Raw genomic sequence first — 57,671 nt, forward strand, 5'->3', positions numbered from 1 at the left:
ATCAGCTTGAACCCGGTGGCCGATGCCTTTGTCTCGTCCGCGAACCCCGACAACAACTATGGCGGGGCAGGCGCGCTGGAAGTCTCAGCCGCCGGACTCCCGAAGGGTCAGTTCGAGTCTCTTTTGCAGTTCGACTTATCAAGCGCCAAGAACAGCTTTGACTCGACCTTCGGAGCGGGACATTGGTCCGTTCAGTCCGTGTCGTTGCAACTGACTGCCGCATCGCCGAACAGCTCCCTATTCAATACGTTGGCGGCAGGTCAATTCGCCGTGAGTTGGATGCAGAACGACTCCTGGATGGAAGGAACGGGAACTCCCGCGGCGCCAGGCTCGACAGGAATCACCTTCAATTCACTCCCGTCGTTTCTTTCCGCGAGCGATCAGTCTTTAGGGACATTCATCTTCAGCGGCTCGACATCCGCGACCGCGAGCTATTCGCTGACATTGGCATCAGGATTGTCTGGGGACGTAGTTACTGGTGGCCTTACCAGCCTACTTCTCGAAGCGACTGATACGACGATGTCCGGTCTCTTCAACTCCCGATCATTTACTACGGTCGCAAGTCGCCCGCTCTTGACGATTAACGCGGTTGCCGTTCCAGAACCCGCTTCGTGGATTCTCGCCGCCCTGGGCGTCGGAGGCATGATAGTTTTGGGCCATCGCTTGGCCCGAAGTTCGACATTTGACCGACTAAATGGGGAAGTGAAATGTTCAGTCTAGCACTGCAACCTCTTCATGGGCTTGGAGCGGCGCGCAGGATTCGGCCGCTGGTGCGTCACAGCGATCGCCTTACAAGCGGAGAGTTGGCGACGCTGCTGCTGGCCGGCGCGTTTGCGACTGTTGCCGTCGCGGCCTTTTCGCCGGCATGGCGAATTCCGGGCCATGCGATTCTCAGGGCCACGTTGCCGATGGTGTGCGGGATGGCGTTAGTGCCGAGACGATTTGGCGGAAGCGTCATGACCGTCGGCGCGGGTGCCGCAGCATTGGCCCTTTCCGCGATAGGTTTTGGGAATTGGCAGCCCGCGGCGGTGGTATCGCTCCTCGCACTTGGTCCGGCAATCGATATTGCGATGACCGGACGGGCAACAACTGGCTGGCGGCTCTATCTGCGGTTCGCTTTGGCGGGAATTTTGGCCAATTCCCTCTCCTTCGGCGTGCGATTCGCAACATTCGCGTTTCAGCATGGCGATGGCCGCCCGCGCACGTTGACGCAATTTAGCGTGGGCGTGTTTCTCTCGTTTGCTGCCTGCGGGGCCCTTGCCGGTTTGCTGAGTGCCGTGTTTTGCTTTCGTTCTTCCGCCAACGCGAAGTAACCTGCGTTGAGAACGTCACATGATCTTCGTCGGTATTGACGATACGGATACGCTCGACGACCCGGGCACGAACCAGCTCGCCCGACATCTGGTACGCGAATTCGCGGACACGGCCCGCGGACGGCTCATAACGCGCCATCAGCTCCTTGAGGATCCTCGGGTTCCTTGCACTCGAAAAAATGGATGTGCCGCGATCGAATTCGAGTCATGCGAGCCCGGAATGCTGCCAGAGCTGGCCGCGAAGATTCGTCGCCTGATGCTTGCCTGGTGTCCTTCCGGCAGCGACCCCGGGCTGTGCGTTGCGCTATCTCCGATCCCGTACGCGATCACGGAGTTTGGCCGCGAGTGTCAGCGGAGACTTGTCAGTCAGCAAGAGGCCAGGGAGTTGGCGGCGACCAACGGAATCCTGCTCGAGGGGCTCGGAGGGACGCAGGACGGCGTCATTGGCGCGCTCGCCGCAGTCGGACTGATGAGCGCTCGAAATGACGGCCGAGTGATCTTTCTTGGATCGGCGGCCGTCGATCATTTCGAAGTCAGCGGGATTCACGATGTAGACGAACTCCTCGGTTTCGGAGTCGAGGAAGTACGATGCCGAGCCGATCAGGAGCTTGTCACGACGGGTTCTGTCGACGTCGGCAAGCGGCTTCGCCCCAACTATCGAAACGGCAAGGTCGTCTTGTACGTTTCGCGTCTCGATCGAGAGCCAGTCGATTGGCTGGCCGAACGAATTGTCTAACGAACTCAGTCACGATGCGAACCACGGCATGTTTCTCGATACACACGTTCCGATCCTAGCGAACCGCAGTACCCGCCGCTGGGCCTTTACTTTGGTCGAATTGCTCGTCGTCGTCGCCATCATCGGAGCGTTGGTCGCGATTCTCCTTCCCGCGGTTCAGGCCGCGCGAGAATCGAGCCGGCGACTACACTGCCAAAACAATCTGCGGCAGCTCGCGATTGCGACCTTGAACTTTGAGTCCGGCAAGCGAAAATTCCCGCCGGGCGTGAATCAGGAGTTTTTCACCGTTGCACCGGTCTACCGCGGATCCTCTTTGTTTGTGCACATTCTTCCTCAATTGGAGGAAACGAATGTGCAGCGAGCATGGGACTTCAGCGATCCGATGACCAATACGGTCGGCGGTCCTTCGGCAAGAACCGCGACGGTGCTCCCGATGCTGCTTTGCCCGTCGGACCTCATTGACCAGAACCCCGTCCAACAAAACGGCTTGTTCTACGGACTGACGAGTTACGGCGGAAACGGCGGCAGCCAGTCCTATTTTCCGTCATCGGCGAGCGCTGACGGCATATTCCATACAGCGGGTGCGGCGTCGGAACCAAATCCAAATCAACGAGCCGTGCGGCTGTCGGAAATCACCGACGGCACGAGCAAAACGCTGCTGCTCGGCGAACGGCGCCACGACGACCCAAACTTTGAATCGTTCGCCGCCCAGGGATGGGCGGACTCGTTAACAACCTGGGGCTGGTGGGGACCTTCGGGCGGCCGCAAGGCGATCGGCCATGTGACCATGAGCGCCTATAGCCCGATCAATTATCAGCTCCCGTTTAATACTGCGTCCGCCGCGAATGTGTCGCCGCCGGCCGACAGTGGCACCGCGTTTCAGCATTATGTCGACCTGCGGCTCTGTGCATGGGGAAGCAAGCACGCCGACGGAGCCAACTTCGCGATGGCAGACGGTGCCGTCCGATTCATGAGCACTGACACTTCCATGCAGGTCCTGAAAAACCTGGCGACTCGCGCCGGCGGCGAAACGGTTCAGACGCCGTAGAATTCGGTTTTCGCACCAAGTCTGGCTTCTCTTATCGAGCCGAACGCGGCTCTCACTTCGCTTGCTTTAGCCATTCGAGCATGACCCAGCCAACCTTGGCCAGGGCGAGCGGCGAGCAGTGCAGTGGCGTATCTTGCTCCGTCCGCCAGTACGGGTAGTCGAAGTCGATGACGGCGCAAGTCGGAATCTTGGCGATTTCGTTCAAATTCAAGTGATCGTCGGAGACGGAGTCCTTGCGAGTCGCGATGAACTCGCGCACGCCCGTCTTATAAGCAACTCGCCAAATGTCCTCGACGAGCGGTCTGGTATTGCGATAACTCATGCTGTTGAATTCTTCGTAAACCTGCAGATCCTCGTTGCCGATCATGTCGAGCAGCAAACCCCAGCGGTATTTGAAGGGCGCGGCGGCGCCAGCGTAGGTGCGGGCGAAGTACTCGGCGCCAAGAAAATGGGGGTCTCCTTCCTTCTTCCGCGTTCCCTCTTTGAAAACGAACTGCGATCCGTCGAAGAGCGCGAAATCGATGCCGTATTTGCTTTCCAGCCTCGGCATCCATTTGCCCAGCTCCATCAACAGGGCGACACCGCTCGCCCCGTCGTTCGCGCCGAGCAGTGTACCACCGGGGTTGCGCCCGTCGCGATCGGGATATGGCCGCGTGTCATAATGAGTGCATAGGAGAATTCGCTCGGTCCGATCGGGATGCCACTGGACGATTAAATTGGCCATCGGCACGGGGTTGCCGTCCAACGGATTGGACGCCTGGAATTGCTGGATGCTCACTTGGCCGCCGAGTTTCTGGAAATGGTCCGCGATCTGCTTCTGCTGAACGACCATGCCGCGGGAGCCGCTGGGCCGCGGGCCAATCGCGCAAATCTGCTTGAGGTATTCGTAGGCTTGCCGTCCATCGAAAGGGATGTCTTCCAAACGAAACGCGGAGACTCGCTGCTGGGGCGCTGCGGCAGAGACCTGAGCGCGATCGAGTTCCAAGAAAGCGGCCATTAGCAGGCCGGCAGTCACGATGGCGGCACGCAAAACGGTCGGGCGGTGTGATTCTGACATTCTCAGCCTCCTCAAAACGAGATTACTTGCAACGATTCTCAGTCGTGACCGGGTGACGGTGTCTGTGCGCGAATCGGTTCGCGATCGCCCGGTTGAGCGTTTCCAGACGGGGGTGCCGTTTTGTCCGCGTAATGCAATACGGGCGAGCCGAGAGCGCGATACAGGGAGAACTGTGCCGCGTCGTAATCGATCAGCGTGCGGAGGTATTCCCGCCGCGCTTGCGCTAGGGCCTGCACCGATTGCAGGGCTTCGATCGGCAGTCCTTTGGCCGCTTGGATCCGCTCGAGATTGCGGCGGTGCGAATCGATGGCCGATTGGATCCCTCGCCGGGCCGTTTCGATTTCCGTGCGCCGCGATTGGATTTGCGCATACGATTCGACGACTTCGCGGGCGATCTGGTCGGCGACGTCGAATTGCCTGATCTGCGCTTGCTGCATCTGAGAGCGGACTTCGTGTTGCGCTGCCCGGTCCCCGAAACCGAAGTTTCGCAGTTCCCAATAGGCGATCGCGTCGAGGTCGAACCGATCCTGCAAATTGGCAAACGAGTCACCCTGCCCGGCTGACAGGTCCCCTTCGCTGATGCCGAGAATCACATTGGGAAGCAACGGCGCAACTTCCTCGCGCCGCAATCGCGCGGCCGCTTCACCCACCAACATCCTGTTCTCGGCCAACTCGGGCCGTTGCGAGAGCCCTTCGGCGATGAGCTGCCTGAGCGGCATGCCGACGGGCGCCATTTCGATCGGCACGATGGTCGGCTCCAACGGGTTCAAGGGGGTCGCCGGATCGAGACGGAGCAACTGGACAAGTCGAGCGGATGCTGACTGCACTCCTTCGGCAGCTCGCTCGACGTCGTTGAGTCGCACCGTCAGCTCCGTTTGCATTCGATCGGCGTCGGCTTGCAAACCTTCGCCCGCCTTGGCGTAGTTGCCGGTCAGATCTGCGAGTTGCCGCGTCAGATCGCGGCTTTCGCCAGCGATAGTTGCCTCTTGATTGGCCCGCAACAGATCGAGATAGGCCAGCGCGACGCGCAGGAGCGTGTCATTTTGCACTGCCGCCGCCGCCTGTTGCCGGCAGCCAATAAGCTGCTGCGCGGCCAAGGGCTGGAAGATCGCATCGGCCAGCGAGAAGTTCGCGTAGATGCCCGGCACCGTCGGCGAGCCGTTGCCGTATCCGGTCGCGCCGGCGCCGAAATAGACTGCCCCACGGTTAGTATTGATCTGGCCGCCGGCGACATTTTGAATGGCGCCTTCGTGATTATTGAAACCGACGCCGGCGCGGATCGAAGGAAGCCAAAGCACGTCGGCGCGATCGGCTCGCGCCAGCGCCTGCCGAATTTGCTCGCGGGCATAGGCGACCTGCAGATTCCCGGCATCGGCCAGCCGCAGCGCGGTCGCGAGATCGATCGGGTAGGCATCTGCATGGACGGCGGCGGGTTTCTTCGCGGACGGCGCGGGAGCGGGGACCTCCTCGGAACCGCTTGCCAGCTTGATAGCTGGAGGACCGAACGGCATGCTGGCAACGATTGGCTGAACGCCACCAACAGCGACCGAACGCGGACCCGGATCGGCAATTGGCCGGAAGGAAACGGTGGGCGCCGGGGTTAGGTTCGGCGTTGACGGAGTAGATCGATCCGACGCACAACCTAGGATCGCCGAAAGGATTAGCGCCGCGGTCGATCGTTCAATCAGCGAACTCAAACGCAACGGCATATCGCGCTTCCCTGCGGCGGAGCATCGAGGCACGGAACCGATTCATCCTATGGTCCCAACTCGGTTTATCGAATCCCGCGACGCGATAAGTTCAAGAAATGCGAGTCGCGCTTCGAAGGCTTGTGAAACCATAGAGAATAGGTGCCAGCGAGGCCTTAAGCGATCGGCGAATGATGCGCTGTTGAGATAAGCAAGAGCCATTTCTTGCACGAGCGGAGCGGTGGATCATTTCTACGGCGCCGCCGTGCGACTGATTTGTTCGGCGGCGACAGGCTCCGCCGCTTGTCCGGGGCGAAAGTTGGCGGCATCCTTCGCGATAACCTGATCGGTCGCTTTCAAGCCGGAGATGATCTGAACGTCGCCGCCGCTGCGGATGCCCGCTTCAACAGGCTTGCGTTCGATCTTGCCGTCCGTCACGGCCGCGCAAAAGGACTGTCCGGCTTCGGCAAAGACTGCGGCCGCGGGGACCGAAAGAACGTCGGGGCGCACGGCGGTCAGATCGACGTAGATATATTGCCCCGGCCGCCAGATTTGCTCGTCATTCTTCAGATCCATTTCGACGCGCAAGTTCCGGGTGGCGTCCAGAGCGACAGACGTTCGCTTGACCTTTTCCTTAACGACTTTGTTTGCCATCGCGGGTACGCGGATTTCAGCATTGTCATCGACCGACACGAACGGCGCATCGGTCTCTGGAACATACACAATCACGCGCAACAAGTCGCTGCGGGCCACGGCGAACAACGGTTTGCCGCCGCTGGCTTCCGCCGGTTGAACGAAGTATCCAGGATGGACATTGCGGCGCGTGACGACTCCCGCGAATGGAGCACGGATTTCGGTGTATCCGAGGAGCGCTTTGACATGCGCCTGATCGGCCTCGGCCCCGAGAATCTTCGTCCGCGCGCCCGCTTCGTCGGCAATCGCGGCAAGCTCTCTGGCCTCGCTTTCCGCGACGATGGCCTTGGCGGAATCGATGAGCGCCGCAGTTTCCTTGCGGGCTGCGTCTGCCGCTTGCATTTGGTTCTTGATTTCGTCGGCGTATTTGCGAGTCACCGCGCCTTTGTCGGCCAATTCGGCGGTGCGCGCGTAATCCGATTGCCGGGCTTCAAAATCGGAATCGGTCCGTTCGGTCGTCGCCTTGGCCTGGGCCAGCTTCGCCTTAGCGCTGGTCACGGCGGCGTGGGCCACGGCCACCGCCGCCGTAGCTTGATCCGCAGCCGCGCGGGCCTCCTTCACGGCGGCGACCTTCTGCTCATATTCCTTTTGCAGCTCGGGAATTCCGAGCACGGCCAGAACGTCCCCTTGCTTGATCTGGCTGCCAATATCCACGTTGACCTTCTCGACATAGGCCGCCAGCTTGGCATACAGCGGGGCCTCCTCGAATCCCTCGATCTGTCCCGGCTCCTCGACCGTGTACTTCAAAGTCTTTCGCTGCGGCGTGACGACGGCGACGCGGGCCGCGCCGGCCGGCGGCGGAACGGGGGCCGCGGGTGGACCGCAACCAGCGAGGACCGTCGCGAGGCCGTTCAAAGCAATGAACAGGTTTCGTTGCATGATGGCACGTTGCTCCTACTCCGCTGCCGGTTTGTAGTGTTCGCTGTTCGGATCGTCCGGATCCAAGGAAGCCGAGCGCCGCGGACTTCGCGACTGCACGAGGGCAAACACACTCGGCAAAATGAGCAACGTCGCGACGGTTGCCGCCGCGAGGCCGCCAATCACGGCCCGGCCGAGGGGCGCGGTCTGCCCGCCCCCTTCGCCCAGTCCCAACGCCATGGGGATCATTCCGGCGATCATCGCGCAGCTCGTCATCAAGATGGCTCGCAGGCGGCTGGCGGCGCCGTCGGCTGCGGCGTCGGTTGCGGATGCCCCCTCGCGGCGGCGATGCTCGGCGAACGTGACGAGCAAGATGGCGTTGGCCATCGCGACCCCGATCGCCATGATCGCCCCGATAAACGATTGACTGTTGAGCGTCGTGCGGGTGACGAGCAGCATCAGGATCACGCCCGCGATCACGGCCGGCGCCGTCGACACCGCGACGAGCGCTAGCTTGAACGATTGGAAGTTCGCCGAGAGCAACAGGAACACCACGACAACAGCTAAACCCAGGCCGATCGCCAGGCCGGAAAACATATCTTGCATGGGAGGGATTTGGCCGCGGATTTCCACGGTCGATCCTTTGGGCGGCTCGCCGGCCGCCGCGATCGCGTTGCGGACCTGGCGAGAAACGCTTCCCAAGTCGGCTCCGACGATATTCGCCGTAATTCCGACCTGCCGCTTCATATTGTAGCGATCGAACTGCCCCGGCATCGTTCCCGGCTGCACGTCGGCGACGTCGCGGAGCAGTAGTTGCTTGTCCAGCATCGTTTTGATGGGGATTGTCTCCAGGTCTTTCTCCGATTTTGTCACCGCCTGCGGAATTTCCACCTGCACCTGATAACCGATACCCGTCTTGGGATCGGGCCAGTAATTGGGCAAGACAAACCGTGACGACGAGGTGACCGCGACCAGCGAACGGGCAACATCTCCTTCGGTCACGCCGCTCATTCCCGCTTTTTCGCGATCCACGTTGACTTGCACGGTGGGATAGTCGAGCGATTGGGCGAATTGCAGATCGCGCAGGGCCGGAATGCTCTTCAACTGCTCGTAAATCTTTTGCGAAAACTTCCGGCTCTCGGCGAAGTCGGGACCGCTCACGGCGATATCGATCGGCGTGGGCGAGCCAAAGCTCATCACCTCGTTGACGATATCGGCAGGCTCGAAAGAACATCGCAAGTCGGGCATTTTCTTCGCCAACTCGTCGCGCAGCTCCTCTTTCAATCGCTCGATGTCGACGCGGCTGCCCGGCTTCAACGACACCAGTAAAATGGCCTCTTCGGGGCCGCGCGACCATTGATAGACGGCATTGATCGGATAGCTGGACGGAATGGTTCCCACGTAGCCCAGCGTCGTATCGACGTTGCCGGCGCCGACCTTGTCTTTGACGAGTTGGAGCACTTCCAATGTGATCTGTTCGGTCTTCGAAAAATGGGTCCCGTCTTTTGCACGCAGCCGCAAACGGAATTGGCCCGCATCCACGAGCGGAAAGATCTCCGTTCCGAGCCGGCCGCCGACGAGCACGATAATCGCGACGCTGGCCGCCAGATAACCGGCGACCAGCACGACTCGTCGCGGCAAGATGCGATGGCAAAGGCGGCCATACGCTCCGCGCAGACGATCCAACCAAGACGCTCTGGAAAACGCCGGGTCAGAGTGTTTGACGTGCCGCAACAGCCAGATCGAAAGCACCGGCACGAACGTGCTGGAAAGCACATACGAGGCCAACATCGAGAACCCAACCGCCAACGACAGCGGTATGAACAGGGCCCGTGCAGCTCCCTGCATGAAAAACGACGGCAGGAAGACCGCCAGAATACAGAGCATCGCCAAGAATCGTGGGATGGCGGTTTGGGAGTTGCCCAGCCGCACGGCCCGCGCAACGTTGGGCGTATTCTCCAACTGGATGTGGATGTTCTCGATCTCCACCGTCGCCTCGTCGACGAGAATCCCGATCGCCAAGGCCAACCCGCCGAGGGTCATTAAGTTGATTGTCTGCCCCGTGAGCCATAGCGCGACAACCGCGGCCGCTAGCGCCAGCGGGATGTTGAGCACGACGATCAGCGCACTGCGCCAATCGCGCAAGAAAATGAGCACCATCAAACCTGTAAACACCGCCCCCAGCGCTCCTTCGGTGGCCAGGCCCCACATCGATCGCGTGACATACGGCGATTGATCGAACTCGAAGACGACGTGAATATCATCGGGCAAAATGGCCTGCATTTTCGGCAGGGCGGCTTTGACGGCACTTACCACGTTGAGCGTCGAGGCGTCGGCACGTTTGGTGACTAGCATGTAGATCGCCCGCCGGCCGTTGGCCAGCGCGTAGCCGGTGGGGATGTCCATCGAGTCTTCGATCTGGCTGATTTGGCTCAAATAAACGGCCGGATTGACGCCGGTGCGGACCGGGATGTTTCCCAACTCGTCGATCTGGCGGACCATCGAGTTGAGCGGCACAATCGGATACATATCGCCGACGTGCAGATTGCCCGAGGGGCTGATCGTGTTTCCCTGGGATAGTGCGGCGATCACTTCGTCCGGCGTCACACGATACGAGCGGAGCAAGTCGGGCTTGAGGCGCACGACGATCGACCGCGCGCTACCACCGAACGGCGGCGGGGCCGACACACCGGGCAAACTCGCAAAGATCGGCCGGACTCGAAACAACGCCAAATCCTGAATCTCAGCCAGGCCGCGCGTCTCGCTGGAGAGCACGAGGTAGCCGACCGGGACACTTCCCGTGTCGAACCGCATGACGAACGGCGAAACGGTACCCGGCGGCATGAACGCCCGAGCGCGATTGACGTAGTTGATCGTCTCGGCCATGGCCTGGGCCATGTCGGTGCCGGGATGAAAATAGAGCTTCATCAGGGCAGTGCCCTGGATGTTTTTGCTCTCGACGTGATGGATGCCGCCGATGTAGAGAAAGTGATACTCGTAGTAATTGGTGAGCAGGCCCTCCATCTGCGCCGGATCCATGCCGCCGTAAGGCTGGGCCACGTATATTACCGGTAGATTCAGGCTCGGAAAGATGTCGACCGGCATCCGCTCGATAGCGAGCGCGCAGCTAAGAGCAATCGCGATCACGGCCACCATGATCGTGATCGGCCGACGAAGAGCAAAGAGAATCAATCCCATCGCTGAATCCGCACCAATGCTTCGCGCGGGTAAGAGTCGGCGGACAAAACCGCTTGTCTTGTGTTCAAAAAGCCACGGATCCCATCGAATACCCTGGTCGTCCACGATGGAGCTGAATTGGATCGTCTACCATCAACTATACTATCGCGGCTAACATGAACGAATGGTGAAAATTCGCGAGAGCGAAATGCCGGAAGAGCTGGTTTGGGACTCGTTCTTCGACGTGGCGGGCGTTTTGGAGCGTCTGCGATTCGGCCGGCCTGCCGGCCCAGTCGTCGAATTCGGCTGCGGCTACGGCACGTTTACGATCGAGGCGGCCCGCCGCTGCTCGGGCATTCTGAATACGTTCGACATTGAGCCGGAAATGGTCGCGCTAACCGAGCGGAAGGCGGTTGCCGCGGGGCTGGCGAACGTCCGGGCCGAAGTGCGGGATTTCATCGCGGCGGGGACTGGATTGCCTGACGCGACGGCCGACTATTGCATGGTGTTCAATATCCTTCACGCGGAGCGGCCAGTAACTCTTCTCAATGAAGTGCGCCGCGTGCTCGAACCAGGCGGCTTGGTTGGGATTATGCATTGGAACCACGATCCCTCGACGCCGCGCGGCCCGAGCATGGCGATCCGCCCCAAGCCGGAGGATTGCGCCGAGTGGGCGGTCGTAGCCGGGCTTAGGTCGGTATCCGAATTGATCGACCTTCCGCCGTATCATTATGGTTTTGTTTTCGAGCGGGCCGGGTAGTCAAAACTCCGAACGACAGAAGGCCGACTAGCTCCCAATTGATCTGGCGGCCGCGCAGCCAAAGCAGTACGAGTCCGGCCATTTGGCTGTCGATTATGGCAAACGAGAACAGCGGTCAGACGCCGGACAATATGACGACGACGCTCGTCCCGAAACGGCAAGTCCCGACGCTGACGGTCAATACCCGGGCTCACATCGCGGCGCTGGCGCCAGTTGCGGCGCTCTTGTTCCTATCGGGAATGTGTGCGTTGATCTTTCAGGTCTCTTGGTCGCGTGAGTTCCGGCTCGTGTTCGGTGGCTCAACCGCCGCGTCGTCCGCGGTATTGGCAGTGTTCATGGGCGGGCTGGGTATCGGCAACGCGGTGTTGGGACAATGGGCGGATCGGGCGAGAACCCCGCTGGCGTTGTATGCCGTGCTCGAATTGTCGATCGCCCTGGCAGTTGCCGTGGGCCGTCCGCTCATCGATGCGCTACACGGCCTTTATATTTCCTTTGGTGGTCAGCTCGCACTGGGCGCTGCGGTGGCCACGGTCGTGCGGCTGGCGATTTCGGTGCTCGTTCTGGGCATCCCCACGTTTCTGATGGGCGGGACCTTACCAGCAGCGGTCCGAGCCGTGACGCTCGCCGAGGACCAGCAACGCCGCGCCGCAGCACTGCTTTACGGCGTGAACACGCTGGGAGCCGTGGTGGGAGCGTTCGGCAGCACGTTCTTCGCACTGGAGTTCTTCGGCACGCGGAAAACGCTTTGGCGGGCGTGTCTAGTAAACACCTTCACCGCAGTATGCGCCTTCGCACTCTCACGCATCACCTTTCGGCGTGCCAGCGGCGCGCAGCAATCGGACCGTTCTGCCGAACCAGAATCCCGTCGGCTGCTCGGACGGGAGAGTTACAACTCGCTACGGACCAAAAGGATCGACGAGCCCGCCGGAGGTCGCAATGGCTCCCTTCTCGAGCGGCGACATGGTCCAATTCGCAAGGGCCGCCAACATCGGCGCAATGACCAGGCGGCCGGAGGGCAAAACGCGCTCAATGCGGCGCGGGCAAACGAGCACGGCGTGACTGACCAGGCACGTCCGGTGCCGTTCCTGACGCAGATCATCTACGTCGTTGCCGGTATAGTGGGCTTCGCGTTCTTCGTTATGGAACTCGTTTGGTACCGCATGCTTGGCCCGATTCTCGGTGGGACCACCTTCACATTCGGGTTGATCCTCGCCGTGGCATTGATGGGCATCGGGCTGGGCGCGGCGGCCTATGCGATGTTCTGCCGGCGCGCGCCAGTCTCGCTTTACGCTCTCGCCCTGACTTGCGTCTTGGAGGCATGCTGCATCGCGATTCCCTTCGCCTTGGGTGATCGCTTGGCGGTTCTGGCGGCTCATTTCCGTGAGGCCAGCACATCGCATTTCTTGGGCGAAGTGGGGGGCTGGGCCGCGATCACATCGAGTGTTGTCCTGCCGGCAGCATTTGTCAGCGGAGTGCAATTCTCCCTGCTTGTCGGCTTACTGGGTCAAGGCGATAAAGATATCGGAAATCAGATAGGGCTCACGTTTAGTTGGAACACCTTCGGGGCCATTTGCGGGAGCCTCGCTGGCGGGTTCAGCTTGCTGCCTCTGCTTTCCGCGCCGGGCGTTTGGCGCTCGGTCGTGGCCCTTTTGGCAGTGCTCGGCGTTTCCGTCTCCGTCTACGCTTGGCGAATGGCGAGGCGTCGAGTTTGGGCGTTCGCCACCCTGGGAGCCGGGATTGTCGCGGTTGGCATGATCGCTTGTCCTGGCCCGACTGCCGTGTGGCGGCACGGCGCAGTGGGCGCGGGACGCGGCGTTTGGATGAAAACTCTCGCGGACCCTAACTCCTTGCGCGATTGGGAAAACTCGGTCCGACGGTCAGTGCTTTGGGAGGCGGATGGGGTCGAATCGAGCGTCGCCATCGTCGCCTCCGACGCCCTGGCCTTCTACGTCAATGGCATGTGCGATGGCAATGCCATCGCCGACGCGGACACGCAGATCATGTTGGGCCTGATCGGCGCCGCCCTCCATTCTCATCCGCGAACCGCGTTCGTAATCGGCCTGGGAACTGGAGAGACGGCTGGATGGCTCGCGGAAGTTCCTACGATCGAGCGCGTCGATGTCGTCGAGTTGGAGCCATCGGTCCAAGAGATGGCGCGCCGGTGCCGTGCGGTGAATCACGACGTCTTGGCAAACCCCAAGGTGCGAATGATCTTCAACGACGCGCGGGAAGTGTTGCTAACGACCGCCGGGCATTACGACCTGATTGTCTGCGAGCCGTCCAACCCTTACCGCAATGGAATCGCTAATCTGTTCACGCGGGAATTCTATCTTGCAGGCCGCGATCGCCTGAATGAGGGCGGGATGTTCGCCCAGTGGGTCCAGGCCTATGAGATCGACGACCGCACGATGCGCACTATATTTGCCACCTTCAAGTCCGTATTCTCGCACGTCGAACTCTGGCAAACCAAAGGCGGCGATTTGGTTTTGTTGGGGTCCAGCCGACGACCGGATTACTCGGTTTCCGAGCTGCGGAGCAAGGTAGCGACTGAACCCTTCGCGTCCGCTCTGACCTGCGCGTGGCACACGGCCGATGTCGAGGGGCTGTTCTCTCATTATGTCGGCGGCGAGGCGCTGGTCGACCGTTTCATCGGAGCGGACGTTGCGTCGATCAACACCGACGACCACAACGAAATCGAATACGGCTGCGCAAGAAATCTAGGACGCGGCAACTGGGACGCTCCAGGGATCTTGTACCGCAAATCGGTCGAGATTGGCGACCAGCGGCCGCCAGTCCGCGGCGGCGCCGTCGATTGGCAAGCGGTCGCGCTCGGTCGTCAATGGGATGCGGCGGTCCGCGATGGCAAGAAACTCTCCGCAGATGATCTCACCCTGGACGCCGGTGCGTGCGACAAGGTCTTGGAACGGTACGTTGCCAGAGACGTTTGGGGAATGTTGGCCGCATGGGAAGCCGAACCACAATCCACGCCGTGCCTCATCGAATTGGCCGTCGTTGCCCATCTCTATGCCGAATCAGGGAACAGAAAGGCTGAACCGCTGATCGAACGGCTTCGCAGTCAAATGCCTGCCGAAGCGGAATTGCTCGGCGGGATTCTCGCCTGGAGGCAGCAGAAGTTCAGCGAGTCCGGCGAACGGCTGGCGGCGGCCGTCTAGCGGTTGCACGGCGATCCCTGGGTGCTGGAACACATACTCGCGAAGACTTTCGACGCGGCGAGTGGCGTCGCCAAGGTGGATCCGAGACAGGCGCCAAAGTTATTGCAGGCGTTCTCAGAACCCTTTTCCGTCGATCGTGCTGGCGAGAATCGGCGCGCCACTGCTTGTGTCATTGCGGAGCAACTTGGCCCTGCCGCCGTAGCGCGGTTCGTGGAGTCGTTCGAACCACACGTCCCGTGGTCGAAGCGGTTTCTTGCCTATCGTCTGAAGGCGTACGAGGATGCGGGACATCCGCTGGCCGACGAGGCCCGTCACGACTTTCAGGATTTTGTGCGCTGCGCCGCGATTGCTCCGGCCCCATCTGGATCAGGCCGTTGATGATCGCCGAAGCGTTCCAATAAATGCGGCCGTGCGTTCCGGATGGCGGAATGCACGGCCGCGATTTGTGGCGAATTCGCAGATTGACGGTCGACGGGCGGTGGATGCCGGCCAACGATCCGAAGGCCTACTTGGAAGTCCTCGGCTCTAAAACTTCATCGGACGCAGAGTAGTAGCCGGCCAGCGCTGATTTGATCGGCCGTGCGGAGGCCGATTTCTCCGGCGCGGGCGGCGCGGGTGGCATCGGAGCGGCCGGCGCAGGCACCGAGTTGGTCTTTTCAGTGCAACCACAATCGCAGCCACATTTGGGGCAAACCCATTCGACCGTGCATTTGCGGACCGGCACTTCGACCGTGTACGGAATCTTCACGAGCTTGTGCACTTCTTTGATGAGGCAATTGCATTTGCCGCTTTCACAGCCGCAGTTGTCGCAACCGCAATTGTCAGTGCATCCTCCCTTTTCGCAGCAGCCGTCGCCGCACTTTGGGCAGCACGGGAACCGGCCCGGAATGCACAACTCTTCGCACTTGCAGCAATAATGATACTTGGTCACTTTCTTGGTCGTGCAATAGGAATGGCACACCGGGACGAGGCCCTCGTGGCAACCGCATTTCGGGCAGCAGCAGCCAGGATCGCAGCAGGCCGGCGCCGCGCATGATGGCTCGGCATTGCAAGTGGCTTCTCCCGCCATCGACAGCCTGGACGCCGCAAGCGCGGCGATCGCCAGGGCGGCGGACATAGCAATCGTTTTCATATTTCAATCCTCCGAACGAAGAAGATTAGAGTTGGAAGTTTCCTTACGGTCTGTTCGTCAGGCTTCCAGTCGTAGGTCAGGCATCCCGCCGGACCGTCAGGCTGGAAGCCTGACCTACGATTCGGTCCACCTTAGAACTGGAACTGGGCCTCAATCCCAACGCCGCTCGTCCAGCCCGCGGGAGAGCTGGTCGCGAGGGTGGGGCCGGTCGGCGTGTCGTCGCGTTGGTCGTAAACCCAGTCGAGCATGACGTTGAAGTTGTCGTTGGCATACCAGTTGAGCGCCAGACTGACGCCGTTCAAGATTCCGCCCTGGATGCGGTTGAGGCCGGTGCCGTCATTGAGATTTACATACGAATATCGAGCGGCAACTTCCCAGGCGCCGCAGCCGCAGTGAAGGTTGCCATCCTCATCCCGGATCACCCAGGCGTTGCTGTACGGCCCGGCTTTGCCGTAGTAGTAACGGTCCAGAGCGCCATATCGCCGGTCGTAAGAGCGGTTCTCGCCGGTCAAGGTGTAGGCCACCTGAAGGTAGCCGCCGCTAAAGACGTAGTTTTGAGAGGGAGTGATCGCCGGATGAAAAAATGGCGCCGTCAACCCTGGGTTAGCTCCGACCGCGCCGTTGAGGAAGTTCCATCCATACTCGGCCTGGAATGAAAATGGCCCGCGGATCCAAAGATTTTCCAGGCCCAAAAGGAATTCGTCGTGGGCGGTGATCGGGCCGGTGTCGATCAGCCGGTTGCTATCCGCATTCGGTACGGCGGCAGGGCCGCCGGCGGCCGGGTCGTCATCGCGCAACTCGGGCCGAGCCCGCAATTGAAACACGTGGAATGGGGACGTGGCGTTATTGGTCGTCCCATCGCGAAAGCCGCCGGAGATACCGAAATGCACCAAATCGCGGCCTTCATTTTCATAGACCGGAAGGGCGGTCAAGCGGGCCTGCACTCCCCCTTGTCCATCTCCGAAAAACACGCCGCTCGACGACCCGTTATCGGGGCGAAAGGCCACGGCCTGCCAAGAGACGCGCTGGTCGAGGTAATTGTCGCTAAGCTGAATGCCGGTGACGAAGTTCTGATTGAGTTCGATGGCTTCGGAGTAGGCCGACCGCTCCATGAACGTCATGCAGCGGCTGGAAGACGACATATCTCCTTCCAGCCCGATCGCGTTCTTGACGTGACCGATGTGGACCGTGCCGACGACGGGAAGGCTCGTGGCGCCGAACCAGAATTCGTCCAGCCCGACCGTGCTGAATTGGTCGTTCTCAAAGGCGGGAATGATTCGATACTCGCCGTTTCCCCAAAAATTGCCTTCAAAGAACAGGCGGATGCGGCGGAAGTATTCGCCATCCTGAAGGTCACCGATGCCGCCGAGGGCCGCTCCATTCGCAACGCCTTGGGGGACATGCCCTGGCCTCGCGCCAGGAGCCGCTTTCAGCGCCGGAGATTCATTCCACCAGACGTTGTCAAATTGCGTCCAGCCGCCAATGTGCATGTTGAAGTCGTTGTTCGGCGTGGCGAACCAGAGGAACAAGCCGTTTCGGAAATCGGATTTGACGCTGAGGTCGCTGCCGACCACGTAGGGCTGGTCGGCCGGCTTCGCCGTCTTACCGTCGTCCGGCTTCTTGACGGGGTCGCTGGGAAGCATAAAGCCGGCCTCGGATGTCGATGCTTGCTCGGACGGAATTGACTGTGAAGGCGCAGCCTGTTGCAATCGGGCAAGTTGATCCTGCATTTGCCGAATCTGCTGCTGCTGCTGATCGACCAATCTTCTCAAATCATCGAAGGGGGGCGAATTCAAGTCTTGGGCCTGGACGGTCGTGACCAACGTGCTACACCCGACTAGAACGGCGATTGGAAAGAGCCAACTGGCCATTGGGGGGTGCGCCGCGACTGCACCGCCGACACGAGATCCTTCTCGCATGATTCGTTCCTTCCGTGAGATTGGCCGTTATTGAGACCCAGCCTGAGCTTGACTTGGCGTCGAACCGACTCTCGTCCATATATCGCTTCGCGACATCGCGAACGAGCATCGCTATCGAATATGTCGGAGGCCACGGAAAATCACTCGATTAGTATTGTGCAAGCGGTCCACTTAGCGGGTCCGCCGCAGCGCAGCTCCGACACATTATCGATACATTGCGCTTCTTTGACCTGTTCTCCATGAACCTCCTCGTCGGCAAGCCTTGACACCCCGCTGGGTAATCGTTTCTTTGGCAAGGATTTGCGAAACCTGCAACGGCCAACTCCAGCCGCTTGGTCCATCGCCGGTAATGTTTGAATCCAACCCCTGCTGAAAAAAAATCGGCCGCGCGTTCCGACTAGCGGAACGCACGGCCGCGACTCGTTGTGACATCGCAAATCGATGGCCGGCGTGGCGGTTGATGCCGGCCAAAGTTCGGACGGCCTACTTGGAAACCCTCGATTCCAGAACGTCATCCGACGCCGAATAGTATCCGGCCATCGCCGGGTTGATCGGCCGTGCGGAGGCCGACTTCTCCGGCGCTGGCGGCGACGGCGGCATCGGGGCGGCCGGCGCCGGCGCCGAGTCGGCCTTCTCAGTGCAACCACAGTTGCAGCCGCACTTGGGACAAACCCATTCGATCGTGCATTTGCGGACGGGCACTTCGACGGTGTAAGGAATCTTCACGAGCTTATGCACCTCGCGGATGAGGCAGTTGCACTTCCCCTCTTCGCAGCCGCAGGCGCCACGGGCGCCGTTTTCCGTGCAGCCACATCCCGCAGTGCATCCGCCGTTTTCGCAGCATCCTTCAGCGCATTTCGGGCAACACGGGAACCGGCCCGGAATGCACAGCTCTTCGCATTTGCAGCAATAGTGATACTTGACCACTTTCTTGGTCGTGCAATACGGATGGCAGACCGGAATCATCCCCTCGTGGCAGCCGCATTTCGGGCAGCAGCAGCCCGGATCGCAGCAGGCCGGGGCGGCGCACGACGGCTCGGCGCTGCAAGTGGGTTCGCCCGCTCTCACCAGGCCGATCGCCGCGATCGCGACGAAGGCGGCAACGGTGGTCATAATCGCTTTCATATTTCACTCCGCGGAAGGTTAAGGTCGGTCGTAGGTCAGGCTTCTATCCTGACCTACGAGGTTATGGGTTGGTCGCCGTTAGAAGTTCATCGTCATGCGGAAACCGAAGCCGTTGGCGCTCTCCGTGGCGCCGCCGGCCCCCAAGCCGACGACGCGGGTATAACAATAGTTGAACGCGTAGTGCATGTTGGGGTTCAGATACCAGTTGAGGCCGAGCGTCGATTCATCGAGATGGCCACCGTGCACTCCCTGGTCGTTGAGATCAACCCAAGAATAGCGGGCGGCGACCTGCCAGGCGCCCAAGCCACAGTGCGTCCGTTCGCCGGGAAGGTTGACGAAGTTTTCGTACGGAGTGACGCGGGTGAACGCGGCCGCGCGGCGGACATAGGTCATGTTTTCGCCGGTCAAGAAGTAGCTCGCCTGAAGGTATCCGCCATCGAAGAAATGGCCAAAATTCCCCTTGGCAGTCCCGCTGATATTCGAGCCATTGACTTCCATGGCGTAATACTCTGACTCGAGGCACCATGGTCCCCAAACGGCCACGAACTCCGGACAGATCATTTCGGAGTACGTGCCGACCACGTTTTGGTTGACGTAGCTGGGCGTGATTGCGTATGGTTCGTGAACGTCGCCGCGATCGTGGAAATTGATGACGTCGCGCTCGAGTCCTTGCGCTTGGGCGTCAACGCCCACGTGAACGAGGTAGCGTCCGCCGCTGGCCTCGTCGTAATACGGCAACCAGGTGGCGCGGCCGATCCAGGAGAAGGCATCGTTCGCCAGCGCGATCCCGTTGAACGGATCGTTTTCCGTGTTTGTCGTGAGCGAGTTCCGCCAAGTCGCCGTTTCGGCCTCGTTCCAGTCGAAGGCCTCGACGCCTTGGGCGAAGTTCCCGGTGCCGGATTGCGGCACGAACACGTCGAACGCTGCCGATCGCTCGATGAATTGCGTATATTCGTCCGAGGTCCCCAGATCGAAGCTGAATGGCACGAGGAATTGCCCAGCCATGACATTGCCTAGAATCGGAATATCCTTGAGCGTGCATTCGACCCATGTTGGGGTGACCGCATCGATGAGATTGGCCGAGTTTGCAATCGTGCTATTGGCGACACCGGTGTTGAGAGTCCCGCCGGCGCCGGTTCGATTCGGCCGGACCACTGCAAACGAGCCGGCAAACTCGAACTCGCAGATGAAGTCGATGTTTTCGTAGATCGTGCCGTCGACCCGGAGCCGTGCCCGGCGGAAGTCCATGTTGTCCTGGAAGTTTTGCCAACCATTGGCGTTGCCCGGACTGGTCGGCGAATTGTTCAGCGCCCGTAGCTCTGCAACCGTCGATCGCGGTGCCTCATAGGTTCCAGCGTCCCACTCCATTCGGCCGCCAAGATGCAATGAGAATTCTTTGTTCGCGCTCTCGTACCAGAGACCGTTGTTCCAACAAACGTTCAAGGGGGACTTATCGTTCGAGACGATTGTGGCGCCCGGCGGCAGTCCCGTCCCTGCAGCGGCAGCTGCCGTCGCGGCAACGGCCGCAGCCGGGGCAGGATCCCCGTAACCGGTGGGAACAGCGGGGATTTGCCCGGTTTGCGATTGAGCCACCGGCTGTTGCTGATTGGCCGCTTGAGCTTGCAATTGACGAATCTGCTGCTGCTGCTGTTCGACCATCCTTTTCAAGTCGTCGAACGCCGACGAATTGACGTCTTGCGCCATCGCCGCCGCCTGGAATATGCCGCAGCTAGAAAAAATCGCAAATGCGATGGCCCAGCGGGTCATTCGGCGTGGCGTCATGGCCCCGCCAATACGAGATCCGTCTCGCATAGAGCATCCTTTCATTAGATTAACCGTCCGCGAAAACCGCGAGGCAGTCGGCTCTGCGTTGAGCCAACGATTCTCCCAGGCGCCGACGATGGTCGGGAAGTTAGCGTGGATAACGAAGAAATCGGACTCGCCGGAGAATCTATTTGTTAGTTCCGGTCCGAAGATTCGTAGTTTTTAATCGTTTCCAAACATCTCACACGCACAACCGCTAGGTTCGGTTCAGGCGCTCCGACCGGTGCGAATTACCTAGCCGGCAAAGTGTCGTATTGTGATGCCTGTGATTTGCAGTGGTTCGGGTTTGTCGCATGCTCATTTCTCTTCGGCAGCCGCTTTTGACGCGGAACCCAAACATGCCTTATTTGATAAAGATTATGATGAATCCGGTTCGATCAATTGTAAGCCGATGCAACTAAGGGCGCGAAGTAACGGCTGGATCGAAGATTCCAGCGCGGTCGGCGACTAACCCTTCTCCATTTACGGAACGACAAATGAATCGTCATTTGAAGCTCGCAATGGCGGCGGTGCTGATCGCGGCAGTGTCCAACCGGACACCCGCGCAGCAACTATCATCGACGGCGCCATCGTTCGGTTCGGCAAACGGGCCCAATAACCAAGCGGTACCGTCGGGGTACGAGACGGCTGGGTCGCCCGTCGATCCACTTCGCGAGATCGAGGATTTGCGTCGACGTCTAGAAAAGTGCGAGGCTGAACTGCACGACCGGGCCACAACCGGCGCGCCGCGAGAAGCCGCCATCAACCCCGTGGATTATCCTAGCAATCTGCAGTCGCCACCGACGAAGTTGTTAAACCCTGGAATAGCTCCCGCAAATCCGGCGTCGGAGCAGGGCGATCCGACCGCCGTGCCGATCATCACCTCGCCCACCTTGCAGATCGGGGGTAAAGCGATTTGGGACAACGCCATGTTCAGTCAAGATCCGGCCAATCGCAAATTGGTCGGCACGGAACCGAACCTGACTGGCTTTCGCTTCCTCCGCCTGATGTTTTACGGCGACCTGTACGAGAACATCAACTACCGACTGGAAGTCGATATGGCTCAGGCGCAATCGTCGACCAATCCCGCGCTGCTCGCCGCGTTTCAGGACGTATGGGTCAACTTCCGAGAGCTGCCCGTCTTGGGCCATGTGAAGGTTGGCTACTTCAAGGAGCCATACGGCCTCGAGCAACAGACGGGCGAAGAATATCTACTGTTCATGGAGCGGTCGCTTCCCAACGCGTTCGTTCCCGCCCGGCACATGGGCGTCATGGCCTACAACGATCTGAACGACAAGCAAACCTTGAGTTGGTTCACTGGCGCCTTCCGCGAAGGATCGGGCGACAAGACGTTTCTCGAATATAGCAACGAAGGAGACTGGGGGACTACAACGCGCCTGATTTGGCTTCCATACTACGACGCCGCCAGCGGCGGCCGATACTTAGCTCACATCGGCGGGGCATATGAATTCACGGGGACCAACAACAATAACGCCGACAGCAAAGCCTTTACGCTGGTTCCGGAAATCAATGCCCAAACGCCGTTTTCCGTCGCAACGATCCCCAGCAACGACTTCCAACTTTATAGCGTGGAGGCGGCCATCATGAACGGCCCCCTGCTGATCGAGTCGGAGTACATGGGCGCCCTGCTCACGCCGCTCAAGCGAGGTCAAGATATCTATCTTGACGGTGGTTACGTCGAGGCCCTCTATCTGCTCACCGGTGAAAACCACAACTACAATTTGCCCGGCAAATTCTTTCAGGGCGTGACCCCCTACGAGCCGTTCTTTCGCGTTCGCAATCCGGACGGCGAAGTCATCACCGGTTGGGGCGCGTGGGAAATCGGCGCTCGATTGTCGTTCATCGACTTGAACAACGACGGAGTCGGAGGAGGCCGGGCTGTGAACTACACCTTCGGCCTGCACTGGTATCTAACCAACAATTGCAGCGTGATGTACAACTTCATTCACAGCAATTTCGAAAAGGTTCTGGCGAAGAAGGATATCGACAGCACGTGCGACATTAACGGCATCCGGGTGGAATACCACTTCTAAGATGCCCTCTTCGCCTGCGGCGGAACCTCTTCAGGTACGGGGAGCCGTGAGGCGCGTCAAGTCCGCGCAGACACACCGGAACACGCGGCAACACTCAGATTCATCCTGCTCCCGGTGCGTCAGCGCTTTGCTCGACACACCCTACGGACTACCGACCTAACGCTTCGCTGGCGGCGGGACTTCTTCCGGTCGCGAATACGGTTCCGGAACCACCGGCGTGCTCGTCGGCCGCGGTACCATTTGGCGCAGGGCGCCGATCGGCGGCTGGCCCATGGCCCAGTACAGCCGGAACTGCGACTTGTTGAAGTCGATTACTGCGCCGAGGTAAAGCGTCCGGGCATCCGCCAGATCGCGCAGGGCAATCAAGGGCTGCAATGGATCATATTGATGCTCCGCTCCCGCCAACCCAAACGAGGCTTCGCTCAGCCGCCGCCAGGTTTCCAGCGCCTGCACGACCGCCTGTTCGGCGGATTCCAGGCTGCTTTGATCCGCCTGGGCTGATTGCGCCGCGGAGGTCACATCCTCGGCCACGCGGGCCTGAACGTCGGTCAGATTCAATGTAGCCTCGTTGGCCTGCGTTTGCCGGATGCGAGACTGAATGACTTCTCCGGCGCCCATGTTGTGCAATTCCCAAAAGGCTTCCGCCGTGCCGTCGCTGCGAGCGCCGAAATCGCCCATCTGGTCGTTGACGCCGCCGCCGAATGTGCCGCCCGCATAGTTCAGTCCCAAATGAGGAATCAGCGGTCCAACCTGTGCTTGTCGCCAGCGGGTCATCGCCGCGGCAACGAGGGCACGGTTTTGTTGCAGCTCCGGGCGATTGCTCAGGCCGATGGACACCAGCTCGTCCAGCTTGCTTAGATCCGGAATCAATCCGATCGGCACGACGCGGGAATCGTTCGGTTTGAGAATTGCCGTGGGACGCAGAAGCAGTAGGCGAGCCAAGCGGGCGGATACGATGGCGATCTGTGCCTGCAATTGAAATTGCCGCTCGCGGCGCAAATCGACTTCGGTGCGAGCACGATTGATGTCGGCGGTTGTCTTGCTCAACCCCGCCTTTTCGGCCGATTCGGCGTTGCGGAGCATCTCTTCCGCGCGCGCCAAGGCATCGGAATAGATCGCGTATTCGCCGTAGGCCTGGAGCAAGTCGAGATAGGCGATTGCCACGTCCAACTGCACATTGCTGCTGACGGCCCGGGCGCTGGCCTGGGCGGCGGCGGTCAGCCGCTGCGCTGCCAACCGGCCAAACAGCAATTCCGAGGTGTTCCAATCAAGTTCCGCGCCGCCGCCGACGAAGAGTCTTTGTTTGGACTCTTGAACGATCTGTCCGTTTGTACCCTGATCGCGGCCGTCGTGACGATCATACGTTGGACCGGTCCGCAGATCGGGAAGCCATGCCAATTCCGCCTGCCGCTCCTGCAAGTAAGCCTCGCGGACACGGTCGCGCGCCAGGGCGACAGTCGGACTATTGGCGTCAACCAATTGCAATGCCGTTGGCAGATCGATCGGGCTTGCAGCGCCAATGAGCGTAGCCGGCGTGTATTTGGGTTGAGGAGTCGCCGTTGCATCAACCGCGGGCCGCGTTTCATCGTCTGCGTATCCGACCAACCGGAACGGAGACACGAGGTCGCCCGGTTGAATCACATCGCCAATGCCTTGCGGTGCGTTCGGAACGTCGCCGACGCCACCGACGTTTCGTGCCGCGACGGAAGGAATGCCGAGCTGATTCGCTGGCGCGATTTGTTTCGCAAGCGGTGTCGATGCTGCCGTGTCGCGATCGGGAGTCGCGCAGCCACTTGAGAAACCGATCGAACCGGCCATCGAAATGAACGCTAAGTATCGCCGAATTCGCGCTGCGCCGCGTCCGCGATGCCTTCTGCCAAACCGCAGGTAAACCGACACCATACGCGCCTCCTTGCGCGAAACCGCCACCCGCATTGGCCGACACGGTTTTGTTGATCCGTCGTCGGCACTGGCGATTTCAATCCGCCGCGACGACCTTTACCGGCTGGCCGTCTGCAAGCTCTCCCTGCCCGCTGCGAACGATTTGATCTCGATCGGTCAGCTCCTCATAGTTCTCGACGGGGCGTCCCGTTTTAGGATCGGTCGACCGAATCATCTTGACAATCTTGGCCTGCACTCCGTCTTCGAATTGCACGCGGACTGGAACGCGAACGGCGCGCCCGTCCCGCACCTCAAAAATGTACGAATGATCGCCCGAAGCGAATACAGCCCCGGCGGGCACGAGCCGCGACTTACTGAAATCCTCGAGCAGCAGCGTCATATCTCCATACATGCCCGGCTTCAGCCGGTCATCCTTGTTGTCGAAATCCACCTCGACTCGCATGTCGCGCGATTTGTCCGGATCGAGCCAATGCGAATAGCGCGTGATCTTCGTGTGAATTTCCTGATCCTCCAAGGCATTCAGTTGGATAATCGCTTCAGTATTCTTGTCGACGAAGGGAGCGCATTTTTCGGGCACCCATGTGACGAGCGTCACGATGTCGGTGCGCACTACCCGGAGCATTGGGGTCGGATTGCCCGTGCTCGCGTTCTGCACGAACGATCCCGGGTCGACTTTTCGCGAGGCAATCAGTCCATCAAAGGGAGCCCGAATCCTGGTGAAATCCACCATGGCTTGGGCGTGGTCGCGGTCCGCTTGCGCGGTCGCAACCCGAGCCTTCTTAACGTCTATATCGACTCGTGCTGCATCCACTTTGGCGGAAAACTCTTCGGCCCTCGCCTTGGCCGTGTCGGTGGCAGCTTGGGCTGTCTGATAGTCGGCCGCCGCCGCCTCCAAATCCCGCAGCTTTTCATCCAAGACGTTGGCGACGACAGCATCCCTTTGTGCTAGCACCTTATAGCGTTCATATTCCTCCTCGTGGAATTTTTTCAGCGCTGCCGCACGAGCTTCAGCCGCTTCGCTCTCTTTGATGAGCGAGCGGGCGGATTTAGCCGAGGCCTGAGCCACGAGCAGATTCACTTGGGCTGCCTTAAAGTCCTGGTCGGCGCCGAGGACCGCGGCCGACTTTTGAGTCAACTCCTGAACCAAATCTGGGGCGTCCAACTCGACCAGCAATTCTCCCTCTTTCACCGTGTCGCCGATATTCTTTTGAATGAATTTGACGGTGCCGGGAACGCGGGCCATCAGATCGGCGGTGTAGTACCCTTCCACGTAGGCCGGCTGCTTTTCGGATCGAACGAATCCCTGCGGATTGCGCTTCGGCCGAATCGTTTCGACCGTGATGACGTTGTCGCCGGTAGCTGGGCCGTCGGCGCGCGATGAATTGGCGCTTTCGACGACAGTTGCCGGTGATTGCTTGGTGCCGTCGGTTGCCTGCGCAGCGACGTTCCCGCCAGAGCAACCCGCTAAGCCTGCAACGACGATTGCCCCTGCAATTGTCGCTACGGCGGCCAAGCCGTAGAAAACGATCGGCTTCTCACCGATCCAAGGACGATTTCGCCCAGCAGTCATGGAAGTATGCCTCCGTTGATGAAGCGATGAATCACTGGTTTGGCGCTTTCATGCTATAATCAAGGTCGCCAATACTCCAACAGGCAGAGCCCGCTGCAGGTTCTTGCCGAAAACCATCTTGCACCCGACCGATTTTTCGGATTGCTCGAACTGCGCGCTGCAAATCGCAGCCGATCTGGCGACCAAGTATGGGTCGCAAATCTTCGTGCTGCACGTTGTCGAGACGCTCGGCCCCGCTAACGTCACGTTCGGCGAAGTTGGGAACCAGCTCGAACCCGAAGGTTATCGGGACCGGTTGTGGGCGGAACTTCGCAAAATGAAACCTCTCGGGCCTCCCGAAAGCTCGATCGATTATCTGTTGGTTGAAGGGGACCCAGCAAGAGGGATCGAGCAGGTCGCCGAACAACGGCACTGTGATCTGATAGTTATGGGCACGCATGGTCATCGGGGATTAGAGCGGTTTTTCATGGGAAGCGTCGCCGAGCACGTTGTCCGCAAAGCGGCGTGCGCGGTTGTGACCGTGAAGTTGCCGCGGGCAGCGGTGTCATGAACGGGTTGATCCTACGGGAACCGCTGCTGGAATCCTGAGTTGAGCCGCGAAATCGGATTCTGACAATTCGGCGTCAACGTCGGTCTCTGGCCTTGTCGAATCGCGAACCAGTAGCGTGTAAATAATAGGGACGACGATCAGAGTAAGGACTGTGGAGGTGAGCAAGCCGCCGACAACGGCCCGCGCCAAAGGCACGTTGGCCTCGCTTCCGCGCCCCAGGCCAATCGCCATCGGCAGCAGGTCGAGAAACGTCGCCAAGAAGGTCATGATGATCGGGCGAAAGCGGATGCTGGCGGCGGTAGTGATAGCGCCCTGAACCGACGCCCCCAAGCGGCGCTGCTTGTTCGCGAAATCGACCAGCAGGACGCCGTTGGCCACGACGATGCCCACCATAAATATTACGCCCATGCTCGACTGCACGTTGAGCGTCGTGTGCGTGATAAATAACATCGCCAACACGCCGATCAACCCCAACGGAACGGCGAACATAATGATGAACGGAGTCAAAAATGAGCGGAACAGCACGACCAGCAGCAGGTAGACCAAAACTGAAGCCATTGCTAAGCCGAAACCGAGGCTGCCGAACGACTCGACCATCCGCCCATATTCCCCGCGAACATTGATCCGCATGCCGTTGGGAAAAAGCAATCCTTGGTTCTCAAGCACGTCGGGCATCTTGTTGCCGTTTTTCACCTCCTGTTGCCATTGCGCGAGTTGAAGACTCTTGAGCCGGCTTTGAATCTCGCCCGACACGCCGCCGATATCGCGGTTCTCGGTGTTCACCTGCACATCGAACACGCGCGCCAGACTGACGTGGTTCACTTCGACTGGAGCGCTGCTCGGCTCAATCGTAACCAAGCTTCCCAATTTAACCGGATGCATCCGGATGGTGCCTGTGGCTGGGATGTCGAGAACATCTTCCAGCCGCTGGCTTGGATTCTCGGGGTACTGCACGCCGACGAAGTATTGATTGCCGGACTTGTAGTCTATCCAAAAGTTCCGCTTGATCGAGACGCTGGAATTCATCGCCGTGGCCACTTGGTTGATGACCTGCGCGAGATCGAGTCCGGCGTCGGCGGCTTTCTTTCTATCGACGACGATAATCCGTTGCGGGGCATCGAGCCGCTGTTGGATGTGGACGTCGGCGGCTCCGCGGATGCCAGTCACGTTGTCGCGAACATGCTGCGCCAGGGCGAGGGCGTCTTTGAAGCTGCCCCCCTCGATCTGCACGTCGATCGGCGAAGAGGCCCCATAATTCAGTGCCGCCGAGACCATGCCGCCGGTGTCGAAGCTAATCCGCAGGTCGCTGAATTTTCGATTCTCGTCGAACGCATGTCGTAGAGCGATGGCGTATTCCTGAGCGCTCTTTGTCCGCTCGTCGCTGAGCTGGACCTTGATGGTGCAGTCTTGGGTTCCCGAATCCGCCGTGTAAGCGGCCGACCAATCTGGAACCAATCCGAGTTCGGAGATGATCATCTTCCGCTCGTCAGTCGGGATGTAGTCTTTGAGGAATTGCTCGACCTCACTCACCCGTTGCTCAGCCGCTTCCAGGTTGGTGCCCGAGGGCGTGCGCAGATAGAGCGTGATCTGCCCGGCGTCGATCTGCGGGAAGAATTCCCGACCGATTCCCAAGAGCAGCGCGAGCGAGCCGCAGAAAAGCAGCCCCACGCCGATCAGCACCGGCGCGCGATGCCGTAGCGCCATCGCCAGCACGCGTTCATATCGCCGCGTAACGAATTGGATCACCAATTCGATTCGATGATGGATCCGCTGCCCCCAACCTTTCGTTTGATGCTCGTCGCCCGGATGTGCATGGCCCCCCAACCATTTGGCACAGAGAGCCGGCACGAGCGTCTGTGAAAGAAAAAACGAGGCCAGCATCGCGAAGGCGACCGCCAGCGTCAACGGGCGGAAAAGGAATCCGCCCATCCCCGGCATCAAGGCGATCGGGCAAAGCACGATGATCGTCGCCAGCGTGGCCACGAGCACGGGAGTCGTCACCTCCGCCGCTCCATCGAACGCCGCCGCGATTCGCGACTTGCCCAACGTGTGGTGGCGGTGCGTATTCTCGAGCACCACGATCGCATTATCCACAAGCGGGCCAATGGCTAGGGCTAGCCCTCCCAACGTCATGGCGTTGATCGTGTTGCCGGTCGCAAACAGTCCCACCAGCGAGCAGAGAATCGCCAGCGGAATCGACAAGGTGGCGATCAAAGTCATCCGGCCGTTACCCAGGAAGATCAAGATCATGGCCGAGACCAGAAAGGCCCCAATCACTCCCTCGTGGATCAGGCTCGTAATGGCCTCCCGCACGGAGACGGACTGATCCATCACCAGGTCCAATTGCACGTCCTTGCCTTCGGCCTTGAGAATCGACATCATGCGCGGGATTTCGTTTTTCACGCCATCGACGACCGTGAGCGTACTGGCCCCTTGCTGGCGATAGATCGGGACGTAAACTTGGCGGCGGCCGTTGATCCGCACGAGCGCCGTTTGAATGGCGCTGGCGTCTTTGGCATAGCCGATGTCGGAGAGATACACTCGATTGCCTGGATCGGTTCGGATTGGGATTTGGTTCAATTCGTCGACCGCACTGACCATGGCGTTGGAATCGAGTTGGAATTCGTAGCCGCCGAACTTCGCCACGCCAGGCGTGACCATAAGATTCTGCCGCCCCAGCGCATCGACCACGTCCAGCGGCGACAGATGGCGGGCCTGCAATTCCTGGGGATTCACGTACACCAGGATCGTGCGGTCCTTGCCGCCGAACACAGCCGGCGCCACCACCCCCTTGACCCCGCCGAGCATATTGCGAATCTCGATACGGGCTAAGTCCTTCAGTGCCGTCTCGTCCAATCCCGAATTGCTCGGGCTGCTGACCGTCAGGACTCCCAAAGGCAAAGTGCCAGTCGGATCGAACGGCTGCACCACCGGCGGCAGAGTATTGGGAGGCAAAGTGGGCAGAGTGCCCAAGGCCAGCGAATTCACCTGGGTCAGCGCGCCGTTGGGGTCGATGTCGTCCTGGAAGTAGAGCCGCACGACGCTCACCCCCAGCGTCGATTTCGATTCCACGCGTTGACAGCCGGTCGCCTGATTGGTCCAGCGCTCGATGCGGTTGGTGATGGTTTTCTCGACGGATGCGGTGGGCATCCCCGAGAAGTAGGTCATCACCTGGACCGCAGGCGCTTTGAAGACCGGCAGAATATCGACTGCGATCCGACTGATGGAGAGGACGCCCATCACGAGGATCAACAGCGCCATCACCGTGACGGCGTATGGGCTCTTCAGGGCAGTTCGGATGATCCACATATTTTCGAGTTCTTCATGCGTACAGTTTTCAATACGAAGCGGAACCTATATTGTTTCGCACCGAGCGATCAAGGGCAAACGTATTCGACAGTCGGCAAGATGATCCGGACCTGTCGATATGCAGCACCATCTAGTGGTCTGAACCGCGGGACGAGCCGGCCAGGAACAACCTGGCACCTCGACTCCGGTGACTTTATGCAAATCGGTCGTCCGTTCGCCGATGACGAAAGGCGTGCTGCGAAGCACGCCAGCGGCGCCCGACCGTAAGCATCGCATCGTTGCCGCCACGAAGACCATGAAGAAGCCCGTCATGGCGGCGGCAGTGCGTTGGAAAAGAAGCAATTGACCGAATCCAGAACGAATACCCGCTGATCCGGACCGTTTGGATCGATGTCGATTCCAAGTCGCACGCGATCACGCTCTATTCCAAGCACGAAAAGGTCGACGCTGTCATTGATTCGCATTCTTTCACCCGGTATCCCTCCGAGAACTAGCATTGGACGTTTCCCACGTCGCGACACGTAGTAGCTCCACCCGTGGCCATTCATCGTTACGGCCTCCTCGTGAATTTCGTATGACACCGACCGCCGCCCTGGATAGAAGTGGTTTCTGCCTGACCGGCATCGGATCGGCTTGCGGCAGCAACAGACGGGGCGATCACCTCGCAAATTGTTCTCACGGACAACCCTTCTTGTCGCTCAAGCACGAGGTCACACCATCGCTCGACTGCATTCGCTCGGGAATTTCCGTGCGTCGGATCAGCACGTCCGGGGGCGCCGAGAATCCGAGTTTGACCTTGCCGTTCTCGATCTTCAGCACTTGAATCTGGATCACCGAGCCAATAACGATGCTTTCGTTTGCCTTGCGAGTAAGCACTAGCACGGCAATTCCTCCATGAGAAAAAATGGCAAAGGCTTGATTGGGGCTATTCGCTCAGCCCTGCGGGTCGTGGACGAACGGTCCGTGTTTCCGTGTCGTGCGGTTCATGGGCAATTTGCGGACATGGTCGTCGGCGGCAATCCTGACCGAAATGGCTCAGTCCCGTCACGATTCGTCAAGAGCCTGTCGGCTATCTGCTTCAACTCGGCAAGGTCGTCGGTCTTCTCAACGCAGGCCGCGGCCAGCCGGCTGCGATGGTCCCGCACACAATCTTCATCATGTGCCGTAAAGAACATGATTGGAATCGTAGGGGCGATGGCTTTGATTCGCTGAGCGGCTTCGAATCCATTCACGATCGGCATATTAATATCGAGAATCGCCAAATCGATATGCTCCTTTTGCACAAGACGGGCCGCCTCCGCCCCGTCGCGAGCCAGAAGAACGCGGTATCCCTCGTCCTCAAGCTCTTGTTTGCAGAATTCGCGTATGTTCTTGTTGTCGTCGGCGAAGAGGATGCTTCTCATGGTTGCGGCCGTGCGTAATTCTGCTGCGTGGATGCCGATGGCGACTGAGATCCCGCGGGCTGCGAGCCGGCCGCGTGGGCTTCGGCCAGCTTCATCGCTCGATCGGTGATCTTCATCGCCGCGAGAATCTCGTCCCTGGAGAAATAGATTTCGTCGCCGCCGATCAGGTGATGGATTTTCTTGTCGAGCAATTGCTCCCAGGTCATGTGGTTGGCCAAATGCCAAGCGGCGGCCTGCGCGGCGTGCTGGTCGATCTGCCCGGTGCCGAGCAGCTTGCACAGTTCCTGAACGTTCGGATCGCTCGTGAAGGATTCAATGGGGCGGATTTCGTAGGGGACATGGGCGTTCGGCTCTTTCTTGCCGTGTTCGAGGCAGACCGTTTCGAGCTTGATCTTGGCGACCTTCTCCGGGGCAACGTCGAAGGCCCCGCCGCCCCCCATCATGCCGCCTCCCATCATGCCCATTCCACCCCCGCCTCCCACGCCCTGATTTTGGCTGCTATTGTTGCTGTTTGAACTCTTGCGAGTCGTGTTCCCGCCGGCGCCGGCGGCTTGAGCCAGAACGGGGACAGCCGCAAAAGCGTCGGGAAGCTTCACCGTCAGAGGCTGATGGGTCTTGTTCATAACGAGCAATTGTCCGTCGCGCGAATCATGGGGGATAAACTTCACGCCGATGTCGCCCCTTTTTATCGCATCGAACAGATTGACTGACGTCTTGTCGGGCAATTTGGACGACGCGTCGTTGGACTCGTCGCTCGGCGCGGCAGTTTTGGTTGAGGCGACCGACAAACTGGCGGCCGCCACCAGCGTCAACATCCATGCCAATTTGTTTCCACAAACAGAATTCATGCGATGGCCCTCCGATCAACGAATTAGCCGCCTTCATTAAAGAACAGGAGAACCTGCCCTCAAGCAATCAGGGTGCCAAACGACAGGCAATCACGGCCTGTCGTTGCAACCGCTTTATTCGCCGCTGTATAAGCTGCGATCAAGCGATCCTGGCCGCCCGCGATTGATCCTGCAGGCGTCCGAATCCCGACGGTAACGTCAGGAAACGGACGCTCGGAGCTAGCCGCCGCGAGCATCGAGCCCGAACTTCTGCAACCTGGCATGCAGCGTTGGGCGAGGCAGTCCCAGCAATTGGGCGGCGTGCGTTTGATTGCCCTGGCACCGCCGCAGGGCCTCCGCGATCAAGAGCCGTTCAATCTTTTCAACCAAGTCCAGGTAGGCCCGATCGCTTCTGCACGAGTCGAGATAGGTTCGTACGAGTTGCCGGCATGAATCCTCGTTCAAATCGTGCATCGCGGCTGGAGTTTGGGCCCAAGGGAGATCGTGAGCCTGAATTGTGTACCCCCCGCTGAAAATGATCAGCCGTTGAACCAAATGTTCCAACTCACGCACGTTCCCTGGCCAAGAGTATTTCATAAGCGACTCCAGCGCGTCTGGCGCGAGCGGCGGTCTCTCGACGTGGGCTGCTCGTGAAGAACGAGCCAGAAAATAATCGACGAGACAAGGAATGTCATCGCGCCGCTCCCGCAGGGGCGGCACGTGGATCGTAACGACGTTAAGGCGGTGGTAGAGATCGTCGCGAAAATCACCGGCGGCGATGGACTTTTCCAGGTCGCGATTGGTGGCGCACAGCACTCGCACATCCGCCTGAATTGTTTCATTGCCGCCCAGCCGCTGAAAAGTCCGGTCTTGTAGGACTCGCAGGATCTTCGCCTGGACCATGAGCGGGATGTCGCCGATCTCATCAAGAAAAATCGAACCGCCATCTGCTTGCTCGAACTTTCCGATCCGCCGCGTCACGGCGCCGGTGAACGCACCTGGCTCGTACCCGAACAACTCGCTTTCCAAGAGGGTCTCCGGAATGGCCGCACAGTTAATGACGACCAATGGCGAATGCCTCCTCACGCTATGCTCATAGATCGCCCTGGCCACGAGTTCTTTTCCCGTGCCGGATTCCCCGCGGATGAGCACAGTTGCATCAGTCTGAGCCACGCGTCCGATCGCCTTGTAGAGTTGCTGCATGGGCGAGCTCTGGCCGACGATTGCGTCGGTCGATGGCTCGATTGTCTCGGGGCCCAAGGCGAGGTGGCCTTTCATCAGCCGAGCCGCTTCCAACGCCTTGGCAATTGTCTGGAGCATTTCTGCCGGCTCGAATGGTTTCAGTTGGTAGTCGAATGCTCCGCGCTTCGTGGCCTCGATCGCGGTGTTGGTGGTGCTTTGTCCGGTCATGACTATGACGGGTAAAGTCGGTTGAAGCTGCTTGATCCGGGCGAGAGCATCCAGACCGTTCATCCCAGGCAAGCAGATGTCCAAAATGACCAAGTCGCAATCGGCGTCCTTCAGCCGGCTCATCGCATCTTCGGCGCCTCGGACGGCGTCAACATAGTGCCCTCGTCTTGGAAGCAGTTCCTCAAATGCCCGGAGGACATTCGGTTCATCGTCAACAATAAGGATTTTGGCCATCTGATTCCTCGCGCGCGATGGGGACCCAAACCGCAAACGTAGTGCCCTTGTCGGTTGACGACTCCAACACCAATGCTCCACCGTGGCGAGCCATGACTTGCGCGGAAATGCACAAGCCGAGCCCGGTCCCAGTTTCCTTGGTAGTGAAGAAAGGCTCAAAGATTCGGCGTTGAACGTCCTGAGGCATGCCGGCGCCCGTATCGCGAATCCGCACGACCACCATCGGACGGCCATCAGCGTCGTTCTCAGCCGTTGCCGTGATCCGAATCTCGCCTCCTCCGGTCATGGCGTCCGCGGCATTGCCGAGCAAATTGAGAAAGACCTGCTTGAGTTGCGCCGCGTCGGCCATGATGGGCGGCAAATCCTCGCGGGTCGCGTGTTCTGCGCCGATAGCTCCTTCCTCCAAGCGAAGTCTCAGAAGTTCCAACGTCTGCTCGATCACCGCGCCGACGTTTTGCGGCTGACAGCGAAGCGCCGGCGGCCGGGAGAATTCAAGAAAACTCCTGACGATACTCTCCAGCCGCGTCGTTTCTTCAGAGACGATTCGCAGCTTGCGATTCAGCTCGACGTTTCCCCGGGCCGTTTCCTGGATCGAAAACAACCACATCTTGATCGCCGTGAGCGGATTGCGGATCTCGTGTGCAACACTGGCGGCGAGCTTTCCGACGGACGCCAACTTCTCGGCCGCCATAAGCCGATCGTGACTGCGATCCAATCGCGACCGGGCGTCGCTTACGTCCGACATCAGGTCGCGAAAGTGATTGCCGATCATCCGCAGCTCGTCTTGGTCGGAGTCGGCGGGACTATCGCGGTGATCGCCGTGAAACAACCGCGCATCGGCGACCATGCCTCGCAGCGGGAAAAGCACTCGGTAGAAGAACAGCCAGAGCAAGAACCCGCCGAGAACGAGCGACAGAATCCCGGAAATGCCCACTACCCAGAACGTCACTTGCATACGCGTCTCGGCCCGCGCAATAATCGCCTTGACGTAAAGATCGTTGACCGCGATCAATTGATCGCAGAGGTCGTGGACGTCGTTGGAAAGGCGGCCATTGACCTCGTTTAACAGCAGCGTTCTCGCCTTGACTTCCTCGCCCTTCCTGAAGAGCGAGATCACCTCTTCTTGTCGCGCGCTGAGATTTGTCCATGTTCGTTCCAGTTGGAGCAGAAGAGCCTCTTCTTCTTCCGGAACATACGTGGTTTCGCGAACCGTTGTAATCCAGCTTTGGAAGTGACGCTGCAAATCGCGGAATCTCTGCTCCCAGACGGGATTTCCCTTGTCGAGAAGATACGAGGCAATCAAGCCGTTGCGTTCGCGAAGAATGATCTCCGCTTCCTCAGCGCGGACATTTGGAAAGCTCTCTCGGGCGGTCTCTTCCAGGCGCTTGTTGACGCGCCAAGCTGCGTATAAGGCCACGAGGCTGCTCAGGATCGAGATCGCAACGATCCCGAAAATCGTCCAGGAAAACTTTGTTCCCAGTCTTAGGCCCATTTGCCAGCTCTTTCAACGGCGCAAGCCCCTTCAGCCCACCGCGGTGTGCCGAATGCCAGCCAAGAATCATCATATCCATCCGAAGATGCAAGATGAACCTCGCGAGGCGGGCTTCAGAAGCATCGAACCGAAGCAAGCGCTGCGGCCGACGTCACAAAAAAGGCCGACAGTGTCGTCGGGCCTGACGCTATACGTGGCAAGTACCGTTGCGGCGATGCGACGGTCTTATTTATTGTCGCCCAGCGACGGGACTTGGCGGGAAATGCAGTGTAGCGCGCCCCGCTTAGCGATTAGCTTCGAGCAGTCGATGCCGACCATCTTCCAATCCGGCAATGCCTCGTGAAAAACATTCAGGGCGACTTTGTCGAGATCGGGATCGGTGTCGGGATACTGAGGAACCAATACGACGCCGTTGGCGTAAATGACATTCGTATAGCTTCGCCAGTTGCCGTCCTTATGGCTCGGCATCGGAATGCGGATCACATCCATCGGGCCATTCTTGGTCGGCTCGCCCTTCAAGGCGCTTGAGTTTTCATCAAGGATCGGTGCGTTGACAGCGTCTTCATCCGAGCGATATAAGCCGACGATCACTTTGTTGACCGCACAGACGGTCAGAAACATGTCCGTGTGGCCAGTCGGTTCGTCTTCCAGCGGCTTAAGATGAACCCAGCGGTCAAAATGGAAATAGTCGTGAAGTAGCTGTCCGATACGTTCGGCGTTGTACCCGCGCGCCTCATTGCCGGCGCCGATTCGGGTCGTGGTGATGCAAAGCCCGTCGCCATTGCTCGTCAGGTTTCCGCCTTCCAACGTCAAATGCGCATGAGTGTAGTGGAGTCCGAAAGTCGCGGCGAATGCGACGCTAAAGCTATCTTCGAGATCTCGGTTCTGTTCAGGATAGGTGTAGTCGATAACGGTCGCATGGTCCCCGACCACGAAATACGGCGCGTAGTCGCGAACCCACATCGCCTCGACGGGCCATTGAAAGAAATCGATGCAATCCTCGGGCAGATTGTTGTCCTTGAGCAAAGCGATGGTTTTCGCTTGCTGGTCCGAGTTGGCCACGACGCCGATAATCTTGATCCGGTCGTGAATCGCGGCGACGATTTGCGCCAACGTTTGAGGATGGTATTGGATCAGTTCATTGACCCCGAGAATCATCGCCGCCTGATGCTCGAAGCCGCCCACGACGCGTCCACTGGTGATCACGTCAGCTATCGGTCGAACGCGTTCGACACTGGTCCTACCGGGCGGTGGGTCTGCCAACGCTGAACCGGCAGTCCGATACGCCTCCACCCCAAAGCCAGCGAAAAAGCCGGCGGTCGCGAGGATCGCACCGGCGACGAAGAGCGTCAGTAAAGGTCGCCTCTTGAACATCAACTCACACGCCGATGGCGGGAGTGTTCCGACTCCCCCGGAAAACAGTCCGATTGCGGACAGCCGAAGCAGTATAACATCGTCGAGAAGGGCGATACCAGCAAAAATCCCCGTAGCCAACGACTTCGGCTTCAGGCGGTTTTCGGCTGGTCTGCCAAAAAAATTCCTCCGCAAGCTAGGAGATTTAGCTTGCGAAGGATGAGAGACGGATCCAATGATCCGTGGTGATTTTATCGGCCAGATCGTCGTTGGAATCGACTCATTCTGAGCAAGACGATTTGCGTTTAGAATCGCACGAGACATTGCAATTCAAAGACGGGACTACACGCAGATTTGGCAAGTGATGGCTGCGGCGATGAGTCGGAAGAATGCGTCGCCGAAGTAGTAACGAAGTTCGACGAACGCAAATCAATGGCCGCTCGCGAGAGCCGCCAGCGGCACGCCGCAGTGCGGTTTCGTCTGGGGACGAATTGGGGACAACATTGCCCGCACAAGACCAACGCGCCTATAATGCTGTCGCAATATGGTAGCTACAGAACGATCAAACCGGGAAAGGACTTGCAACACAATTCAATTGCGAACGCAACCTAAGCTATATCCCCTGAATCTTGATTGAGATACCAGTTGACTCCGAGCGTGGTATCGGTCATCTCGCCGCCTTTGATGGGGGCGGGTTGAGCCCCACTGCCCGCGGAGACAACGCTGTTCATGTCGATGTAGGAGAGTCGCGCCGCAATTTCCCAGGCGCCCTTGCCCATGCAGACTCCATCGCAGGTGCGGACGCGGAAGAAGGGCTCATACGGCTTGACAGTGGAAAATCGCTTGGCTTCACGGTCGTAGCCGCGGTTTTCGCCGGTCAAGAAATAGCTCGCCTGAATATAGGCGCCCTTGTAAGTGGCCGAGCGGCCAGTGGTCGCGCCAGTAACGGTGCTAACGTCGTTAAGCGTGACCCAGGTTGCTTCGCCGGAGACCGAGAACGGCCCATTAATCATGGCCAACTCCGCATCGTACTCCTCGTAGCTAAGGCAGTTCACGTTCCCCGTGTTGGTGAACGGGTTGAGCGTCAACGCTTCCTCGGTCGCCGAGAACGACTTCTGGTCGGTCGGGTTGGTCAAGCTGCCACCGGCGCCGACGACGCGGAAGTCGGTGCCCACGTGGAGCAAGTAACGCCCGTCCGAAGGTTCGTCGTAATAAGGCAGCCAAACCGAGCGAGCGCAGAAGCTCCAATCTCCCTCGTTGCTCCGCTCGATGAATGAATTGTCCGAGAAAGTGTCGCGGAATGTGCCCATGTACCAGCTAAGATCCTTGTTTTCATTCACGTAGTTGAACGCCATGACGCCCCATTTGCGGGCAGGAGCAAAGTTGTCTGGGAGCGCTCGCCGCTCGAATTCCAGCCATTCGTCGCTGGTCAGCTCTTCGAGCATCCACGGCTCTTTGAAGTGGCCGATGCGAAGATTGCCCATGACCGGCAGGTAGCGGACCGTGGCATAGATGTCCTTGAGCTGGATCGTTTCAACGATCTGGGTCTTCGTCCAAGTCGCGCCGGCGACGTTTGGGCCGGGAGGGTTCTGGACCGTTGGAGTTGCCAAGGCCGGGACGATCGCATTGCTCGCGCACTCGATTTCGAACTTGTAATCGACGTTCTCATAAACCCAGCCTTCGGCGTAGAGCCGCAGGTAGGTGAGGCCGGTGTAGTCAAGTTCCTTCGGGTTGCCCGTCGCGTTGATGTTTCGCTGGCTCTGATTGATGTCCACATTGTCGATGAACACCTTGGCGCCGACGCGGAACGTTGGGCTGGTGATGATCGGCACTTCCTTGGGAGTGCAGAACGGATTGGCAGCGTCCGGAGCGGCAGCGGCGCTGGCATTTGCGTTGGCGTCGAACGCAGTCGGAGTGGCGCTCACGCCTGGTTGCTGCTGTTGCTGCTGAGCGCGCAGGGCGCGGATTTCCGCCTCATTCGCGTCGAGACGGCGGCGCAACTCGTCGATCACGCTGTTCTGATCGCTCGCGGCAGCGCCGTCGTTGTAGCCGGCTGGGGCGACGGGCGCGTAGAAGCCCTGTTGACCGTGCGCTTGGCTCAATCCGGCCCACGCGACGAAGGCGGCGACGAGGCCGCCCAGGGCCATCCGAGGTCCGTCTCTCATGGGGACATCCTTTCACTTTAAAATCCGTTAAAAACGTCGGGGATCTTCCCCCGGCCATCTGCCGCGCCTCGCTCCATCGGGCGACGCGGCATCTCCTGATCGATAGCCTTGACACAACGAGAATCGGCCGGATTTCAGTAAGAACTATGTTAGATCGCTTCAAGACGCGGCCTCGATAGCCGACGATTTTCTGCGCCAATCGGATCGACCGGGAAATCCGGCAAGGTCGGCCGGCGCCGAAAGAAGTCGCTAGTTTGCCCCAAACCTAGCTGGCAGTTGCGCGGCGGGGCCAGTTGTGCTGACGGAGCCTCGATTTCCGCTGGTCGAGGGGAAGCGCGCCGAGGTATTTCGGAAGTTGTTTCGATCCGGCAAGATGTATCGCCGCGGCGCGTATGCTCCGGCGCGAAAATATCAAGGCCTTGGGCGCCGGTTTTACGGCGTGGTCTGGGGCTTGAATTTGTGGTTATAATTCAGCCGGAGTGAGATGAACGAAGAATGCGGAACTAACGAGCTACCGCGGGGGGCGGACGTTGCACGCGGGCTTCCGGACTTAATCCACATGGCACGACGACTCGATATCGACCGCATTTTGCAGGAATGGCCCTTTCAGCCGGGAGAGGTGCTTGCCCGGCGGGTGAAGGCAGCCGATGGCCGGGAAGTGTTGCAGATGCGCGTCGATATGGGCGTGTTGCAATTGGAAACTGAAGGCCGGCCGGACGGTCAGCATCCGGGGGGCGCGGAAACCTACTACGAGCATCTCGCGGTCGAAGCGATTCGCGAGGGAGAGGCGTTTCAGCTCAGTCCCGAGCAATGCGTGGAGGCCGATCGCGAGTTCGTGCAGTTTTATCACCGGCGGATTTGTTGGCTCGCTCTGCGCGAATATCGCCGCGCGGCGCGCGACGCCGATCACAGCCTGGCGTTCATGGACTTCGTTCGCAAGTTTTCCGGAGACGAAGACTGGACGGTCTCGCACGAGCAATATCGGCCGTTCGTGATGTTCCATCGCGTTCAGGCCGGCGCCTTGGCGGAACTCGAGGAGAACGGTCCCGAGGCGGCGATTGGCGAGGTGAATCGCGGCCTGGAGCGGTTCCGCGAGCTGTTCGCCGAATACGAAGCGCTCGATCGCTTCGATTCCGACGAGCTGGTGAGCCGGCTCGTCGAGTTGAAAGAGTCGATGCGAACGCACTATCAGGTCGGGCGCACGCTCGACGAGCAATTGGCCGATGCCGTGGCCGCCGAAGAATATGAGCTGGCGGCCAAACTCCGCGACAAGCTCGCCCGCCGCGGCGAAGCCCGTCGATAGCCAACTGGATGGGGCATCGTATCGAAGAATGCCTGGACGGCGCTGCTAGCGTCGGCTTCCATGCCCGTGCCGGTTCCCCGACGCTAGCAGCGTCGGCTTCGACGCGAATCCCTTTCCATCGTGGCAATCCATTCGCATTGTAGCGATTGTAATCTTGGGCACCCCAACTATTGTAGATATGTACACTATCGCAAGGGTCTGGCGACTGGATTGGTCGCTGCGGTGATTTTCTAAATGCCATGCCGATATTGGCTTCCCGCCGCATCGGTAAATCGCTCGCATCATCTGGCACGGGGGCTGCATTAGGGGAGGATCGCCAAGGTCAAGCGATCCTAATCCCCGGTCCATGCAAAGGAGTGTGTGCCATGTTGGTTCTCTCGCGGAAGGTGAACGAGCAAATCCTGATCGGCGACGCCATAAAGATCACCATCCTGAGGGTCCGCGGCGACGCGATTCGGGTCGGCATCGAGGCGCCGCGCGAGGTGCAGGTGCGCCGGTCAGAATTGCCCCCTTTGCCGCAATCACCCGCCGCGCCGCGGCCGCAGCGCCCGCGCCCGCGCCGCCACGGCGAAAAAAACCCTGGCGAACGGGCCTCCGCTGTTGGAAGTCGACCGCTAGCTGCCAAGCTCCACGCGCGCCGTGTCCCAAGCGCCTCGACGACACCGCTGATGACCTGACCCAGGAGGCGCTTGGGCCGGCGTTGCAATTTCGCCGCGACGGATTAGCCTAGAAGGCATGTCACAACCGCTGAAGGTCAAGCCCGGCGCGAAGGTCCAGCTCAAGGATTTCGATCCGGATTTTCACGACGGGATCGAGAAACAGGCCGCGCTCGAAGAGGCGGCCAAGAATGCCGATGCCCTCGATGAGCTGGCCTACCGTCTCTACGCCGAGCACCGCCGCGCGCTGTTGATCGTGCTCCAAGGGATGGACACGTCGGGCAAAGACGGCACGATCCGGCACGTGATGAGCCGCGTTAGCCCGCAGACCTGCAAGGTCGTCTCGTTCAAACAGCCCAATAGCGAAGAGTTGGAGCACGACTTTCTCTGGCGAGTTCATCGAGCCGTGCCGCCGAAAGGACAAATCGGCATCTTCAACCGTTCGCACTACGAAGACGTGCTCGTGGTGCGGGTCCACCACCTCGTCGAGAAATCGGTGTGGAAAAGCCGCTACGAGAAGATCAATCTGTTCGAGAAGTTTCTCGCGCAGGAGGGAACCACGATCCTCAAGTTCTTCCTGCACATCAGCCGCGACGAGCAGCGCGAGCGGCTCCTCAAGCGGATCGAAGATCCGCACAAGCTCTGGAAGATCAGCGAGGCCGACGTGGCGGAGCGGAAATACTGGGACGACTACCAGCGGGCCTACGAAGACGCGATCGCCGAATGCGGCGCCGATCACGCGTCCTGGTATATCGTCCCAGCCAACCACAAATGGTATCGCAATTTGGTTGTTGGCCGCGTCGTTCATGAGACGCTAAAGCAGATGGACCCGAAGTTTCCCGCCGCTGCGAAGGACTTGACCAAGCTGGTGATCGAGTAGGGCATCGTGTAAGCTAATCTCCATCGATCCAACCCACCGGATCATCGGGGAAGCTGGCGATGTCGATGCCGACGGAAATCAAGGCGGCTCGCACGGACGACGGGTATGTAATCCGCGTCGAAGGGCGCGGGACGCTGCGCGAGAGTCCGGCCGTGCGCGAATTCGCCGCCCAATGTCTCGATCAGCGGCGCGAGTTGACGCTCTCGGTCGATCTCTTCGCCTGCGAGTATCTCGATAGCACGTTTCTCGGCTGCCTTGTCGGGCTGTATCGACGCGGACAACAAGAGCCGAACCTGCGCCTGACCGTGTGCGCCGAGCCAGAAACGCGGCGGCGATTGCTGGGCGCGACTCGGCTCGACAAGCTGTTCCACTGCGTCGACAATTGCCCCGAGCCGGCTGGTCCCTGGGCGCCGCTCTCGGCCCCGCAACTGGAAAAGCGCGATTTCGGCCTGCACGTCCTGGAATGTCATCAGCGGCTTTCCGAACTCCCCTGCCCCAGCGCGCCGGCCTTCAAGGCTGTCGCCGACCAATTGGCCCGCGAATTGGGCCAATCGCAGCCGGGGACGCCCTAGCCTAGCACTACGGTGTCGAATACTCCTGTCACTTGAACTACGACCGTGTGATACAATTGGTTGTAGGTTCGGAGCGACGGGGGATTCTCATTCGACGCCGAACGTATAACGATTCAATGCGAGGATGCCGTGATGAAAGTCGAAGAGAGTTTGATCGCCGAAAACATGACGTACGAACGAGAGAAGGCGAATCTGCTGGCCGCAGGTGACGAAGGGAGGTTTGTCCTGATTCACGGCGACGACGTTGTCGGGGTATGGGGAACCTATGAAGACGCCTTGCGCGAAGGCTACGGCCGATTTGGCTTGTCGCCGTTCATGGTCAAGCAGATTCAAAGTATCGATCGCGTTCAATTCATAGCGCATGAAGTTTCACGATGTCGATCTTAACCATGTCGATTGGCCCGATCGGACCTTTGGTGGAGATTGGGTTGTTGGTGAGCAAGCCGCGGGCGGAGGCCCTGACCGCCAATGGGATCAAAGTCCCCGACATGGTGATTGCGCATGGTTTGATCGACACGGGCGCGATATGCACCTGCATCGATCCATTAATCGTGCGAAAACTCGGTTTGTCGCCCACCGGGACCACCCAAGTCTATACTCCCTCCAGCGGCACTTTGGGACACGCTTGCGATCTCTACGATGTGTCGCTTGGAATTGTGATGGGGGCGAGCCAGGAGCATGTCGTGTCGATCACAATGCCGGTTCTTGAAGCCGAGCTTGCCTATCAAGGATTTGAGGCGCTGATCGGACGCGATGTCCTTGCTCGCGGCACACTCTTCTATAATGGACAGGCGGGTTCATTTACTCTGTCATTTTGAATGGCCTGCGGCGGCTTAGGATCAGAGACATCCAGCCGTAACAGCCTTGATTTGACGAGCGAAATCGGTGAAAATGTATCGGTCGTCGGCAGCATTACGCCTCGCGCATTGATTTTTCGTATCGCACTGGCAAGCGGCGGAATATGGTTTTCGAGCGAATCGAAACATTGAAGCGAGAGTACACCGACAAGTATGTCGTCGTGGACGAGAGCCGGCCGGAGTTGGCTCGATTCAAGGGGCAAGTCGGGCTGGTGAAGACGGTCAACATGAGCGGCCGGGCCCTGATCGAATTTCAGGACTACATCGCGAACATCGGTTGGTACGATATCGACTTGGATTTCGTCAAAGTCGTCCCGAAGCCGGAGGCCGCAGCCCCGACGACGGAAGCAAAGCCGGCGGCGAAAAAAGCTGCCCCGGCCAAACCCGCTCCGACTAAGCCAGCAGCGGCTGCGCCGGCGTCGGAACTGCCGGTTGAGAAGAAGCCAGCCACCGCGGAAAAGAAGCTCTCTCCGATCGAATTGGCGAGAATGCAAGGGGCGATGAAACGCGAGGGGATCCCGGCGCCGGCAAAGCCGAAGCCCGCCGCGGTCGACGCCGCGAAGCCCGCTGCGGTTGCGCCCCCCGAGAAAAAACCGTCCACGGCTGAGATTCTTGCGGCGGCGCGAACAAAAAAGGCTGCCGCGCCGAGTGAAATGCCCGAGGCGCCAGCGAGCGCTCTCGCTGAGCCGCCTGCTACCGAAGAGACCGCGACAATTGCCACGGCGACAATTGCCGCAGTGCCGATGGCTCCGGCTCCGAAGAAACCTGAAGCCAGCGCGGTAGTGATGATGGGCGCGAAGCCGACCACAACGGCGGAGAAGATTGCGTGGTGCCGCGGCGCAGACGCCGGCCGCAACGCGCGATGAACCATTTGCCACGGCATCGGTCTGCGTGGCCTGTAATCCATGTTGAGGTTTGACGAAGGGGATGCGAAGGCAGAGCCTTCTCGGCGGCGTGCTCCCAGGTGGAACCTGGGAAAATGAACGGCGAGCGATCCACAAACGGAGGAGCAGGTGGAATCATGACTACAGCCCAACAACAGCCAGTCGAAGCGGCGCCGCGACGCGGATGGTGGCGGCGGAATTGGAAGTGGCTCGTCGTCGGTCTGGTCTTGGTGGTCGGAATCTCCGCGGGCGGCGGATACTACTACCTGTTCGGCCGCATGCTCTTGAGCGAGCCGTTTAAGATCGCCTGGGATGCGGTCAAGAACAGCAAGCAGGTGAGCGCCGAATTGGGCGCGCCGATCAGCGGCGGCTGGACTCCGCACGGCACCGTCAATCAAGATCCGAACATGCCCGAGGCGACGATGAATTTCTCGATTTCGGGACCTAACGGCACGGCCGACGTCGCGGCGCTAGCCCGAAGGATCGACGGCATCTGGGGTTTCCCACGATTCGAGGTCGATACGCGTCCTCTCGATGGCTCAGTCGAGGGAAAGCATCTCGATTTAACCGGCGAAATCAATGCCGGCAAGCCGGACGACGTGCAGAAATTCGATCCCACCAAACCGCAGCCGAAGACCACCACGACCGAAGAAGCGCCCCCGGACCTGAATATCAAGCTCGACGACGTCCCCTCCGCGCCCAGCGGCAAGTAAGCACCGTTGAATCGGACGCTCGCGCACTACGGTTCTTCCTCGGCGGCACGCTGATGCTCCTCGATAAACGCGCGGGCGCGATCGTAATCGGCGGCCCGCACGACAATTGTAATCTCCATCGTGCCGATGCCGGCCAATCCGGCCTGTCCTTCGCCGGTGATCTGGCAAGCAATTCCTTCGCCGAGCAGGGCTGCTCGAATGATCTCCGCCTCGTTTTGATTATTTGTCGAGTAGACCTCTACTGGGTCATTCAGTTCCATCTCGGCGGCTCCTTAGTCCTTCGCACTTCGTACTTCGTACTTCGCACTTGACGCCGGCTTGCGCACGTGCAGCAGCACGGGCAACGAGGCTTGCTCCCCGTCCACCTTGGCCACGGCATAGAAGAGCCGATCGGTCTCGGGCACCCAACTGGCCGCGTTCAAGTACAGCGTCTGCTCGGTTTGCCCTTCGGGAATCAGGATGCCGCTCAGCCCGATATTGTCGACGATCACGCCATGCGGCAGATTGTCGACGTCGAACTGGATCCGGTCCTCGATTCCGCGGCGCTCGACGCGCAGCTTGCAGACCGCGCCGCCGCCGGGCGCGATGACCACTTCGGTGGGTTGGGGAATGTCGAGTTCCGCCGGCAAGTCGGCCAGGACCGAAAGTCGGAACCGGCCCAGATTGTGTCGCGGATTGCCGCTCGTCTGGTCGAGCGTGAATGTCAGGAGCGCCCCTTCGGCGAAGTTGATCGGCCGCTTCAACTCAAAAATGATTGCGTGTGCTGGATCGTCGTCCGTGCGCGGCACGGGCCAGCCGTGCTCGGGATCATTCGCGGCGACAGCCCAGCCGGTGGCCGAATCGCCGTCGATCGTTCGTGCGGCCTCGTTGCCCGGTTGCGAGTAATCGGCCGTCGCGGAAGCGAGCACGACCGGCTCAGCTTTTCCGAAATCGCTCTTCGGCCCCGCGGCGACGCGGAACTCCGTCAGCACGAAATTGCCGTTGCCGTCTGCCCGGCCTGGTGAACCGGCGGGAAGGCTCTTGTCGCCGAGCGCCTCAAGGCGGAACGCCCGGATATTCCGAGCGTCGGTCGTGGCGACGATCGTATACGAATCCTTGTCCGGATTGGCGCCGCCGGCCAACAGCGAATGGTCGCTCTGCTTTGTGAGCGTGGCGCCGCCGCGCGAGATGGCGCTGGTCGGATCGAGAGCGATCCACTCCTGCCTCGGCGGACGGTGGACGACCGTTTCGTTCGTCGGCTGGGCCGGCGACAAATGCACGAGTAGCTTCGGCTTGCCGGCCAGCTTGATTTGGCCCAGGCCGTTCACCGTCTTGGTCACATCGCGGCCATCGATTCGGGCGGTGGCGGTGATCTTCGTCATCGCGCGGTTTTGATCCGTCGGCGGCGGGGCGGATTCCAAAGCGTTGATCACGCCGTCGGCTTCCAAGTGACCGGCCTGAATCACGATCGGCGTCGTTGCGACGAACCCCGGCGGCAGGCCGTCGATATCGACGCGAATCTCGCCGTCAAAGTAATCGACGCGATCCACGGATAGCTTGAATCGCTTGCCGCTGCCGGCGTTCACCGTCGGATCGACGACGCCGAGACTCACATTGAAATCCGGTTTCGGCTCGCGAACGGTTAACCGATAAATGTAGCGATCGCCCCCCTCGCCGCGGACATCGACCACCCGCACCAGATAGCTGCCTTCGGCCGGAGCGGTGAACAACAGCCGAGAGTCGCGCCCCAGCTTCCGCTGGCTGTCGTCGTCGTTTGAATAGTAAATCGGAAAGACGGGCAGGCCGTTGTCGGGGAGCTTGGTGCCCGGCGGATGCGGCTCGACCACATAGACCGGCTCGAAATTCGGGTGGTCGGTCGCTGTGGTGTCGAAATACGGGCGGCGGCGTCCGGCCAGGTCGCGATAGACGAGGAAATCGGAATCCGGTCCCTGCGGAGCACGATACAGCTTGCAAACCTCGCCGCCAATATACACATATTGGTTCAGCTCCATCTCTTCCCAATTCTTGAGCCGCGGTTGGTTGCCCCCTGAATCGATCCCGCGGAAATTGATGTATGAATCGCGAACGGCCTGCAGCAATAGCCGCTCGATCGGCCGGCCGTCGGCGGTGAGCACGTCGATCCGCGTGTCGATCGGCGAGCCGCGGCGGGCGGCGTTCGTCTCGATGATCCACTTCTGTCCAGCTTTCGACTCGAAGCGATAGTAATTCGCCTCGGGGGGTTGCCCCGCCGGTCGGCGATGAATCCGTCCGCAGGCGCTGCCGGGAACTGCGATCGGCAGCGCCTTTTGGGGCGAATCGTTGGGCATGGTCGCCACCACTTCCGGCAGATCGCTGGCGATCACCTTGATTTCGCGGCGCGTGCGGAATTTCGCGCCGTCGATCGGGACGGTCGCCTCGCCCGCGGCACCGGCTGGGACTTTCACTTTTGTCCCCATGGGGATGTTGGGACCGATCAGCTCGACCTCCGTCGTCGCGTTGGCCGGCACGCTCGGCGGAAAACAATCGAGCGCGTACGCAAAGGCGCCAATCGTTAGGCGATACGAATGGTCCTTTCCGCCGGCCATCATCCGATCGTCGATCCTGACGATATACTTCCCGGCTGTGGCGAACGTGTAAGCCATGAGCGGATCGCTGTTCGCGTCGGTAAGGCTCTCTTCGCTGAGCAGCTTGCCCTCGGCATTGAGGAGCGCCAGTCGAGGGGCGGCCTTCGATTTGATGCTCCGCGCCGCCACATCAAACACGAGCGTTTGCCCCGCCAGAGCATCGAAGCTGAAATAGTCCGCGTCCCCCGGTTTGTCGAGCGTGCCCTTGATCGTCACAGGGATTGCAACGTGGTTGGCTTGGCTGTGGCTATCGTTCGGCTCGGTCTCGGCTTGCTCGGGGATGGCGTCGACAGTCTGAATCAGCGGGAGCGCGGCCATTGTGATCAACGACGCGACTTGATGGTTTAGCTCTTGGCGAAACACGCTGCCAAACAAACGATCCATTCGCGCCAACCATTTTTTTGTAGCCCAGGCGTTTACGCCTGGGTCGGCACCGCGGAAAGATCTTTCTGGAGCCCCGTTCACGGGGCTTCTCGTCGCGGCTTTAGCCTCTGAAGGGGCGACAAAACGGGATTTGATTGGCTCCGGACCCCTGGCGTGAACGCCTGGGCTCCGCAAAAGTGACTCCCCGGCGTAAACGCCGGGGCTAACATGAATCCGTCCCGTTGCAATGCGTTTTCCATTGGACGTGTCATAGATTGCAAGCGTCCCATCCATTCGTCCGACGACCAGCGCGTTTCCGCCCGGCAAGAATGCCATCGCCGGCACGGCGTCGGGCTGGCGCTCCAGAGATCGCTGCTCTTCGAGCGTGCCGGCGTTCCAAATCTTGAGCGTGCCGTCTTCGCTCGAAGAGGCCAACATTTTTCCGTCAGTCGAGTAGATGAGCTTCACGATCGGATGCTCGTGGGCGAACCGCGAGAAGAGGATTGGATTTGTCCCTTCCTTGCCCGAGGCGCTGATCTGCCAAACGCGGATTCGATTATCGACCCCCGCGGCGGCAAGCTGCCGGCCATCGGGGCTGAACGCGATCGTATACTGATCTGCAAGCGGCTGGCCGAAAGTCTCGAGGCGCTCGCCGCTCGCGACCTCCCAGAGTTTCGCGGTGCGATCGCCGCTGGCGCTGGCCAGCAGTTTGCCTTGCGGAGAGAAGGCGAGGGCGTAAATCGCGCCGTTGTGTCCGACGAGCGAGCGGATTTCCGCGCCGGTCTCGACGTTCCAGAGCTTGATTTGTTGATCGTAGCTCCCGGTGGCGAGCGTTTTTCCGTCGGGGCAAAGCGCGACAGCATAAATGCTGTCACGATGCCCGTGGAACTTTTGGAGCAGCGTGCCATCGGCCACGTTCCACAGCCGCGCTTCGCCGAACAATCCCGCCTCGCCGGCCGCTGCGGCGAGCTTCGTGCTATCGGCGCTGAACGCCACGTCGTTCACGTTGCCGCGAACGTCGCCGAGCGTCAGCGCCAATTTGCGATTCTCAGCCGAAAGCAATTCGACTCGGCCGTATCGCGCCACGGCGATCCAACGGCCGTCCGGCGAGCAAGCCATCGCATTGATCGGCTCGCGAACCGGCGCCGTCGCGGCGATCTTCGGAGCGACCAGCCGCGTGGGATCAAGCTCCGCGCCCTGCGGCCCCTTCGCGCCCGCTTCCACCCACCGCTTGATGAGCGCGATCTCCTCGGGCTTGGGTTTGTCATTGTCCTTCGGCGGCATCGAGGGCTCGGTCTCGCCAGTCAGCACCCGCACCAGCCGGCTCTGCGCCAAATTGCCCGGCACAATCTCCCCGCCCCGCTTTCCCCCTTCGAGCAAGCTCGCGTAGCTTTCGAGAACAAGTTTCCCTTCACGATCAGTCCCGTTGTGGCAGCTCGTGCAGTATTTGACGAACAAGGGCGCGATCTGATCGTTGAAATCGGGTGCATCGCCAGCGAGCGCCGTCGCTCCCAGCAGAAGCAACATCCAAACAAAGACGATCGACCGCTGCAAGCACATGATTCGACCGGGAATAGCAGGTTCCGATGCGTCCGCGCGGACTTGACACACCCTACTCGTGTTTCGTTCCATCTCTCAATGATTGAACAAAAACTCTTTGCCGCTTAGCAAGCTCCAATACAAATCCTCAACCGCCGCCCGTTTTTCCGCCGACGGCACTTGGCCCAACTCGGAAGCGAGTTGCTGCTTCTCCGCGTCGGCGGGGAATCGCGATAGCGCGATCAAATAGGCCTCTTCGACGATCTTGTCGTCCGTCGTATTGGCTTCGAGCAGGTGCTCGACGCGGCTCCCTTTGGCGGCCAACTTCTGATTGATCGTGTCGCCGTTGGTGATGTGAAGCACTTGCACCATGCTCGGCTCGTTGGTTCGCTCGCATTCGCAGGTCAACAGCCGTTGCGGTCGGCCGAACGATTTGAGGAAATACGAATCGACATTGGAATCGGGCAATTGGATCGCCCGCCAGCCGGGCGCGTAACCCTTGAACTCGCTGGGCGTGCCGCTCACTTGCGAGATCGCATCAAGCAGCACTTCCGCCCGCATCCGCCGGGGGAAATAGTGCGAGTAAAATCGCCGATCAGCCTCGTTCTCCGGCAGCGCTTGGCTGGATCGCTGGTAGGTTTCGCTTTGCAGAATCAACCGCATCAACGATTTGAGATCGTAGTGGTTTTCGACGAGATTCTTGGCGAGAGCGGAGAGCAGCTCGGCGTTGCTCGGCGGATTCGTGAGCCGCACGTCGTCGACCGCCTCGACCACCCCAACGCCGAGGAAATTCGCCCAAATGCGATTCGTGATCGCGCGGCTGAAATAGGGGTTCTCCGGCGCGGTGAGCCATTCGGCGAGCGCGAGCCGGCGATCGGCCGCCGAGTCAAACGGAATCGCATCGCCGTCGAGCGGCCGCGGCGGCTGAGGATGCCCCGTGCGCGGCTGAATCAATTCGCCCTCGGTCGTCGGGAAGACGGTCACGTTGCCCTCGCCGTCGGCGTTCTTAATCTTCACTCGCGAATAGAGATTCGCCATACCGTAGTATTGATCGTTGGTCCATTTTTCGAGCGGATGATTGTGGCAATGGGCGCACGTAATCGACATGCCCAGGAAGGCCTGAGACGTGGTCTCGGACATCTCCAGCGGGTCTTTGTGCAGGGCAAAGAAATTGGCCGCGCCGTTCTCGAGCGTGCTACCCGAGGCGGTGACGATCCGGCGGGCGAGTTGGTCCCAGGGCGTGTTCTCGGCCACTTGGCTCCGAATCCAGCGATAATAGGACCACATCGCCGGGGCCGGCAGCTTCTCACTGTTGACCAAGAGCAGATCGGACCATTTGTACGTCCAATAATCGACGAACTCGGGCCGCGCTAGCAGCGCTTCGATCAGCCGGTCGCGCTTGTCGGGGGCCGAGTCGGCGAGAAATGCCCGCGTCTCGTCCACCTTGGGCAACACGCCGATCGTGTCGATGAACGCTCGCCGCAGAAACGCCGCGTCATCGGCTCGCGGCGATGGGGGCAGCTTCAGCCGCTTGAGCTTGGCGAGCACGAGATCGTCGATGAAGTTGCGCCGCGCGGCCTTGGCGAACGCATCGGCCGAGACCTGCTGCGCGAAGGGCACGGTGATCGTCGCCACGGCGATCCGGCTGGCGAACCAACCGCTGACCACTCCCTCGCCGGACCCCATTACCTTGACCCGCCCCGCTTGATCGACCTGAGCCACCGATTCGTCGGACGATGTGAACTTGACCCAGTGAGTGACATCATCGCTGTGCCCGTCGGAGTAGTAAGCTCGCACGAGCAACCGCTGCGAATCTCCCGGCTTGAGCACAACGCCGGCCGGGAGCATTTCGAGATGATCCAGCCGCGGATCGTCAGCCTTGGGGGCGGGCGCGCCGGCGGCGATCCAGGCCGCGATCGTGTTGTAGTCTGGCGAATCGACCTCGAACCGCACGCCTCCTTTGTGCGGCAGCGCGCCGCTCGGCTTGAGCAGCAACAAGCTCCGCCCGGGATCGCTCGGCACAATCCGCCTTCCGCGGGCCTGGCGAGTAATCGCGAACCAATCCGACTCGGCATCGAACCCGCGGAGCGACAGCTTGAATCCGTTCTTCCCCGCCGCCGCTCCGTGACACGCCCCGGAATTGCAGCCGGATTTCGCCAGCACCGACTGCACTTGATTGCGAAAGCTGACCTCCGCCGGCCGCTCTTTGCCGAGGACTGTCACCTCGGCGGTGGCCATCTGCGGACCGACCTTCGCCGTGAGTTTGGCCAAACCGTCGCCGACGGGCAGCGCTACGCCGTCCTTGATTGCAACAACCTTGGGATCGCTAGGTGTCCACTCGACGCCGGCCGTGATTTCGCCCACGAAATCCTCGCCGCGCCGAGATTCCACCAATAACGGCTGCCGCGCCGCGGGGCCGGAGAGCGTAAAGTGCTGCGGCAGGACGACCAAGTTGTCAGCCGCTCGAATCGCGCTTGATGCCAAGATCGCGGCGAAGAGCGCGACGATGAAAACCGGCCGAAGTCGAGGAAACGTCATCATGGAAGGGGCCGCTCGATCAAATTGAAAGCCCAATAGCCGTCGGTGTCGCGGAGGCGGTCCAGGCGATAATCGCATTCCAGCACGGTCGAACGCTGAAATCCATCGGCATCGCGTGGCGCTGGCTCGAATCGAGTCGTGCCCGTAAATCTGAAAGATCAATTCCTCTCCTCTCGCATCGACCAGCCAGAATTCCCGAACGCCCGCAGTCCAATATGCGGCCGGTAATCGCCGCGTGTCCTTTGTGATTGAGCTGTCGCTGACGATTTCGACAATCAGATCAGGCGGACCCTCGAACTCGATGAACCGTCCCGCCTCCCCACCAGCTTTCGGCACCAAGCGAATCCGCCCTTCCCTGAGCGCCGCATGCGATACGAACACGATGTCTGGCTCAACGGAAAGTTGCGCCTGCGGCGACGAGATTCGCGTGCAATCTGTAAACACTCGTCCGCGAACTTGGCGCTTAATCCTTTCATACAGCGCCGTCGCCAATTCCGTTTTCAGCACTCCGTGGCAGAAGATATCCTCTGGAGACATGTTTACTTCAATCCTTCCGTCCAAAAAGTCGATTCGCCCGCGCTCGGGAAACTCATCCGACACCGCCCATTTGCGAAAATCCTCAAGCGAGCGCAACCCGAGCGGCACTTCAACCTGCTCTTGGAACACGACGCATGGCGCCATACTCACCGGTGTTTCCAGTTGCCCGATTCCCATGATTCGTTCCCTTCCTCTCTTTCGCCATCCTGCTGGCGATGGCGTCCGAACGCAGTCTCTCGTACACTTCGGTTCGCCCTTCGGTCTGAGGCTCAGGGTCGAAGACAAGCGAACCGACTAACGACCGACCGCCGGCCTTCGATCTCTGGCCTCCAACTACTAAAACAACTCTCTAATCGCATGCTTCCCCGTATCCACTAGCGGGAACGGGCGGCCTTGTGGGCCGGGCAAGGTCTTTTCCACATCCAGCCCGAGGCTGTAGAAGATCGTCGCCACGACTTCGGCCGGCTCGACAGGTCGCTCGACCGGCACCGCGCCGATCGGATCGCTGCGGCCCACCACGCGGCCCCCTTTCACGCCGCCGCCGGCGAAATAAATCGTCCAACATTGCGGCCAGTGATCGCGGCCGCCGGCCGGATTGATCCGCGGCGTGCGGCCGAATTCCTGCAAGTTGCAGACGAGCGTGTTTTCCAGCATCCCGCGTTGCACAAGGTCTTCGATCAGCGCGCTATACGCCTGGTCGTACATCGGCGCCACATCCTTCTTCATCTGTTCGACCGAGATGAACGGCAGCGAGCCGTGAATGTCCCAGCTTAGCTCATTGAAGACGGTCAGGAACGTGTTCACCGTGACGAACCGCACTCCCGCCTCGATCAGCCGCCGCGCGAGCAGACAACATTGCCCGAAGCGATTCACGCCGTACCGCTCGCGAACTTTCTGCGGCTCTTTGGAGAGATCGAAAGCCGAGCGGGCCTGCGGGCTGGTCATCATCCGGAAGGCGGCCTCGAAGTTCGCATCCAAGAGCTTCGCGTCTTCGCTGGCCTCAAACTGCTTGAGCGATCCCTCGACCACGTCGCGCAGCTTGCGGCGGCGTTCCAGCCGCGCCTCGCCGATCTGCGGCGGCGGCAAGAGATCGGGCACCTTGAAATTCGGCTTCGACGGATCGGCCATCAGCACAAATGGATCGTTGGCCTTCCCCAAGAAGCCGGCGTCTTGCCCATGAGACAAGCCGCCGCCGGTGTTCCCCATCGGCTCGGGCAGCAGCACGTGCGCGGGCAAATCGGTCCGGCGGCCCAGCAGATAGCTCACCGCGCAGCCGGCGTGAGGCGTGTTCACGCCGCCGGTGAAGAGCCGGCCGGTCTGCATCATCTGGTGGCCCGTGTCGTGCACGCCGGCCGCCGTGTGGAAGCAGCTTCGCACCAATGAAAACTTGTCGGCCAGCTTGGCGTGCAGCGGAAGTATCTCGGAAATCTGGATGCCGGGGGCGTTCGTCGCAATCGGCTTGAACGGCCCGCGAATCTCGACCGGGGCCTCGGGCTTCATGTCCCAGGTGTCTAGCTGGCTGGGGGCCCCGAGGTTGAAAATCATGATCACCGAGCGTTCGTCGTGCCCCTTTTCGACCGCTCCCTGGGCTTTGAGGGCCAGGAGTTCGGGGAGCGCGAAACCCAATGCACCGAGCGAGCCGACCTGGAGAAAATCGCGCCGGGTGACGCCATCGCATGTTTTGGCCGTGCCGCGGCCGATCAGGTTGAGCATGGTTGGAGCCTTGAATCCCTGGGTGGTTGTGGGATCGCTCGACCCTATCCAAGAACCGCCTGCGGAGAAGGGGACAGTCCCCTTTTGTTCCGAAGACTCCACAAAAGGGGACAGTCCCCGGCGGTTCTTTGATAGGCTCCTACGTTAAGGAGCGGCCAGGAGGGATGGACGCCGCTCGAAATCTGCTCTTGATGCTACCACCCCGGCATGGCTGCTTCAAGCTGCGGAAATACGGTATCATTTTAAGTGAGATCTTTCTGAGCCAGCGTTTCCCGCTCGAATCATTATCACCGCGATTATGCCTAAAACTGTGCTTTCGTCGCGCTTCGAGCAGGCCCTGATTTACGCCGCCATACTGCATTCCGGCCAAGCGCGAAAATCGACTTCGGTCCCTTACATCTCGCACGTACTGTCGGTCGCCGCGCTCGCGCTGGAAAACGGCGCCAGCGAAGACGAAGCGATCGCCGCACTCTTGCACGACGCGGTTGAAGATGCCGGCGGCGCGCCGCGGCTCGAAGATATCCGCTGCCGCTTCGGTGAGGCTGTTGCCGAAATCGTGGCGGGCTGCACCGACACCGACGAAACGCCCAAGCCGCCGTGGAAGGAGCGAAAGCAGGCGTACATCGCGCAGCTCGCCCATGGCTCGGATTCCGTCAAACTGGTCTCGTGCGCCGACAAGGTCCACAACGCCCGGTCGATCGTCGCCGACCTCCGCGAGTTGGGCGATGCGATATGGTCGCGGTTCACCGGCGGCAAAGCGGGCACGCTTTGGTATTACCGCACGCTCGTCGAAACGTATCAGCAACGTGGCGGCCCGCAGAGGCTGCTCGGCGAACTGGTCCGGACGGTCGATGAAATGCAAAGGCTCGCCGGCTCATCGCGGTGACACCATGGTCCAATCATCCGGAACGCTCCTCTACCGGCGCAAGGACGCGGCTCTTCAAGTGCTGCTCGTCCATCCTTCGGGCAATTACAATCGTCACAAGCCCTGGGGCATCCCCAAGGGGCTTCCCGACGAGGGAGAATCGCTCGAAGCAGCCGCCCGCCGCGAAACGATCGAAGAGACCGGCGTCGTTCCGGGCGAGCTGACGCCACTCGGATCAGTCTTCTATCGCAAGAGCGGGAAACAAATCCATGGCTTCGCCGGGCCGGCGCCGGCCGATGCCGAGGCGCGCTGCGCCTCTTGGGAGATCGATTCGGCCGAGTTCATCCCGATCGTCGAGGCTCGAAAGCGGATCCACCCCGATCAGGCGCTCTTGCTCGACCGGCTCGAAGAACTCTTGGCCTGCCCGAAAGGCTGAATGGTCGGAGGCTTTTGCCCTCATGCCTGAATCCGTGAATAACAGTCTGAGCGCCACGCGCGATCGGATGGTCGCCAAGCAGCTTCACGACCGCGGGATCACCTCGCCGGCGGTCCTCTCGGCGATGGGGCGTGTGCCGCGCGAACGGTTCGTGCCTATCGAGTTTCTCGCCGAATCGTACGCGGATCGCGCGCTGCCGATCGATTGCCGCCAGACGATCAGCCAGCCCTACATCGTCGCTATCATGACCCAAGCGCTCGAACTTTCGGGGCGAGAATCGGTGCTCGAAATCGGCACGGGGAGCGGCTATCAAACGGCCATCCTGGCCGAGCTGGCCGCCAAAGTCGTCAGCGTCGAGCGGCATGCCGAGTTGTCGGCGGAGGCCGGCCGTGTTTTGAGCGCGATCGGCTACAAGAACATTCAACTCATCGTGGGAGACGGCACGCTCGGCTGGCCCGCCGAAGCCCCTTATGACCGGATCATCGTCACGGCCGCAGCCGCGCAACTGCCGCAAGCCCTGTTCGATCAATTACGCGAGGGAGGCATTCTCGTCATTCCCTTGGGAAACGCCGAATCGCAGTCGCTCGTGGCAATCGGTAAGGTCAGCGGGCAACCGCAAGCCACCGAACTCTCCGGTTGCCGGTTCGTCCCGCTCGTCGGCGCCAACGAACCGCCCGGCGACGATTGTTGACGACGTACGCTCCCCTAGCCGTTTGCCGACTCGGTCATTATCATTCCATTGATGAACTTCTCTACCGCCCTTGAGCGTCGCCAACTGGAAGCGCTCGACGCTCAGGCCCTCGTTCGACATCAACTGCGGCGGCTGAACGAGCTGCTGGACGCGATCCTGCCGGCCAACGCGTTTTATGCGACGAAGCTGGTTGACGTGCCGCGCCCGATCCGCTCGCTCGATGCGCTCTCCGCCTGCCCATTCACCTTCAAGGAAGAACTGCTCGGGATTCCGCACGGCCACGATCTGGCGAACAACCGCACCTGGCCGCTGGACCGTTATGCTCGCTTCCACCAAACGTCCGGCACGCATGGCCGTCCGCTGGCCGTGCTCGACACGCCCGACGATTGGCGGTGGTGGATCGAATGCTGGCAATACGTGCTCGACGCCGCCGGGGTGACGACGGACGATCGCGTGCTGATGGCATTTTCGTTCGGTCCGTTCATTGGTTTTTGGAGCGCCTACGACGCGCTCGCCCAGCGCGGCTGCCTGCTGGTGCCGACCGGCGGAGTGAACACGCTCGGCCGGCTGGAATTAGCCCGGACCAGCCGGGCGACCGTGGTTTGCTGCACGCCCAGCTACGCGCTTCACCTGGCCGAGGTCGGCGCCGAGCACAAGCTCGATGTTGGCTCGCTCGGCGTGCGGCGGCTGATCCTGGCCGGCGAGCCGGGCGGATCGGTTCCCGCGGTCCGCGACCGCATCGAATCGCTTTGGCAGGCCAAGGTGCTCGATCATTGCGGGGCGACCGAGGTCGGACCCTGGGGCTTCGGCGATCTCGAGGGAAACTGGGTGCGCGTGATCGAAAGCGAATTCATTGCCGAGTTCCTTTCGATTGCCACCGGCACCTCCGCGGCCGAAGGAGAACTCGCGGAACTCGTGATCACGACGCTGGGCCGCGCCGGCAGCCCGGTGATTCGCTATCGCACGGGCGATCTCGTGCGGCCGACTTGGCGAAGCGAAGGGCCGAACCGGTTCGTGCGGCTGGACGGCGGCGTGCTCGGACGGACCGACGATATGCTGATCGTCCGTGGGGTGAACGTCTTTCCCGCCTCGATCGAGCAGATCGTGCGCAGCTTTCCCGAGATCGTCGAGTTTCGCGCGACGGTCTACAAGGAATCGCAGCTCGATCAGCTCGCGGTGGAAATCGAAGACCGGCTCGAACAGCCCGATCGTGTCGCGAGAGAATTGCAATTGCGGCTGGGCCTCAGCGTGACCGTCCGCACTGTGCCGCTCGGCTCGCTTCCGCGGTTCGAAGGAAAAGGAAAGCGGTTCGTCGATTCGAGAAAAAGTGGCGAGTGACGTGAGATGAGCGGGTAGGGCACACTGTGCGTGCCTGTGCGCGAACGAGAATGCTCGATGAACCTCTGTCCGACCAAACTTGCGATCGCCGGCGAAGGCCGCCTGGCGATCGAATGGAGCGACGGCCAGCGGCGCGAATATGCGTTCGCGGAACTGCGAGACCGCTGCCCTTGCGCAACGTGCCGCGAGAAACGCTCCGCGCCAGCCCCGGCGACGCTCCTGCCGGTGCTCAAGCCGCAAGAAGCCCGGCCGCTCAAGGTCCTCGGCATGAAGCCGGTCGGGCACTACGCCTACTCGATCGAATTCAGCGACGGCCACGACACGGGGATTTATACGTTCGAGCTGCTGAGGGAGTTAGGCAACGAGGTGAAATGACGAATGTCGAATGACGAATGCATAAAGAATGACGAAGCCCGAATGTCGAAGATCCGC

43 protein-coding genes are annotated in these 57,671 nt (G+C 60.3%); 20 read left to right on the forward strand and 23 right to left on the reverse strand.

What is annotated here, in order from left to right:
• The 4 genes from VGY55_22400 to VGY55_22415 form a co-directional block, all read left to right on the forward strand.
• Nucleotides 1-720 (forward strand): DNRLRE domain-containing protein (locus tag VGY55_22400; GenBank protein HEV2972736.1); only part of this gene is annotated, 720 nt, incomplete at its 5' end.
• Nucleotides 708-1,313, forward strand: a complete 606-nt coding sequence (locus tag VGY55_22405) for a hypothetical protein (protein HEV2972737.1) — start codon at nucleotides 708-710, stop codon at nucleotides 1,311-1,313. The genes VGY55_22400 and VGY55_22405, both read left to right, overlap by 13 nt.
• A gap of 220 nt (nucleotides 1,314-1,533) precedes the next feature.
• Nucleotides 1,534-2,049, forward strand: coding sequence for a hypothetical protein (locus VGY55_22410; protein HEV2972738.1), 516 nt, complete (start codon nucleotides 1,534-1,536; stop codon nucleotides 2,047-2,049).
• Nucleotides 2,042-3,097: a DUF1559 domain-containing protein gene (locus VGY55_22415; GenBank protein HEV2972739.1), complete on the forward strand. Its 1,056-nt coding sequence runs from the start codon at nucleotides 2,042-2,044 to the stop codon at nucleotides 3,095-3,097. The genes VGY55_22410 and VGY55_22415 overlap by 8 nt, the downstream gene beginning before the upstream one ends.
• Before the next feature lie 52 nt (nucleotides 3,098-3,149).
• Here VGY55_22415 and VGY55_22420 read toward each other — a convergent pair whose 3' ends face one another.
• The 4 genes from VGY55_22420 to VGY55_22435 all read right to left on the reverse strand — a co-directional run bounded on the left by VGY55_22420 (nucleotide 3,150) and on the right by VGY55_22435 (nucleotide 10,591).
• Nucleotides 3,150-4,154 carry a M28 family peptidase gene (locus tag VGY55_22420; protein ID HEV2972740.1) on the reverse strand — a complete coding sequence of 335 codons (1,005 nt, stop codon included), beginning with the start codon at nucleotides 4,152-4,154 and terminating at the stop codon, nucleotides 3,150-3,152.
• A 38-nt stretch (nucleotides 4,155-4,192) separates the two neighbouring features.
• Nucleotides 4,193-5,665, reverse strand: coding sequence for a TolC family protein (locus tag VGY55_22425; protein HEV2972741.1), 1,473 nt, complete (start codon nucleotides 5,663-5,665; stop codon nucleotides 4,193-4,195).
• Between the two features lie 429 nt (nucleotides 5,666-6,094).
• Nucleotides 6,095-7,414: an efflux RND transporter periplasmic adaptor subunit gene (locus VGY55_22430; protein HEV2972742.1), complete on the reverse strand. Its 1,320-nt coding sequence runs from the start codon at nucleotides 7,412-7,414 to the stop codon at nucleotides 6,095-6,097.
• Nucleotides 7,415-7,429: 15 nt separating this feature from the next.
• Nucleotides 7,430-10,591, reverse strand: a complete 3,162-nt coding sequence (locus VGY55_22435) for an efflux RND transporter permease subunit (protein HEV2972743.1) — start codon at nucleotides 10,589-10,591, stop codon at nucleotides 7,430-7,432.
• A 187-nt stretch (nucleotides 10,592-10,778) separates the two neighbouring features.
• On the opposite strand from VGY55_22435, the gene VGY55_22440 reads away from it, so the two are divergent.
• Together VGY55_22440 and VGY55_22445 are read left to right on the forward strand one after the other, a co-directional pair.
• Nucleotides 10,779-11,330, forward strand: a complete 552-nt coding sequence (locus VGY55_22440) for a class I SAM-dependent methyltransferase (protein ID HEV2972744.1) — start codon at nucleotides 10,779-10,781, stop codon at nucleotides 11,328-11,330.
• A gap of 95 nt (nucleotides 11,331-11,425) precedes the next feature.
• The gene (locus tag VGY55_22445; protein HEV2972745.1) at nucleotides 11,426-14,503 is read left to right on the forward strand and encodes a fused MFS/spermidine synthase; all 3,078 of its coding nucleotides are present in this window, start codon (nucleotides 11,426-11,428) and stop codon (nucleotides 14,501-14,503) included.
• A gap of 505 nt (nucleotides 14,504-15,008) precedes the next feature.
• On the opposite strand, the gene VGY55_22450 is transcribed toward VGY55_22445, so the two are convergent.
• The 4 genes from VGY55_22450 to VGY55_22465 form a co-directional block, all read right to left on the reverse strand.
• Nucleotides 15,009-15,635: a hypothetical protein gene (locus VGY55_22450; protein HEV2972746.1), complete on the reverse strand. Its 627-nt coding sequence runs from the start codon at nucleotides 15,633-15,635 to the stop codon at nucleotides 15,009-15,011.
• Between the two features lie 131 nt (nucleotides 15,636-15,766).
• On the reverse strand, nucleotides 15,767-17,554 hold the full coding sequence (locus VGY55_22455) for a porin (GenBank protein ID HEV2972747.1): 1,788 nt from the start codon (nucleotides 17,552-17,554) through the stop codon (nucleotides 15,767-15,769).
• Between the two features lie 483 nt (nucleotides 17,555-18,037).
• The gene (locus tag VGY55_22460) at nucleotides 18,038-18,679 is read right to left on the reverse strand and encodes a hypothetical protein (GenBank protein ID HEV2972748.1); all 642 of its coding nucleotides are present in this window, start codon (nucleotides 18,677-18,679) and stop codon (nucleotides 18,038-18,040) included.
• 78 nt (nucleotides 18,680-18,757) lie between these two features.
• Entirely contained in the window at nucleotides 18,758-20,383 is a 1,626-nt protein-coding gene (locus tag VGY55_22465; GenBank protein ID HEV2972749.1) for a porin, read from the reverse strand.
• A gap of 596 nt (nucleotides 20,384-20,979) precedes the next feature.
• On the opposite strand from VGY55_22465, the gene VGY55_22470 reads away from it, so the two are divergent.
• Complete coding sequence (locus VGY55_22470) at nucleotides 20,980-22,536, forward strand: porin (protein HEV2972750.1); 1,557 nt, start codon at nucleotides 20,980-20,982, stop codon at nucleotides 22,534-22,536.
• 156 nt (nucleotides 22,537-22,692) lie between these two features.
• Here VGY55_22470 and VGY55_22475 read toward each other — a convergent pair whose 3' ends face one another.
• Together VGY55_22475 and VGY55_22480 are read right to left on the reverse strand one after the other, a co-directional pair.
• Complete coding sequence (locus VGY55_22475) at nucleotides 22,693-24,354, reverse strand: TolC family protein (protein ID HEV2972751.1); 1,662 nt, start codon at nucleotides 24,352-24,354, stop codon at nucleotides 22,693-22,695.
• A gap of 160 nt (nucleotides 24,355-24,514) precedes the next feature.
• Nucleotides 24,515-26,008 (reverse strand): efflux RND transporter periplasmic adaptor subunit, encoded by a 1,494-nt coding sequence (locus VGY55_22480; protein HEV2972752.1) that lies wholly within the window; start codon nucleotides 26,006-26,008, stop codon nucleotides 24,515-24,517.
• Between the two features lie 103 nt (nucleotides 26,009-26,111).
• On the opposite strand from VGY55_22480, the gene VGY55_22485 reads away from it, so the two are divergent.
• Nucleotides 26,112-26,558 carry a universal stress protein gene (locus tag VGY55_22485; GenBank protein ID HEV2972753.1) on the forward strand — a complete coding sequence of 149 codons (447 nt, stop codon included), beginning with the start codon at nucleotides 26,112-26,114 and terminating at the stop codon, nucleotides 26,556-26,558.
• Here VGY55_22485 and VGY55_22490 read toward each other — a convergent pair.
• From VGY55_22490 to VGY55_22525, 8 genes are all read right to left on the reverse strand, one after another.
• The gene (locus VGY55_22490) at nucleotides 26,553-29,867 is read right to left on the reverse strand and encodes an efflux RND transporter permease subunit (GenBank protein HEV2972754.1); all 3,315 of its coding nucleotides are present in this window, start codon (nucleotides 29,865-29,867) and stop codon (nucleotides 26,553-26,555) included. The two genes, VGY55_22485 and VGY55_22490, sit on opposite strands and share 6 nt — an antisense overlap.
• Before the next feature lie 675 nt (nucleotides 29,868-30,542).
• A complete protein-coding gene (gene csrA / locus VGY55_22495; GenBank protein HEV2972755.1) occupies nucleotides 30,543-30,749 on the reverse strand; it encodes a carbon storage regulator CsrA in 207 nt (68 codons plus the stop codon).
• Between the two features lie 101 nt (nucleotides 30,750-30,850).
• A complete protein-coding gene (locus VGY55_22500; GenBank protein ID HEV2972756.1) occupies nucleotides 30,851-31,270 on the reverse strand; it encodes a response regulator in 420 nt (139 codons plus the stop codon).
• Nucleotides 31,267-32,118, reverse strand: coding sequence for a hypothetical protein (locus tag VGY55_22505; protein ID HEV2972757.1), 852 nt, complete (start codon nucleotides 32,116-32,118; stop codon nucleotides 31,267-31,269). The genes VGY55_22500 and VGY55_22505 overlap by 4 nt, the downstream gene beginning before the upstream one ends.
• A 219-nt stretch (nucleotides 32,119-32,337) precedes the next feature.
• Entirely contained in the window at nucleotides 32,338-33,741 is a 1,404-nt protein-coding gene (locus tag VGY55_22510) for a sigma-54 dependent transcriptional regulator (GenBank protein HEV2972758.1), read from the reverse strand.
• On the reverse strand, nucleotides 33,719-35,233 hold the full coding sequence (locus VGY55_22515; protein HEV2972759.1) for an ATP-binding protein: 1,515 nt from the start codon (nucleotides 35,231-35,233) through the stop codon (nucleotides 33,719-33,721). The genes VGY55_22510 and VGY55_22515 overlap by 23 nt, the downstream gene beginning before the upstream one ends.
• A gap of 225 nt (nucleotides 35,234-35,458) precedes the next feature.
• A complete protein-coding gene (locus VGY55_22520; GenBank protein ID HEV2972760.1) occupies nucleotides 35,459-36,439 on the reverse strand; it encodes an agmatine deiminase family protein in 981 nt (326 codons plus the stop codon).
• A 755-nt stretch (nucleotides 36,440-37,194) separates the two neighbouring features.
• A complete protein-coding gene (locus VGY55_22525; protein HEV2972761.1) occupies nucleotides 37,195-38,751 on the reverse strand; it encodes a porin in 1,557 nt (518 codons plus the stop codon).
• Nucleotides 38,752-39,310: 559 nt separating this feature from the next.
• Here VGY55_22525 and VGY55_22530 point away from each other — a divergent pair.
• The 4 genes from VGY55_22530 (at nucleotide 39,311) to VGY55_22545 (ending at nucleotide 42,162) form a co-directional block, all read left to right on the forward strand.
• Complete coding sequence (locus tag VGY55_22530) at nucleotides 39,311-40,054, forward strand: UvrB/UvrC motif-containing protein (protein ID HEV2972762.1); 744 nt, start codon at nucleotides 39,311-39,313, stop codon at nucleotides 40,052-40,054.
• Between the two features lie 365 nt (nucleotides 40,055-40,419).
• Entirely contained in the window at nucleotides 40,420-40,731 is a 312-nt protein-coding gene (locus VGY55_22535; GenBank protein HEV2972763.1) for a carbon storage regulator, read from the forward strand.
• A 58-nt stretch (nucleotides 40,732-40,789) separates the two neighbouring features.
• Nucleotides 40,790-41,590 (forward strand): PPK2 family polyphosphate kinase, encoded by an 801-nt coding sequence (locus tag VGY55_22540; GenBank protein ID HEV2972764.1) that lies wholly within the window; start codon nucleotides 40,790-40,792, stop codon nucleotides 41,588-41,590.
• 59 nt (nucleotides 41,591-41,649) lie between these two features.
• Entirely contained in the window at nucleotides 41,650-42,162 is a 513-nt protein-coding gene (locus VGY55_22545; protein ID HEV2972765.1) for an STAS domain-containing protein, read from the forward strand.
• Between the two features lie 87 nt (nucleotides 42,163-42,249).
• On the opposite strand, the gene VGY55_22550 is transcribed toward VGY55_22545, so the two are convergent.
• Nucleotides 42,250-42,525: a hypothetical protein gene (locus VGY55_22550; GenBank protein ID HEV2972766.1), complete on the reverse strand. Its 276-nt coding sequence runs from the start codon at nucleotides 42,523-42,525 to the stop codon at nucleotides 42,250-42,252.
• An 11-nt stretch (nucleotides 42,526-42,536) separates the two neighbouring features.
• On the opposite strand from VGY55_22550, the gene VGY55_22555 reads away from it, so the two are divergent.
• The 3 genes from VGY55_22555 to VGY55_22565 all read left to right on the forward strand — a co-directional run bounded on the left by VGY55_22555 (nucleotide 42,537) and on the right by VGY55_22565 (nucleotide 44,616).
• Nucleotides 42,537-42,980: a hypothetical protein gene (locus tag VGY55_22555; GenBank protein HEV2972767.1), complete on the forward strand. Its 444-nt coding sequence runs from the start codon at nucleotides 42,537-42,539 to the stop codon at nucleotides 42,978-42,980.
• A gap of 143 nt (nucleotides 42,981-43,123) precedes the next feature.
• Nucleotides 43,124-43,885 (forward strand): hypothetical protein, encoded by a 762-nt coding sequence (locus VGY55_22560; protein HEV2972768.1) that lies wholly within the window; start codon nucleotides 43,124-43,126, stop codon nucleotides 43,883-43,885.
• A gap of 155 nt (nucleotides 43,886-44,040) precedes the next feature.
• The gene (locus VGY55_22565; GenBank protein ID HEV2972769.1) at nucleotides 44,041-44,616 is read left to right on the forward strand and encodes a cytochrome c oxidase assembly factor Coa1 family protein; all 576 of its coding nucleotides are present in this window, start codon (nucleotides 44,041-44,043) and stop codon (nucleotides 44,614-44,616) included.
• A 26-nt stretch (nucleotides 44,617-44,642) separates the two neighbouring features.
• Here the strand turns inward: VGY55_22565 and VGY55_22570 are convergent, their stop codons facing one another.
• The 4 genes from VGY55_22570 to VGY55_22585 form a co-directional block, all read right to left on the reverse strand.
• Nucleotides 44,643-44,876, reverse strand: a complete 234-nt coding sequence (locus VGY55_22570) for a DUF2007 domain-containing protein (GenBank protein ID HEV2972770.1) — start codon at nucleotides 44,874-44,876, stop codon at nucleotides 44,643-44,645.
• Nucleotides 44,877-44,888: 12 nt separating this feature from the next.
• Nucleotides 44,889-49,142 (reverse strand): c-type cytochrome domain-containing protein, encoded by a 4,254-nt coding sequence (locus VGY55_22575; protein HEV2972771.1) that lies wholly within the window; start codon nucleotides 49,140-49,142, stop codon nucleotides 44,889-44,891.
• A gap of 75 nt (nucleotides 49,143-49,217) precedes the next feature.
• Entirely contained in the window at nucleotides 49,218-52,373 is a 3,156-nt protein-coding gene (locus VGY55_22580) for a DUF1553 domain-containing protein (protein HEV2972772.1), read from the reverse strand.
• A 159-nt stretch (nucleotides 52,374-52,532) separates the two neighbouring features.
• On the reverse strand, nucleotides 52,533-53,909 hold the full coding sequence (locus VGY55_22585; protein ID HEV2972773.1) for a DUF1501 domain-containing protein: 1,377 nt from the start codon (nucleotides 53,907-53,909) through the stop codon (nucleotides 52,533-52,535).
• 298 nt (nucleotides 53,910-54,207) lie between these two features.
• Between VGY55_22585 and VGY55_22590 the strand changes: the two genes are divergently transcribed.
• Genes VGY55_22590 through VGY55_22610 form a run of 5 tightly spaced genes read left to right on the forward strand, consistent with a single transcriptional unit; the run spans nucleotide 54,208 to nucleotide 57,614 of the window.
• On the forward strand, nucleotides 54,208-54,795 hold the full coding sequence (locus VGY55_22590) for an HD domain-containing protein (protein HEV2972774.1): 588 nt from the start codon (nucleotides 54,208-54,210) through the stop codon (nucleotides 54,793-54,795).
• Nucleotides 54,796-54,799: 4 nt separating this feature from the next.
• The gene (locus tag VGY55_22595) at nucleotides 54,800-55,210 is read left to right on the forward strand and encodes an NUDIX domain-containing protein (GenBank protein ID HEV2972775.1); all 411 of its coding nucleotides are present in this window, start codon (nucleotides 54,800-54,802) and stop codon (nucleotides 55,208-55,210) included.
• A 22-nt stretch (nucleotides 55,211-55,232) separates the two neighbouring features.
• Nucleotides 55,233-55,901, forward strand: a complete 669-nt coding sequence (locus VGY55_22600; GenBank protein ID HEV2972776.1) for a protein-L-isoaspartate(D-aspartate) O-methyltransferase — start codon at nucleotides 55,233-55,235, stop codon at nucleotides 55,899-55,901.
• Nucleotides 55,902-55,952: 51 nt separating this feature from the next.
• Complete coding sequence (locus VGY55_22605) at nucleotides 55,953-57,239, forward strand: AMP-binding protein (protein ID HEV2972777.1); 1,287 nt, start codon at nucleotides 55,953-55,955, stop codon at nucleotides 57,237-57,239.
• A gap of 57 nt (nucleotides 57,240-57,296) precedes the next feature.
• Nucleotides 57,297-57,614, forward strand: coding sequence for a DUF971 domain-containing protein (locus tag VGY55_22610; protein ID HEV2972778.1), 318 nt, complete (start codon nucleotides 57,297-57,299; stop codon nucleotides 57,612-57,614).
• Nucleotides 57,615-57,671: the final 57 nt, after the last annotated feature.

Source organism: Pirellulales bacterium, assembly GCA_035939775.1.
In the GTDB taxonomy this organism is placed as follows: domain Bacteria; phylum Planctomycetota; class Planctomycetia; order Pirellulales; family DATAWG01; genus DASZFO01.

Excerpts from the sequence above, each read along its gene's own strand:
- VGY55_22575 (HEV2972771.1), bottom strand. The coding sequence starts at position 49,142 with ATGTGCTTGCAGCGGTCGATCGTCTTTGTTTGGATGTTGCTTCTGCTG.
- VGY55_22595 (HEV2972775.1), top strand. The coding sequence starts at position 54,800 with ATGGTCCAATCATCCGGAACGCTCCTCTACCGGCGCAAGGACGCGGCT.
- VGY55_22420 (HEV2972740.1), bottom strand. The coding sequence starts at position 4,154 with ATGTCAGAATCACACCGCCCGACCGTTTTGCGTGCCGCCATCGTGACT.
- VGY55_22535 (HEV2972763.1), top strand. The coding sequence starts at position 40,420 with ATGTTGGTTCTCTCGCGGAAGGTGAACGAGCAAATCCTGATCGGCGAC.
- VGY55_22545 (HEV2972765.1), top strand. The coding sequence starts at position 41,650 with ATGTCGATGCCGACGGAAATCAAGGCGGCTCGCACGGACGACGGGTAT.
- VGY55_22480 (HEV2972752.1), bottom strand. The coding sequence starts at position 26,008 with ATGACTGCTGGGCGAAATCGTCCTTGGATCGGTGAGAAGCCGATCGTT.
- VGY55_22430 (HEV2972742.1), bottom strand. The coding sequence starts at position 7,414 with ATGCAACGAAACCTGTTCATTGCTTTGAACGGCCTCGCGACGGTCCTC.
- VGY55_22585 (HEV2972773.1), bottom strand. The coding sequence starts at position 53,909 with ATGCTCAACCTGATCGGCCGCGGCACGGCCAAAACATGCGATGGCGTC.
- VGY55_22555 (HEV2972767.1), top strand. The coding sequence starts at position 42,537 with ATGTCGATCTTAACCATGTCGATTGGCCCGATCGGACCTTTGGTGGAG.
- VGY55_22470 (HEV2972750.1), top strand. The coding sequence starts at position 20,980 with ATGAATCGTCATTTGAAGCTCGCAATGGCGGCGGTGCTGATCGCGGCA.
- VGY55_22405 (HEV2972737.1), top strand. The coding sequence starts at position 708 with ATGTTCAGTCTAGCACTGCAACCTCTTCATGGGCTTGGAGCGGCGCGC.
- VGY55_22475 (HEV2972751.1), bottom strand. The coding sequence starts at position 24,354 with ATGGCCGGTTCGATCGGTTTCTCAAGTGGCTGCGCGACTCCCGATCGC.
- VGY55_22550 (HEV2972766.1), bottom strand. The coding sequence starts at position 42,525 with ATGCGCTATGAATTGAACGCGATCGATACTTTGAATCTGCTTGACCAT.
- VGY55_22565 (HEV2972769.1), top strand. The coding sequence starts at position 44,041 with ATGACTACAGCCCAACAACAGCCAGTCGAAGCGGCGCCGCGACGCGGA.
- VGY55_22605 (HEV2972777.1), top strand. The coding sequence starts at position 55,953 with ATGAACTTCTCTACCGCCCTTGAGCGTCGCCAACTGGAAGCGCTCGAC.
- VGY55_22490 (HEV2972754.1), bottom strand. The coding sequence starts at position 29,867 with ATGTGGATCATCCGAACTGCCCTGAAGAGCCCATACGCCGTCACGGTG.
- VGY55_22500 (HEV2972756.1), bottom strand. The coding sequence starts at position 31,270 with ATGAGAAGCATCCTCTTCGCCGACGACAACAAGAACATACGCGAATTC.
- VGY55_22510 (HEV2972758.1), bottom strand. The coding sequence starts at position 33,741 with ATGGCCAAAATCCTTATTGTTGACGATGAACCGAATGTCCTCCGGGCA.
- VGY55_22590 (HEV2972774.1), top strand. The coding sequence starts at position 54,208 with ATGCCTAAAACTGTGCTTTCGTCGCGCTTCGAGCAGGCCCTGATTTAC.
- VGY55_22540 (HEV2972764.1), top strand. The coding sequence starts at position 40,790 with ATGTCACAACCGCTGAAGGTCAAGCCCGGCGCGAAGGTCCAGCTCAAG.
- VGY55_22530 (HEV2972762.1), top strand. The coding sequence starts at position 39,311 with ATGGCACGACGACTCGATATCGACCGCATTTTGCAGGAATGGCCCTTT.
- VGY55_22505 (HEV2972757.1), bottom strand. The coding sequence starts at position 32,118 with ATGAATTCTGTTTGTGGAAACAAATTGGCATGGATGTTGACGCTGGTG.
- VGY55_22610 (HEV2972778.1), top strand. The coding sequence starts at position 57,297 with ATGAACCTCTGTCCGACCAAACTTGCGATCGCCGGCGAAGGCCGCCTG.
- VGY55_22440 (HEV2972744.1), top strand. The coding sequence starts at position 10,779 with ATGCCGGAAGAGCTGGTTTGGGACTCGTTCTTCGACGTGGCGGGCGTT.
- VGY55_22570 (HEV2972770.1), bottom strand. The coding sequence starts at position 44,876 with ATGGAACTGAATGACCCAGTAGAGGTCTACTCGACAAATAATCAAAAC.
- VGY55_22445 (HEV2972745.1), top strand. The coding sequence starts at position 11,426 with ATGGCAAACGAGAACAGCGGTCAGACGCCGGACAATATGACGACGACG.
- VGY55_22435 (HEV2972743.1), bottom strand. The coding sequence starts at position 10,591 with ATGGGATTGATTCTCTTTGCTCTTCGTCGGCCGATCACGATCATGGTG.
- VGY55_22600 (HEV2972776.1), top strand. The coding sequence starts at position 55,233 with ATGCCTGAATCCGTGAATAACAGTCTGAGCGCCACGCGCGATCGGATG.
- VGY55_22455 (HEV2972747.1), bottom strand. The coding sequence starts at position 17,554 with ATGCGAGAAGGATCTCGTGTCGGCGGTGCAGTCGCGGCGCACCCCCCA.
- VGY55_22525 (HEV2972761.1), bottom strand. The coding sequence starts at position 38,751 with ATGAGAGACGGACCTCGGATGGCCCTGGGCGGCCTCGTCGCCGCCTTC.
- VGY55_22410 (HEV2972738.1), top strand. The coding sequence starts at position 1,534 with ATGCTGCCAGAGCTGGCCGCGAAGATTCGTCGCCTGATGCTTGCCTGG.
- VGY55_22465 (HEV2972749.1), bottom strand. The coding sequence starts at position 20,383 with ATGGCGCAAGACGTCAATTCGTCGGCGTTCGACGACTTGAAAAGGATG.
- VGY55_22450 (HEV2972746.1), bottom strand. The coding sequence starts at position 15,635 with ATGAAAACGATTGCTATGTCCGCCGCCCTGGCGATCGCCGCGCTTGCG.
- VGY55_22580 (HEV2972772.1), bottom strand. The coding sequence starts at position 52,373 with ATGGGAATCGGGCAACTGGAAACACCGGTGAGTATGGCGCCATGCGTC.
- VGY55_22560 (HEV2972768.1), top strand. The coding sequence starts at position 43,124 with ATGGTTTTCGAGCGAATCGAAACATTGAAGCGAGAGTACACCGACAAG.
- VGY55_22425 (HEV2972741.1), bottom strand. The coding sequence starts at position 5,665 with ATGCCGTTCGGTCCTCCAGCTATCAAGCTGGCAAGCGGTTCCGAGGAG.
- VGY55_22515 (HEV2972759.1), bottom strand. The coding sequence starts at position 35,233 with ATGGGCCTAAGACTGGGAACAAAGTTTTCCTGGACGATTTTCGGGATC.
- VGY55_22460 (HEV2972748.1), bottom strand. The coding sequence starts at position 18,679 with ATGAAAGCGATTATGACCACCGTTGCCGCCTTCGTCGCGATCGCGGCG.